Origin of the sequence: Glacieibacterium frigidum, from assembly GCF_007097155.1 — a bacterium.
Lineage (GTDB): Bacteria > Pseudomonadota > Alphaproteobacteria > Sphingomonadales > Sphingomonadaceae > Glacieibacterium > Glacieibacterium frigidum.
On record NZ_VJWA01000002.1, the window covers coordinates 447,863 to 502,802 of the forward strand.

General features: G+C 69.2%; 61 protein-coding genes and 1 tRNA gene (2 of these 62 cut by a window edge). 23 read left to right on the forward strand and 39 right to left on the reverse strand.

Annotated elements, in window-relative coordinates:
* The 19 genes from FMM06_RS11640 to FMM06_RS11730 form a co-directional block, all read right to left on the reverse strand.
* Positions 1-1,090, reverse strand: the start of a protein-coding gene (locus FMM06_RS11640) for a DUF2460 domain-containing protein (protein ID WP_144237562.1). It extends 1,145 nt beyond the left edge of the window; 1,090 of the gene's 2,235 nt are visible here — the first part of the coding sequence; its start codon is at positions 1,088-1,090; its stop codon lies off the left edge, out of view.
* Positions 1,090-1,650: a tail tape measure protein gene (locus FMM06_RS11645; protein ID WP_144237563.1), complete on the reverse strand. Its 561-nt coding sequence runs from the start codon at positions 1,648-1,650 to the stop codon at positions 1,090-1,092. The genes FMM06_RS11640 and FMM06_RS11645 overlap by 1 nt, the downstream gene beginning before the upstream one ends.
* Complete coding sequence (locus FMM06_RS11650) at positions 1,643-1,828, reverse strand: phage tail assembly chaperone (RefSeq protein ID WP_144237564.1); 186 nt, start codon at positions 1,826-1,828, stop codon at positions 1,643-1,645. Before FMM06_RS11650 ends, FMM06_RS11645 begins: the two co-directional genes overlap by 8 nt.
* Positions 1,818-2,102: a gene transfer agent family protein gene (locus FMM06_RS11655; RefSeq protein ID WP_235889290.1), complete on the reverse strand. Its 285-nt coding sequence runs from the start codon at positions 2,100-2,102 to the stop codon at positions 1,818-1,820. The genes FMM06_RS11650 and FMM06_RS11655 overlap by 11 nt, the downstream gene beginning before the upstream one ends.
* Before the next feature lie 38 nt (positions 2,103-2,140).
* Entirely contained in the window at positions 2,141-2,548 is a 408-nt protein-coding gene (locus FMM06_RS11660; protein WP_144237566.1) for a phage major tail protein, TP901-1 family, read from the reverse strand.
* A gap of 132 nt (positions 2,549-2,680) precedes the next feature.
* Positions 2,681-3,055: a DUF3168 domain-containing protein gene (locus FMM06_RS11665; RefSeq protein WP_144237567.1), complete on the reverse strand. Its 375-nt coding sequence runs from the start codon at positions 3,053-3,055 to the stop codon at positions 2,681-2,683.
* Positions 3,052-3,276: a hypothetical protein gene (locus FMM06_RS11670; RefSeq protein WP_144237568.1), complete on the reverse strand. Its 225-nt coding sequence runs from the start codon at positions 3,274-3,276 to the stop codon at positions 3,052-3,054. Before FMM06_RS11670 ends, FMM06_RS11665 begins: the two co-directional genes overlap by 4 nt.
* On the reverse strand, positions 3,273-3,578 hold the full coding sequence (locus FMM06_RS11675; protein WP_144237569.1) for a head-tail adaptor protein: 306 nt from the start codon (positions 3,576-3,578) through the stop codon (positions 3,273-3,275). Before FMM06_RS11675 ends, FMM06_RS11670 begins: the two co-directional genes overlap by 4 nt.
* 11 nt (positions 3,579-3,589) lie before the next feature.
* A complete protein-coding gene (locus FMM06_RS11680) occupies positions 3,590-4,096 on the reverse strand; it encodes a head-tail connector protein (RefSeq protein WP_144237570.1) in 507 nt (168 codons plus the stop codon).
* Positions 4,096-4,377: a phage fiber-tail adaptor protein gene (locus FMM06_RS11685; RefSeq protein WP_144237571.1), complete on the reverse strand. Its 282-nt coding sequence runs from the start codon at positions 4,375-4,377 to the stop codon at positions 4,096-4,098. The genes FMM06_RS11680 and FMM06_RS11685 overlap by 1 nt, the downstream gene beginning before the upstream one ends.
* A gap of 210 nt (positions 4,378-4,587) precedes the next feature.
* On the reverse strand, positions 4,588-4,956 hold the full coding sequence (locus FMM06_RS11690; protein WP_144237572.1) for a hypothetical protein: 369 nt from the start codon (positions 4,954-4,956) through the stop codon (positions 4,588-4,590).
* A gap of 27 nt (positions 4,957-4,983) precedes the next feature.
* Positions 4,984-7,659, reverse strand: a complete 2,676-nt coding sequence (locus tag FMM06_RS11695; protein WP_144237573.1) for a hypothetical protein — start codon at positions 7,657-7,659, stop codon at positions 4,984-4,986.
* A 148-nt stretch (positions 7,660-7,807) separates the two neighbouring features.
* Positions 7,808-8,911, reverse strand: a complete 1,104-nt coding sequence (locus tag FMM06_RS11700; RefSeq protein WP_144237574.1) for a phage major capsid protein — start codon at positions 8,909-8,911, stop codon at positions 7,808-7,810.
* Positions 8,912-8,922: 11 nt separating this feature from the next.
* A complete protein-coding gene (locus FMM06_RS11705; protein WP_144237575.1) occupies positions 8,923-9,315 on the reverse strand; it encodes an HK97 family phage prohead protease in 393 nt (130 codons plus the stop codon).
* Positions 9,312-9,599, reverse strand: coding sequence for a DUF6127 family protein (locus tag FMM06_RS11710; protein WP_144237576.1), 288 nt, complete (start codon positions 9,597-9,599; stop codon positions 9,312-9,314). The genes FMM06_RS11705 and FMM06_RS11710 overlap by 4 nt, the downstream gene beginning before the upstream one ends.
* A complete protein-coding gene (locus FMM06_RS11715) occupies positions 9,596-10,699 on the reverse strand; it encodes a phage portal protein (protein WP_144237577.1) in 1,104 nt (367 codons plus the stop codon). Before FMM06_RS11715 ends, FMM06_RS11710 begins: the two co-directional genes overlap by 4 nt.
* A gap of 177 nt (positions 10,700-10,876) precedes the next feature.
* Complete coding sequence (locus tag FMM06_RS11720; RefSeq protein WP_144237578.1) at positions 10,877-12,145, reverse strand: terminase large subunit domain-containing protein; 1,269 nt, start codon at positions 12,143-12,145, stop codon at positions 10,877-10,879.
* On the reverse strand, positions 12,142-12,876 hold the full coding sequence (locus FMM06_RS11725) for a hypothetical protein (RefSeq protein WP_144237579.1): 735 nt from the start codon (positions 12,874-12,876) through the stop codon (positions 12,142-12,144). Before FMM06_RS11725 ends, FMM06_RS11720 begins: the two co-directional genes overlap by 4 nt.
* Positions 12,877-12,967: 91 nt before the next feature.
* Positions 12,968-13,384, reverse strand: a complete 417-nt coding sequence (locus FMM06_RS11730) for an endonuclease domain-containing protein (protein ID WP_144237580.1) — start codon at positions 13,382-13,384, stop codon at positions 12,968-12,970.
* A gap of 215 nt (positions 13,385-13,599) precedes the next feature.
* On the opposite strand from FMM06_RS11730, the gene FMM06_RS11735 reads away from it, so the two are divergent.
* Positions 13,600-14,499 (forward strand): haloalkane dehalogenase, encoded by a 900-nt coding sequence (locus tag FMM06_RS11735; protein ID WP_144237581.1) that lies wholly within the window; start codon positions 13,600-13,602, stop codon positions 14,497-14,499.
* 19 nt (positions 14,500-14,518) lie between these two features.
* On the opposite strand, the gene FMM06_RS11740 is transcribed toward FMM06_RS11735, so the two are convergent.
* From FMM06_RS11740 to FMM06_RS11785, 10 genes are all read right to left on the reverse strand, one after another.
* Positions 14,519-18,838 carry a choice-of-anchor I family protein gene (locus FMM06_RS11740; RefSeq protein ID WP_144237582.1) on the reverse strand — a complete coding sequence of 1,440 codons (4,320 nt, stop codon included), beginning with the start codon at positions 18,836-18,838 and terminating at the stop codon, positions 14,519-14,521.
* Positions 18,839-18,949: 111 nt separating this feature from the next.
* Positions 18,950-19,366, reverse strand: a complete 417-nt coding sequence (ribH, locus tag FMM06_RS11745; protein WP_144237583.1) for a 6,7-dimethyl-8-ribityllumazine synthase — start codon at positions 19,364-19,366, stop codon at positions 18,950-18,952.
* 85 nt (positions 19,367-19,451) lie between these two features.
* Complete coding sequence (gene ribB / locus FMM06_RS11750) at positions 19,452-20,723, reverse strand: 3,4-dihydroxy-2-butanone-4-phosphate synthase (protein WP_144237584.1); 1,272 nt, start codon at positions 20,721-20,723, stop codon at positions 19,452-19,454.
* 43 nt (positions 20,724-20,766) lie between these two features.
* Positions 20,767-21,363, reverse strand: coding sequence for a riboflavin synthase (locus FMM06_RS11755; protein ID WP_144237585.1), 597 nt, complete (start codon positions 21,361-21,363; stop codon positions 20,767-20,769).
* A gap of 9 nt (positions 21,364-21,372) precedes the next feature.
* Positions 21,373-22,341, reverse strand: a complete 969-nt coding sequence (gene ribD, locus FMM06_RS11760) for a bifunctional diaminohydroxyphosphoribosylaminopyrimidine deaminase/5-amino-6-(5-phosphoribosylamino)uracil reductase RibD (protein WP_144237586.1) — start codon at positions 22,339-22,341, stop codon at positions 21,373-21,375.
* A 22-nt stretch (positions 22,342-22,363) separates the two neighbouring features.
* The gene (locus tag FMM06_RS11765; protein WP_144237587.1) at positions 22,364-23,026 is read right to left on the reverse strand and encodes an energy transducer TonB; all 663 of its coding nucleotides are present in this window, start codon (positions 23,024-23,026) and stop codon (positions 22,364-22,366) included.
* Positions 23,027-23,157: 131 nt separating this feature from the next.
* Complete coding sequence (locus tag FMM06_RS11770) at positions 23,158-23,499, reverse strand: hypothetical protein (RefSeq protein WP_144237588.1); 342 nt, start codon at positions 23,497-23,499, stop codon at positions 23,158-23,160.
* 2 nt (positions 23,500-23,501) lie between these two features.
* Positions 23,502-24,869 (reverse strand): glutamate--tRNA ligase, encoded by a 1,368-nt coding sequence (locus FMM06_RS11775; protein WP_144237589.1) that lies wholly within the window; start codon positions 24,867-24,869, stop codon positions 23,502-23,504.
* A complete protein-coding gene (gene ubiB / locus FMM06_RS11780) occupies positions 24,866-26,401 on the reverse strand; it encodes a 2-polyprenylphenol 6-hydroxylase (RefSeq protein ID WP_144237590.1) in 1,536 nt (511 codons plus the stop codon). Before ubiB ends, FMM06_RS11775 begins: the two co-directional genes overlap by 4 nt.
* Positions 26,398-27,129 carry a class I SAM-dependent methyltransferase gene (locus FMM06_RS11785; RefSeq protein ID WP_144237591.1) on the reverse strand — a complete coding sequence of 244 codons (732 nt, stop codon included), beginning with the start codon at positions 27,127-27,129 and terminating at the stop codon, positions 26,398-26,400. The genes ubiB and FMM06_RS11785 overlap by 4 nt, the downstream gene beginning before the upstream one ends.
* A 57-nt stretch (positions 27,130-27,186) precedes the next feature.
* Here FMM06_RS11785 and mutM point away from each other — a divergent pair, with 57 nt between their 5' ends.
* The 9 genes from mutM (at position 27,187) to FMM06_RS11830 (ending at position 35,037) form a co-directional block, all read left to right on the forward strand.
* Positions 27,187-27,999 carry a bifunctional DNA-formamidopyrimidine glycosylase/DNA-(apurinic or apyrimidinic site) lyase gene (gene mutM / locus FMM06_RS11790; protein WP_144237592.1) on the forward strand — a complete coding sequence of 271 codons (813 nt, stop codon included), beginning with the start codon at positions 27,187-27,189 and terminating at the stop codon, positions 27,997-27,999.
* A gap of 5 nt (positions 28,000-28,004) precedes the next feature.
* Entirely contained in the window at positions 28,005-28,781 is a 777-nt protein-coding gene (locus tag FMM06_RS11795) for an enoyl-CoA hydratase (protein WP_144237593.1), read from the forward strand.
* A gap of 20 nt (positions 28,782-28,801) precedes the next feature.
* Positions 28,802-29,692 (forward strand): DUF4349 domain-containing protein, encoded by an 891-nt coding sequence (locus FMM06_RS11800; RefSeq protein WP_144237594.1) that lies wholly within the window; start codon positions 28,802-28,804, stop codon positions 29,690-29,692.
* Between the two features lie 89 nt (positions 29,693-29,781).
* Positions 29,782-30,045, forward strand: a complete 264-nt coding sequence (rpsT, locus tag FMM06_RS11805; protein WP_144237595.1) for a 30S ribosomal protein S20 — start codon at positions 29,782-29,784, stop codon at positions 30,043-30,045.
* A gap of 666 nt (positions 30,046-30,711) precedes the next feature.
* Entirely contained in the window at positions 30,712-32,076 is a 1,365-nt protein-coding gene (gene dnaA, locus FMM06_RS11810; protein ID WP_235889370.1) for a chromosomal replication initiator protein DnaA, read from the forward strand.
* A 149-nt stretch (positions 32,077-32,225) separates the two neighbouring features.
* A complete protein-coding gene (locus tag FMM06_RS11815; RefSeq protein WP_144237596.1) occupies positions 32,226-33,107 on the forward strand; it encodes a DMT family transporter in 882 nt (293 codons plus the stop codon).
* A gap of 50 nt (positions 33,108-33,157) precedes the next feature.
* Positions 33,158-33,937 carry an SDR family NAD(P)-dependent oxidoreductase gene (locus FMM06_RS11820; RefSeq protein ID WP_144237597.1) on the forward strand — a complete coding sequence of 260 codons (780 nt, stop codon included), beginning with the start codon at positions 33,158-33,160 and terminating at the stop codon, positions 33,935-33,937.
* Positions 33,937-34,797, forward strand: a complete 861-nt coding sequence (locus FMM06_RS11825; protein ID WP_144237598.1) for an SIMPL domain-containing protein — start codon at positions 33,937-33,939, stop codon at positions 34,795-34,797. The genes FMM06_RS11820 and FMM06_RS11825 overlap by 1 nt, the downstream gene beginning before the upstream one ends.
* 57 nt (positions 34,798-34,854) lie before the next feature.
* On the forward strand, positions 34,855-35,037 hold the full coding sequence (locus FMM06_RS11830) for a YegP family protein (RefSeq protein ID WP_144237599.1): 183 nt from the start codon (positions 34,855-34,857) through the stop codon (positions 35,035-35,037).
* 9 nt (positions 35,038-35,046) lie between these two features.
* Here the strand turns inward: FMM06_RS11830 and FMM06_RS11835 are convergent, their stop codons facing one another.
* Positions 35,047-35,316, reverse strand: coding sequence for a 4a-hydroxytetrahydrobiopterin dehydratase (locus FMM06_RS11835; protein ID WP_144237600.1), 270 nt, complete (start codon positions 35,314-35,316; stop codon positions 35,047-35,049).
* A gap of 38 nt (positions 35,317-35,354) precedes the next feature.
* Between FMM06_RS11835 and FMM06_RS11840 the strand changes: the two genes are divergently transcribed.
* Positions 35,355-35,756 carry a metallopeptidase family protein gene (locus tag FMM06_RS11840; protein ID WP_144237601.1) on the forward strand — a complete coding sequence of 134 codons (402 nt, stop codon included), beginning with the start codon at positions 35,355-35,357 and terminating at the stop codon, positions 35,754-35,756.
* Here the strand turns inward: FMM06_RS11840 and FMM06_RS11845 are convergent.
* The 7 genes from FMM06_RS11845 to FMM06_RS11875 all read right to left on the reverse strand — a co-directional run bounded on the left by FMM06_RS11845 (position 35,753) and on the right by FMM06_RS11875 (position 39,251).
* Positions 35,753-36,451, reverse strand: a complete 699-nt coding sequence (locus FMM06_RS11845; protein WP_144237602.1) for an NAD-dependent deacylase — start codon at positions 36,449-36,451, stop codon at positions 35,753-35,755. The genes FMM06_RS11840 and FMM06_RS11845 overlap by 4 nt on opposite strands.
* A complete protein-coding gene (locus FMM06_RS11850; RefSeq protein ID WP_144237603.1) occupies positions 36,448-36,741 on the reverse strand; it encodes a hypothetical protein in 294 nt (97 codons plus the stop codon). The genes FMM06_RS11845 and FMM06_RS11850 overlap by 4 nt, the downstream gene beginning before the upstream one ends.
* Positions 36,742-36,827: 86 nt before the next feature.
* Complete coding sequence (locus FMM06_RS11855; protein WP_144237604.1) at positions 36,828-37,304, reverse strand: GNAT family N-acetyltransferase; 477 nt, start codon at positions 37,302-37,304, stop codon at positions 36,828-36,830.
* 17 nt (positions 37,305-37,321) lie between these two features.
* The gene (locus FMM06_RS11860) at positions 37,322-37,825 is read right to left on the reverse strand and encodes a YdeI/OmpD-associated family protein (RefSeq protein WP_144237605.1); all 504 of its coding nucleotides are present in this window, start codon (positions 37,823-37,825) and stop codon (positions 37,322-37,324) included.
* Between the two features lie 9 nt (positions 37,826-37,834).
* Positions 37,835-38,299, reverse strand: coding sequence for an SRPBCC domain-containing protein (locus tag FMM06_RS11865; protein WP_144237606.1), 465 nt, complete (start codon positions 38,297-38,299; stop codon positions 37,835-37,837).
* A gap of 13 nt (positions 38,300-38,312) precedes the next feature.
* Positions 38,313-38,645 (reverse strand): ArsR/SmtB family transcription factor, encoded by a 333-nt coding sequence (locus FMM06_RS11870; RefSeq protein WP_144237607.1) that lies wholly within the window; start codon positions 38,643-38,645, stop codon positions 38,313-38,315.
* 396 nt (positions 38,646-39,041) lie between these two features.
* Positions 39,042-39,251, reverse strand: a complete 210-nt coding sequence (locus tag FMM06_RS11875; protein ID WP_144237608.1) for a DUF4287 domain-containing protein — start codon at positions 39,249-39,251, stop codon at positions 39,042-39,044.
* Between the two features lie 138 nt (positions 39,252-39,389).
* Between FMM06_RS11875 and dapB the strand changes: the two genes are divergently transcribed.
* A complete protein-coding gene (dapB, locus tag FMM06_RS11880) occupies positions 39,390-40,154 on the forward strand; it encodes a 4-hydroxy-tetrahydrodipicolinate reductase (protein WP_144335458.1) in 765 nt (254 codons plus the stop codon).
* Here the strand turns inward: dapB and FMM06_RS11885 are convergent.
* A complete protein-coding gene (locus FMM06_RS11885; protein ID WP_144237609.1) occupies positions 40,151-40,624 on the reverse strand; it encodes a DUF2244 domain-containing protein in 474 nt (157 codons plus the stop codon). The two genes, dapB and FMM06_RS11885, sit on opposite strands and share 4 nt — an antisense overlap.
* Positions 40,625-40,669: 45 nt before the next feature.
* Here FMM06_RS11885 and nth point away from each other — a divergent pair, with 45 nt between their 5' ends.
* The 3 genes from nth to FMM06_RS11900 all read left to right on the forward strand — a co-directional run bounded on the left by nth (position 40,670) and on the right by FMM06_RS11900 (position 41,864).
* Positions 40,670-41,314 (forward strand): endonuclease III, encoded by a 645-nt coding sequence (nth, locus tag FMM06_RS11890; protein WP_144237610.1) that lies wholly within the window; start codon positions 40,670-40,672, stop codon positions 41,312-41,314.
* 40 nt (positions 41,315-41,354) lie between these two features.
* A complete protein-coding gene (locus FMM06_RS11895; protein ID WP_407925198.1) occupies positions 41,355-41,759 on the forward strand; it encodes a hypothetical protein in 405 nt (134 codons plus the stop codon).
* 28 nt (positions 41,760-41,787) lie between these two features.
* Positions 41,788-41,864: transfer RNA gene (locus FMM06_RS11900), tRNA-Arg, on the forward strand.
* Between the two features lie 247 nt (positions 41,865-42,111).
* Here the strand turns inward: FMM06_RS11900 and FMM06_RS11905 are convergent.
* The gene (locus FMM06_RS11905) at positions 42,112-45,057 is read right to left on the reverse strand and encodes a TonB-dependent receptor (protein WP_144237612.1); all 2,946 of its coding nucleotides are present in this window, start codon (positions 45,055-45,057) and stop codon (positions 42,112-42,114) included.
* A 120-nt stretch (positions 45,058-45,177) separates the two neighbouring features.
* On the opposite strand from FMM06_RS11905, the gene FMM06_RS11910 reads away from it, so the two are divergent.
* The 8 genes from FMM06_RS11910 to FMM06_RS11945 all read left to right on the forward strand — a co-directional run.
* Complete coding sequence (locus FMM06_RS11910) at positions 45,178-45,726, forward strand: hypothetical protein (protein WP_144237613.1); 549 nt, start codon at positions 45,178-45,180, stop codon at positions 45,724-45,726.
* Positions 45,727-45,748: 22 nt separating this feature from the next.
* Positions 45,749-46,138, forward strand: a complete 390-nt coding sequence (locus tag FMM06_RS11915; protein ID WP_144237614.1) for a cupin domain-containing protein — start codon at positions 45,749-45,751, stop codon at positions 46,136-46,138.
* 15 nt (positions 46,139-46,153) lie between these two features.
* The gene (locus FMM06_RS11920; protein ID WP_144237615.1) at positions 46,154-46,849 is read left to right on the forward strand and encodes a dienelactone hydrolase family protein; all 696 of its coding nucleotides are present in this window, start codon (positions 46,154-46,156) and stop codon (positions 46,847-46,849) included.
* A gap of 366 nt (positions 46,850-47,215) precedes the next feature.
* Entirely contained in the window at positions 47,216-48,082 is an 867-nt protein-coding gene (locus FMM06_RS11925; protein WP_144237616.1) for an SDR family NAD(P)-dependent oxidoreductase, read from the forward strand.
* Positions 48,083-48,208: 126 nt separating this feature from the next.
* Positions 48,209-48,619 (forward strand): hypothetical protein, encoded by a 411-nt coding sequence (locus FMM06_RS11930; RefSeq protein ID WP_144237617.1) that lies wholly within the window; start codon positions 48,209-48,211, stop codon positions 48,617-48,619.
* Between the two features lie 187 nt (positions 48,620-48,806).
* Positions 48,807-49,622, forward strand: coding sequence for a transglutaminase-like domain-containing protein (locus FMM06_RS11935; RefSeq protein WP_144237618.1), 816 nt, complete (start codon positions 48,807-48,809; stop codon positions 49,620-49,622).
* A 61-nt stretch (positions 49,623-49,683) separates the two neighbouring features.
* On the forward strand, positions 49,684-52,944 hold the full coding sequence (locus FMM06_RS11940; protein WP_144237619.1) for a transglutaminase family protein: 3,261 nt from the start codon (positions 49,684-49,686) through the stop codon (positions 52,942-52,944).
* 118 nt (positions 52,945-53,062) lie between these two features.
* Positions 53,063-54,940 carry the 5' portion of a circularly permuted type 2 ATP-grasp protein gene (locus FMM06_RS11945; protein WP_207790283.1) on the forward strand. It continues 531 nt past the right edge of the window, so the window shows 1,878 of its 2,409 coding nt (coding positions 1-1,878); it begins with the start codon at positions 53,063-53,065; the stop codon falls past the right edge of the window.

Here is a 54,940-nt window from a genome sequence, read left to right on the forward strand (position 1 = left end):
GCCGCTGGTCCGGCCCCGCCCACCACCACGGCTCGCCGACCTGGAAACGGACCGGCTGTCCGCTCGCGCGCGCCAGTGCGGCGAAGTCGGCGGCGGTGCCCTGCAGCCACGCCATCGCGGGCGCCGAGCAGGGCGACAACAGGGTCGAGGGCGGGGTGTATCCCGTCGCGGCAGGCGCGCCGTCGGCGTCGCGCTGCTTCCAGTCGGCCGGGCACATCGCGTCGAACAGCTCGAACGACAGCGACAGGATGACCTCGAGCCCCGCGGCGCGGCAGCGGCTCAGCAGGTCGGCATGCCACGCCGCCGCCGGCGCCGCGATGCCGCCGCTCGCAAGCCCGTCGGGGCCGAGCGCGGGGAAGTGGCTCATGCCCACATAGTGATCGACGAGGTCGGTGTAGCCGAGCTGCAGCCAGTTCCGCACCAGCCGCGCGGGCGTCAGGTTATAGCTGTCGTCGTACCCGCTCGCGATGCGCAAGCCGTGCGGCGGCACGAAGGCGTCGCCGATCGCGAGCACCGACCCCGGTCCGTCGCACGCGATGTCCGACAGCTCGAGCACCCCCGCCCCGGGGCTGCCGTCAGGCACCAGCGAGACGAACATGCGGTCGATATCGCCCGCCCACACGCGGCTCGCCTCGGCGGGCAGCAGGAAGCCGCCGTCGAGCGCGTCGAAATCGAGCGCGACGATGCAGTCGGCGGGCGTGCCTTCGGCGTAGTTCCACAGGCGGACGTACCAGGTGCGGGGCTCGCCCGCGGCGTCGCGCCCTTCGATGGTCAGGACCGAGCCGCCGACGGCATCGAGCGGCACCACCCCCGACGCCTGCCAGCGGAAACGCAGCGTACAGCCGCGATAGTCGCGGTTGGTCGCGTACCCCAGCAGCGGGTGGTCGTAGCGGTCCTCGCTCGCCCAGATCAGACCCGCGAGGTCGCCGGGCTGCTGGAATGCCAGGTCGACGCGCAGGGACCGCGGCCCCGTCGTCACCACCGACGCCAGCATCGGGCGCGGGAAGTCGACCGTCCAGAAGCGCGGGTCGAAGCGCTTGACCCAGTCGGTACGCCGCCGGTCGGCGGCGGTTGCCAGCCAGTGCCCCATCACGCACCCGCCTTGTCGAGCGCGCGCGACACCGCGCGGGCAACCTGCGCGCCGGTCTGCGCCATGACGCGCGGCGCGGCATCGCGCGGCGCGGCGACGTTGACCGTGACGTTGACCGTGCCGCGCCCACCGAGCGGCTGGACGCGCCCGGCGGCGGTCGGCACGAAGAGTTCGGGGCCACGCTCACCAACCAGGTACGCACTGCCCCCGGTGACCGGGCCGCCGGTGGCGCGGCCGGGTTTGCCGCCGAACAGGCTGGCGATCGAGCCGAGCAGCCCGCCGCCCCCTCCCCCGCTGCCGCCGAACAGCGCGCCGAGGTCGGCCTTGACCGCGCTCGCGGCGATGTCCGCGAGTGCCGCGACGGCGACGCGCTTCAGGTCGTCGAAGCCGAACTTGCCCGTCGTCACGGCGCGGCTCAGCGCGCGTTCGAGGCCGCGTGCGGCAGTGTCGAGCCCGCTCGCCAGCGGCCCGTCGAGCTGCGCGCGCATGTCGGCGACGCCGCTCGTGAAGCCGCTGGTATCGGCGCGCACGCGCACCACCAGCGTGTCCAGTTCATCCATCGGGGTATGCCTCCATCAGACGCCGCAGCACGTCGCCGTCGCCCGGGGTTTCGGGTGGCGGGCCGAGCGCCAGGCGCAGGTCGGCGGGCGTCGCCGCCCAGAAAATGTCGGGGGTCCAGCCCAGCCCCTGCGCGATGTGCGCGGCGCGGGCGGCGGCGGACGCGAAGTCAGCGCCCACCCAGGATCTGCCCGAGGAGCACGCGCAGCGCCGGCGTCGCGGCCGCAAGGCCTCCCGCGACCAGCGCGTCGCAGAAGGCCCCACGCTCGCCGGAATCGATGGCGCAGTGCCACAGCAGCCCGGCGAGTTCGTTCAGCGTCAGCCCGCCGCCCGCCGCGCGCTCGACGAGTGCGAACAGTGGGCCTAGTTCGCCCTCGGCGGCGACCAGCGCCGCGAAGGTCGGGCGTAGCGTTATGGTGCGGCCTGCCACGGTCAGCGCCGCCTCCCCCCTCACGGGGTTGGCGCTTGCGCCAGACGAACCAGCGACAGCGTTCACGACACCACCACTTCGCCCGAGCTTTCGAGCGCCAGCGTGTAGGTCCGCTCGCCGTTGAAATCCCCGGCGTAATCGAGGCGGGTGATCAGGAAGCGCCCGGTCAGCCGCTCGCCGCTCTCGAACGACACCTGATAGTCGTCGAGCGTGCCCGCCAGCGCCGACGCCTTGACCCGCGCCTCCGCCACCGTGCCCGAGAACACCCCCGCGCCGCTGAGCGACACCGAGCGCACCCCCGCCCCCGACAGCAATTCGCGCCAGCCGCCCGAGCCCTTGTTGGTGATCACCACGCTGTCGGCGTTGACGCTCAGCTGCGTCGTGCGCAGCCCGGCGATCGTCGTGTAGGCGGGCGGCACCGCGCCGTCGCCGACCTTCAGCAGGAAGGCCGAGCCCTTCTCGGAAGCCATATCGGTTCTCCAATCTTGGAAGTTCGTCCTGCTGGCGAACGCCAGCACCCATGGTGGTCCGATCCCGATGTTTTGAGGTCGCGCCGGGGTGGGTGCTGGCGTTCGCCAGCATGACGGTGGGAGGAATGAGCGTCAGATCATCTCGGTACGGATGCGAAAATCGGCGACGCCGTGGCTCCAGCCTTCGGGGTCGCGTTCGACGAAGCTGCGGACGAACAGGACATGCGCGATTCGGACACCGTCCTGGTTTCCCGACAGCGCCAGCACCGCCGCCTCGACCTGGCCGAGCAGCGCCTTGACGCGCGTGCGGCCCGGCGCGTCGTCCCACACGCCGATCAGGACACGATGCTCGCGGCCCTGGCTCGTCTTGGTCGACCAGTCGGTCATGCTGTCGGGGCCGATCGTCAGGTAGGGCGCGGGCGACGACACCGGCACGGTGTCGAACACCGGGGCGATGCCCTGCAGCGCCGCGCGCAGCGCCGCCTGGACGGCAAGCGAGGCGCTCACCGAACCAGTCCGGTAAGCCGCGGGTCGGGCAGCGACCGCCGCGAGCCGAAGGCGCGGGCGCGCAGCCCGGGCGCGGTCAGCAGCACGTCGGCACCGTCGCGGGTCACGGCGACGCCGGGCAGTTCGGCGATCGCGGCGGCCGCCAGCGCATCGCCGGCGCGTGCCGCGGCGTCGCGTCCGCGTACCTCGATGGCACGCAGCAGGGTCTGGAAATCGGTCATCCGCGGTCCTCCACCAACAGGGTCGTTCGGTCGCGCGCGCGGGGGTCGGGCTCGACGCGCAGCACGCTGAGGACGCGGCCGCGCCAGCGCACGCGCGTCGTCAGCGAGACGTCGCGGACACGCAGCGTCAGCCGGTAGCGCGGCCGCGCGACACGCCCCTCGCCCAGCACCGCGGGGCCGTGGTCGGCGGGCACCAACGCCCCCCAGGCGTCGCCGCCCGGCAGCCACTCGCCCCCCTCGGGCGTCCCCGCCCAGTCCTCGAGCCCGACGCGCTCGCGCAGGGAGCCGCTGAATTCGGTCATGATTTCCTCCTTCAGATCGCCAAAGCCCGCCACGGGCGCCACAGCGCGGTCACCCCCGCGGGCAATCCCTCGGCCGCCTCGTCGCGCGCCGCGAACAGCTGCGCGGCACAGCGCACGATCCCGGCGCGGACGCTCTCCGGAATGCCGTTCCAATCGGCGGCCAGCCCCGCGCGTGCCGAAACGGTGACGCGCGTCGTGGCGTCGCCCGACAACAGCCGGACCCAGCCGACGCCGTGGCGATCGATGTCGATCTCGCACGCCCCGGCCGGCAGCGGCCCGTCGGCGCCCGTCACGCCGGTGATCGCGACGACGGGCACCGGCATCAGCCGCTGCCACCCGCCGCTCCCCGCCAGCACGGCAGTGAAGTCGCGCGCGATCAGCCACCGGCCGGTGAACGCCTCCGCCATGTCGGTCGCGGCGCGAACCAGCCCGGCGATCACCGCGTCCTCATGGCCGTCGTCGAGGCGCAGATACGCCTTGACCTCGTCGACCCCGACCGGGGTAACGCCCGCGATCATCAGCGTTGCTCGATACGCAGCGTCACCGAGCGTTCGTCGGTGCGGCCGTCGCTGAGCGTGACGCGGTTAGCGACGCGGTACAGCTTGCCCGGCTCGCCGCCCGCCAGCGTCGCGGCGGTGCGCGTCGCGCTCCCCAGCTCGCCGGTGACGCGCACGCCCTCGGCCTCGTCGGGGGTGACGGCCCACACCGATCCGGTGATCGTCTGGCCCTGCAGATAGGCTGCGCCCCAGTCGACGGCGTAGTCGATTCCCGCCTGGGGGTCTTTCAGGAAGATGGTCATTGTTCACCTTTCCCCTCCCCCACTGGGGGAGGGACCGGCGCGAAGCGCCAGGGAGGGGTTGGGAGAGGGTGCGTCGAAGCAGCGTCGCGGCAAAGCCGCGCCGTCGGATGGGTTGAGCGGGCAGGCCGCTCACCCGCCGTCCGGCTTCGCGCGAGTCCGCGCGCAGCTAACGAGTGCAAGCGCACTCGCTTCGCTGCGCTCGGCCGCGCTTCAGCTGGGCGCCCCAATCTCCACCGCCCACGTCCCGATGCTCACCGTGCCGCCCGCGGGCAGCGCCTGCGCCGGGCAGGTCGTGACGTAGAGCAACGTCGAGGTCGCCGGATCGAGCAGGGCGATATGGTCGGCGGTGCCCGCCGCGACGACGCTCAGTCCCGACTTGGCCGCGACGGTCACCTTACGGCCCGAGATGTCGCCGGCTGCGAGCGCGAAGTCGCCCGCCGCCAGCGTCGCCTCGGCGAGCTTGCCCGCGTCGGCAGCGGCGTAGGTCGCTGGCTGGCCCGCCACCGCGACCATGCGCGTCGCGGTCGCGACGAGGTTCAGCGCACCGTCGAGGACGGCGCCGTTCACGAATTTTGCCATGTGTCAGTCTCCAGTGGTGGTGAAAAATCAGCAGACCAGCAGCAACCGGTCCGGTTCGACGACCTGCACGCGCACCTCGCCCGAGATGCGCATCAGGCGGGCGGTCGCGAACACCAGGTCGGGCAGCACCGCCGCCCCGAAATCGCGCGTGCCGTGGCTGGCCGAGGCGGGCGCGAGCATGACCGTCTCGAGGGTCAGCAAGGGCGATCCCGCGAGCGACGCGAGCATCGACGGGGCTGGCATCAGCTCCGCCGACCAGAAGGTTGCCGGTGACGTCGCCAGCTGCAGGCTGCGTGCGCCGTACGGCCCCAGCTCCCCCGCCCACGCGATCAGCGGCGACCCCGACCCCGACGCCGAGAGCGCCCCGGCAGGCGCCAGCGCGACCGCGACCACCGCCGGCACGTCGTTGGCACCGCTGGCGAAGGTTGTGCCGCGCACTGCGCCGGTCCGGTCGCGATCGACATTGGCGCGGCGGGCGCGCCCGGCGGTCAGCGACGTTGCAGCCGGGCGGTAGGTGCCGCCCCCCGTGCCCGTGCCATAGGCCGAGCGGTCGTCGGGCCAGTTCGCCGCCGCGCCGACCGTCTGGACGCTGCGCACGCCCATATATTCGAACGCGAAATTGCCTGCAGACGCATGCCGGCCGAAATCGACATTCGCCTCGAAGCCGACCCCGTAGGTAATCGACCAGGTGTCGACCATGTGCGGGCGATAGCCGTTGGGGGTGCCGCGCATCGTGGCGGTCTGCGGGTCGTTGAAGGCGTCGTGCTTGGTCGGTGCCCAGTCGAAGACGTTGTTCGCGACCCGGTTGCCGAACGCCTGGTTGAGCACGGTGTTGGTGTCGGCGACGCTCGTCACCGGCGGGTCCGAATAGAAGAGGTTGCAGCGCTCGCCGGCGAAGCTGTTCCCCTCGACGATGTTGTAGCTCATCGTCGCGAGGATCTCCTCGCCGAAGGAGAAGAACGGCTGCTGGTCGGTGCCGATGCGCTCGCACAGGTTGTTGACGAAGGCGAGGCGGCGATAGCTGGGGTTGGGCGTGCCCGCCATCGCCGCGGGAACCGCCACCGTCGTCCAGGCGCGGCCCTTGACGCTGCGCAGGTCGACGCCGGTGATGACGACGTCCTCGCTGTTGCCCTGCGTCACCACGGCCTGGCCGCCGACCCCGGCGATGACACCCGTCGCGGTGCTGTCCTCGGTCGCCGGGATGAAGCGCCCGCCCAGGACGGCAGCGGCGTCGGCGGTGCGGCTCCACTCGCAATTGCGCAGCAGGCCGATCAGCTGCGTCGACCCGCCGAAGCGGCTGCCCGAACGCCACCAGCGCGAGCGCACCGCGTTCAGCGGCAATTGCCCCGCAACCGCGCCGAGGAACGCCGTGACGGCGCTGCCCTCGCTGCCCGCCTTGCCGCGCACCTCGACGTTTTCGAGGGTGCAATAGGCGGTGCCCGATCCGAACAGCGCGGTGCCGCCGATCTCCAGGCGCAGGTTGCGATAATTGAGCCGAGTGACGCGCGCGATGGGCGCGCTGGCCTGCGTCCGCAGGATGCAGTTGGCGCGCGGGTCGGCGTCGTCGGGGTCGCCCTCCACGACGACCGGCAGCTCCGACGACGTCAGGCCGAACGACACCGTCGTCGAACCCGGGACATGGGTGCCCGCCGCGAGCCGGATCATCGCGCCGTCGGTCGCCCGCAGCGCACTCGCGCCGCCGTTCGCCGCAGTGAGGGTGCGGTTGGCGAGGTACAGCGCCTGGATCGCGGTGGTGATGTTGGCCGGGCGCGACCCCAAAGCCAGCGCCTTCGCCGCCGCGTGGCTGGGCTGCACCATCGCGAGGCTGGCGGTCGTGGTGCCGGCGGGATCGACGAACAGATATTGCCCGGCATAGCGAGTGCCCGCAGGGTCGTAGCCGACGACGTGCGGCCGCTGCGCGCTGTCGCCGTAGCCCGCGGTGGCGAGGCCGGTCATGCTGCGCGTGCCGGCCGGATCGGTCGAGCGCATCGCGCCCAGCCAGGGGTAGACCTCGGCATCGCAGCGCAGCAGCCCGGCGGTCAGCGCCGTCGCGGTCGCCGGGTCGATGGTCACGCGGTAGCAGCGCAGCGCGTCGCCGTACGCGGTGGAGGTCGACAGCGCGGTCGCCCAGGCGGTCTTGACGGTGGTGCCGTCGGTGACGGTGAACTTGACCCCCGCAACCGGCGCCACACCCTGCGGATGGTGCGAGAAGGCGACGAGCTCGACGTCGAAGGCGCCGGTCTCCCGGCGATAGCCGAGCCGCGCCCAGCGGAAGATCGGCACCGCCGCGACGAAGGTCGAGTTGTTGGTGACGGCGATCCCCGCCTGCGCCGCCGCGCCGCTGCGCCAGCCGGCGAGCACGGTGCAGGCGACGCTGGTCTCGGTCGCGTGGACGAACTCGGACAGCGCCAGGCGGACGGTGACGGTGCCGTTGCCGTTGTCGGTCTCGTCGATGACGGGCGTGGTGGGCGACGCCGGGTTGACGGGTTTGCGCAGGGGCTTGGTGGCGACCAGCGTGCGGGCGCTGGGGTTTGAGGCGACCGTGCCGCCCGACGGCGCGAAGCCGGGGTGGACGCACGCCAGCGCGACGCGGGGGCTGCCGTCGGGGTCGAGGGCGTAGGTGGCGAAGCTGCCGGGGGTGCCGGTGACGGTCAGGCGCAGCACCCAGCCGTTCGCCTCCACCGAGGCGGCGGTGATTGTCATAGCGGTTCCTTTGGATTGATCGCTCCCCTCCCCTTCAGGGGAGGCGCGAGAGACGCGCGGCACGCGCGGCCCGGGGGTGGGGCAGGCCGCGATCACCCAACGTCCCCACCCCCCGACCCCCTCCCCTGAAGGGGAGGGGGAGCAAGCGTCAGCTCACGGCGAACTTCATCAGCTTCAGCGCATGCGCGTTGACCAGCGCCCCGCCGACGCGCCGCGTCGCGTAGAAGTGCACGAACGGCTTGTTCGAATAGGGATCGCGAAGCACCTGCGTCGCGGTCCGGTCGGCGATCAGGTACGCCGCCTCGAAATTGCCGAAGGCCACGGCCAAGCTGTTCGTCGCGATGTCGGGCATCGCCTCGGCCTCGACGACCGGATAGCCGAGCAAAGTCGCGGGCTGGCCGGCGGTCATCGCGGGCTGCCAGAGATACTGGCCCGTCGTGTCCTTCAGCTGGCGCGTCTTCGACAGCGTCGCGGCGCTCATCACGAAGCACGCCCCCTGCCGGTACGGCGCCCGCAGCGCATGGACGAGGTCGATCAGCTTGTCGGCGCTCGCGAAGCCGGTCGTCGACCCGCTCGGAAGGTACTGGACGGTGCCGAAGGGGCGCGTCGCGTCGTCGGCGGTGCTCGTCGGATAGGTCAGGAAGCCCTTGGGCTTGGTCAGGCCGTCGCCGTTCACGAACGCCACCCCCTCGGCACGCGCGAATTCGCGGCCGATCTCGCCCGCCAGCCACGCCTCGACGTCGAACATCGCATCGTCGAGCATCGCCTGGCTGGCCGCCGGGTTGGCGTACAGCTCGCCCATCGGCGGCGCGATCTCCTGAAAGGCGTCGGTCGCGGTCTCGGGGCGCGGGCCCGTCTCGCTGACCCAGCCGCTGGCGATGCCGCCGACCGCGATCAGCTTGCGGTAGCCCGCCGAACCGATCTGGACCACCTGCGCGATCGACCGGATCGGCGAGATCGACTTGAGCACCCGGTCGATCGCGGCGTCGATCTCGCGCGGCACCGCGACGCCGCCGTCGCCGGGCGTCGTGCCGTTCATCGACTTGGTCTCGGCGACCTCAAGGCCCTTGCGCAGGTAACGCTCGGTAAAGCCGTGGCTCACGGGCACGTCGGCCTTCAGCGCGGGGCGCGACAGCGGCAGCGCGTTCAATCGCGCGACATCGGCCTTCAGCGCGGCGATATCGGTCGCCGTGGTGTCGGCGTGCGCCTCGAACACGCCCTCGAGGGCATCCGCCTTGGTTTCATAGGTCATGCAGTCTCTCCTTAAAAATCTTGCGCGAAGGCGATCACCCGCGCCGCGCGTTGCATCGGAAAGGTCACCAGCGAGACTTCGAGCAGGTCGAGCGCGAGCAGCTCGCGCGTCCCCCGCCCCGGGCGGCTGGCGCGCACCCGGTAGCCGAACGACAGCCCGTCGAGGGCGCCGGCCTTGAGCAGGGTCGCGGCATCGTTCCCCCGCCGCGTATCGGCAATGCGCGCCACGACCCGCAGCCCGCGGGCATCCTCGGACAGGCTCTCGACGAACCCGATCGGCTCGTCGGTCGCGTGCTGCCACAGCAGCGGCACTCGCGGGCTCGCGTCGGCAAAGGCGCCGCGCCGCACGACGTCGCCGCCGCTGTCGGGCGCGTCGAAGATGCTGGCATAACCCGCCAGCCTCATCGCACCATCCCCAGCTTGATCGCGAGACCCAGGATCAGCAGCGCGATCATCCCGCGAACCGCCCAGGTGACGACGGCGCGCGCGGCGCTCGACTTGGCGTCGCGCCAGCCCTGGACGAGCTGGCGCAGGTCGCCGATGTCCTTGCCCGCGGCCTCGTCGTGCAGGCCGATGCGGCTCAGCGCGCGCGTCGCGCCCGCCTCGCTCGCGGCCTCGACCAGGTCGATCAATTGTGCCGCATCGGCACCCTGCGCACTCGCCGCGGCGAGCAGCTTGCTGACGTTCATGAATTCACTCCCAACAATGCGCGCTTCTCGTCGTCGGACAGGAAGGCGGCGCCCGCGACCTGCCCCCACAGCCGCGCGCGGTCCTCCGACAGGGCCGGAATCGCGTCGCGGTCGATGTCGAGCACCAGGTCGGGCCACCAGTCCTGCAGATGCCGCGACAGGCCGCCCAGGATGCGCGCGCACAGCGGCAGCAGCGTCAGCCGCCACAGCGCCATGTTGGCCTCGCGGTAATTGGCGTAGGTCGCGTCGCCGGGCAGGCCGAGCAGCATCGGCGGCACCCCGAACGCCAGCGCGATCTCGCGGCTGGCGGTGTCTCGGACGCGGACGAAGTCCATCTCCGCAGGCGTCAGCGACAGCGGCTGCCAGCGCATCCCGCCATCGAGCAGCATGGGGCGCCCGGCGTTCGCCGCACCCATGTACTGCTCACCCATCTGGTCCTTCAGCCGCTCGTACTGCGCCGCCGACAGCGCCGATCCGTCGCCGGGTTCGTAGACCAGCGCGCCGCTCGGCCGCGCCGCATTGTCGAGCAGCGACTTGTTCCAGCGCGCCGCCGCATTGTGGACGTCGACCGCGCTTGCCGCCGCCCCCAGGCAACCGAGCCCATAGTGATCGTCGAGCGGGTGGTACGCCCGCAGGTGCAGCAGCCCCGCCGCATCGCCCCGCGTCTCCGCCGGATAGCGCGTCGCGACATCACCGGCACGATACAGATACGCCACCGGCCAGCCGCTCGCATCGGCCTCCACCGTCAGGCGCTCTGGCCGCAGCGCGTACAGCGCGACGGGCAGTCCGGCGGCCCCCAGCGCCACCTCGACATAGGCATTGCCGTGAAGGAGCAGGTTTGCCGCGATGGTTTCGAGGAGCGCACCGTCGCGGCCGAGCAATGCCAGCGCCGGATGGCCGGCGGGGGTCGACTGGATCGGCGCACCGGCGACGCCTTCCGCGATCAGCCGCACGCTGCGCTGCGCCACCGGATTGGCGAGGAAGGCGGCGCGGACCTGCGCCTCGTAACTGCGCGGCGGGTCGGATTGCGCCCAGGCGCTGAGCCACGGCGCGCGCGGCACCGACGCGCGGGCGCGCTTGGTGAGGAAGGGGAATTTCATATGTGGGCCTCTCTCGATTGGAGGTGGCGCAAAATCTTCGTCATCCCCGCGAAGGCGGGGACCCAAGGTCACCGATCGCGGACAAAGGGGTGCCGGTGTCGAAGCGAAGTCCGTGACTTTGGGTCCCCGCCTTCGCGGGGATGACGACAGGGTGCGCGCCACTTGGCGCGCCCGCGTTCACAACATCCGCACACCCGGCTCGGCGCGGCGCTTACCCAGCATCAGCTCGGTCAGCGCCCACACCAGCGCGTCGGCGCGGTCGGGCGACCCCGGCCCGTCCCACGCGCCGCCGCGGCCGAGCGCGCACATCTCGTCCTCGAGGTCCGGGAACACGCCGGCGTGGCTGACGCGCCCCGCGTCGTAGAGCGCCGCCACCGGCTCGGCGCGCGCCACCTTGCCGGCGCTCGCGTGCACCGCGCGGACGTTGAGGTTACTGTCGACCCCGCGCAGCGTGTGGGTGACCATCGTGCCGCCGTTGTTCGCCTCGGCGATCACCAGATCGGCCCCGAAGTCGTCCGCCGCCGCGACCACTGCCCTTGCCCACGCCGCCGGCTGCAAGCCCTGGACGCTGCGGTCGGCGAGCACGATGCCGCGCCCCTTGGCGTCGAGCCCCGCGACGACGATCCCGCAGGCGTCGGCCCGCGCCCCCGCCCCGGCGGGCGGATCGACCGCGACGACGATGCGCACGCAGGGCGGCGCCGAGCCGATACGGCACGCCTCCAGTCCCTCGCGCGACCACAGCGCGCCTTCGGTCGCGTCGACGAATTCGCCGTCGAGCTCCTGCCGCCCGCGTGCCGTGCCGGCATAGTCGCGGGTCAGCCCCTCGACGAAGGGCGCCGGCAGGTTCGCGGCATTGTCCGCCGTGCGGCCACGCGTCGTCACCACGCCGGGGGCCACGGCGAGCTGCTTCAGCCAGCGCAGCGGCTTGGGCGTCGTGGTTAGCAGCAGCCGCGGATGGTCGCCCAGCCGCAGCGCCATGCGCAGGTTCGCGAGCACCGCGTCGCCGCGGTCCCAGTGCGCCGCCTCGTCGCCCCAGGCGAAGTGGAAGCTGGGCCCGCGAACCTGTTCGGTGTCGGCGGCCGAGAACAGCATCGCCGACGAGCCCCCCGGCCAGGCGAGGCGACGGCGCGCGGGCGAGAAGTTGATCGCCGGGTTGCGCGCCAGCAACCCCGCCTCCCCCTCGACCATCACCGCGCGCGCGTCGGCGGCGGTCGCGGCGATCAGCGCGATGCGGGCGCCGGGGCAGCCGATCGCCAACTCGTCGATGAAGGCAGCGCCAGTCGCTGTCTTGCCGAAGCCGCGACCCGCGAGGATCAGCCAGGTGGTCCAGTCGCCTTTCGGCGGCTTTTGCGGGCCGCGCACCATGAAGCTTTCGGCAACCGCCACGGCGTCGTCGGCTGGGATCGCCGCGACCTGGTCGACGGTCAGCGCGTCATCGGCGCTCATGCCGCGGTGGCCGGAGTCGTCGCCGGCAACAGCCCTGCGGCCCTCACGGCTTCCGCCATGGTGATCAGGCTGCCACCGTCGTTGAGACGGCGGAGGATCGACGTGCGTGCCGCCGCGACGCGCTCGGGGGTCAGTTCGACAAAGCGCCCCGTTCCCGGCTGGCGGCTGCGCTTGGCGTCGTAGCGATCGAGCAGCTTGAGCACGGTGCCGGCTTCGTGGCGCACGCTTCGCTTTTCGATTCCACCGACGACATCGACATTGACGAAGCCGTGAATCGACTGATGCAGCAGGCGCCCGAAGGCGCGGTCGACCGCCTCGTCGCGTGCGGCGGCCCAGGCGGCAGCGAACTTCATGTCGCGGCGGCGCAGGCCATAGGGTGTCGAGCCCGACACACCGGCGGCTTCGGCAGCGTCACGCGCGCAGCCCGATTCTGCCAGCCGATCCAGAAAGATGCGCTGGCGTGCGTTGCTAAACGTCCGGCGGCTGCTGTCATGGTCGAGCGGTCGCCCGAGCACGGCGTTGACCTGTGCATCGAACTCCGGATGGCGTCGGCGATAATGGCTGACGGCGGGGTTGCCGATTCCCGCCGCGCTGGCAGCGGCTACAAGCGAATGCGTCTCGGCCAGTGCCGCGAAATAAGCAGCGGAACGAACCGGATCGGCGAGCGCAGGGGTACGATGGGGCATCGACCGGGACCTTTCGGACAGGCGCGCGGCCTCCGGCGACGGCAATGGGCCGGTCGGGGAAGGCAGCGCGTAAATTGCGGGGTTCGCCGTGGACGCGATTCGTCAGGCTGGGTTTCGTATAGCCTGAAGCGTTGCGCTAGTCAAGCATTTTGTGCGTTTTTGGTTCGTTTCTCTTCCCCCCTCCCTCTTCAGGGAGGGGTCGGGGGTGGGTGCCGCCGGCTTCGGCGGCCTGTTGACAGGCACCGGCGACGCCCTCGGGCCACTCACGCGCGTACTCGTTGGCAAAGCGCAGGACCGTCCAGCCTTGCGCTTCAAGATACCGGGTCCGTGCGGCGTCATAGGCCTCGGTCGCGTCGTGCGAGCGGCCATCGAGTTCGACCACGATCCGCGCAGTCCGGCAGGCGAAGTCGGCGATGAACGGGCCGATCGGGAGCTGGCGGGTAAAGCGCGGGCTGACGTGCCGAAGCTGTCGCCAGACGGCGCGCTCGGCTGGGGTAGCATTATTGCGAAGCTCGCGGGCGCGCTTGGTGAGCGGAGGGGCGACGCGCTTCATCGTGGCAGGCTAATCCGCAGGGCGTTGCGCGCCAAGCGGCGCGCACCCACCCCTAACCCCTCCCTGAAGAGGGAGGGGGATCCGCTCGGCCCTGCTGCTCCCCTCCCTCTTCAGGGAGGGAAGTGGGTGGGTGCGGCGCGCTTGCGCCGCTCTTCCCCACCTTGACGCCGCCCCCCGCCCCCCGCACCGTCGCCTCACCCCCAAGGGAGCATCACATGCAGGTTCTGCGCACGCCCGATAACCGGTTCGCAAACCTGCCCGATTATCCGTTCGCGCCGCACTACCGTACCGTGACCGACGCCGAATCGGGGGAGGCGCTGCGGATCCACTGTGTCGACGAGGGGCCGCACGACGCCGCGCCCGTGCTGCTGATGCACGGCGAGCCGAGCTGGTCGTATTTGTACCGCCACTTCGTCGGGCCGTTGGCCGCCAGGGGCCACCGCGTCGTCGCGCCCGATCTGGTCGGCTTCGGGCGCTCGGACAAGCCCGCGGCGCTGTCGGACTACACCTACGAGCGCCACGTCGCGTGGATGAGTGACTGGCTGACCGGGGTCGACCTGCACCACATCACCCTGTTCTGCCAGGATTGGGGCGGACTGATCGGGCTGCGCCTCGTCGCGGCTTTCCCGGAACGGTTCGCGCGGCTCGTCATCGCCAACACCGGGCTGCCGGTCGGGACGGGCTGGTCGGCGGGCTTCGAGCAGTGGCGCGAGTACAGCCAGTCGGTGCCCGAATTTCCCGCCGGCGCGATCCTCAACCGCGGTTCTGTGCGCGAGCTGAGCCCGCAGGAGATCGCCGCCTACGACGCGCCCTTCCCCGACGAGAGCTACAAGGCGGGGGCGCGCATCTTTCCCACACTGGTTCCCGTCACCCCGGAGCACGCCTCGGTCGCCGAGAACCGCGCGGCGTGGGAGGTGCTGAGCCGCTTCGACCGCCCCGTCGTCACCGCGTTCAGCGACCGCGACGCGGTCACCGCAGGCGGCGAGCGCATCTTCATCGAGCGCATCCCCGGTGCGAAGGGCCAGCCGCACCGGATCGTGCCCGGCGGCCACTTCCTGCAGGAGGACTCGGCCGACGCGCTCGTCGAGCTGATCGACGGGTTCGTGCGCGCCTGACCTCTCAGGCTCTGATCCCTCAGGCGATGTGCACCAGCCCGCCGCCCAACGGCGCCGGCGTCGGATACTCGAGGTCGAGGCCCAGCATGTTCTCCCAATACTCGACCGAGGTGAAGGTGAAGACGTCGAGGACGTGAACCGTCTGGCGACCTGCCGTCGATTCGAGCGTCAGCACCAGGTCGAGCGCGCGGGCTTCGTTGCGCAGGTCGTAGCCATTGGCGGTCTGGCCGGTCGACAGGAAGCCGACCTGTGCGGCGGTCACCGTCACGCCGGCGCCGAACGCCAGGCTGTCGTTGTCGACCCGCAGATAGTCGACGATGATGTCGATCGCGCCGTCGTCGACCTTGTCGAACAGGAAGACGTCGCCGTCGAGCCCGCCGGCGAGCACGTCGTTGCCGTCGCCGCCGATCAGCACGTCGCTGCCCAGCACGGTGACCAGCACGTCGTTCCCGTCGCCGCCGTCGAAGCGCTCGGCGGTGCGGCTGCCGGTGAACACGTCGTCATAAGCCGACCCGATGATCGCCTCGATCCCGCTGAAGCGGTCGCCCGCGGCGTCGCCGGTCGAGCCCCGGAAGTCGATGAGGTTCGCGGTCACGCCCGTGGTCGCGGTCGCATAGCTCGCGGTGTCGAATCCCGCGCCGCCGATCAGGATGTCGGCGCCGGCACCGCCGATCAGAACGTCGTCGCCGCCCTTGCCGTCGATCGTGTCGTTCCCCGCGCGGCCGTCGAAGCGGTCGGCGTCGCCGGCGCCGGTAATCACGTCGTTCCCCGCGGTCTGCGACTGCACCGAATACAGGGTGATGGTATTGCTTATTTCCTGCGCGCTGATCAGCAGGTTCTGCCCCGTCGGGCTGTTCGCGGCCGACACGAACAGGCTCGTCTCGGGCCCCAGGTCCTGCGCGGTCTGCGGCTTGTAGGTGACGAAGGCCGCGTTGGCGGGGTCGGTCACGTCATAGATCATGTAGCCGCCGACGCGCTCCAGCCCGACGAAGGCATAGGTGCGGTCGCCGATCTTGCCGATGGTGACGCCCTCGGGCTCGGGGCCCTTGTCGTCGGAGCGGGTATCGAACGAGCTCGCCGCCGTGCTCTGGTTGCTGTTGAAGGCGGCCGGGGTGTTCGCCGCGATGATCGCCTCGAACTCGCCGCCGGTCTCGCGGACCTTGGTGATGCTTCCGTCGGCCTCCTGCCGGAAGATCGAGATGCCACGCCCGCCCAGCGTCGTAATGACGTCGTAGTCGCCGTCGCCGTCGGTGTCGCCGGTCGTCGTCAGCACGTTGAGGCGGCCGAGATTGGCATCGGCCTTCAGCGCCGCGGCATTGGGGTAGAGGGTCGGGTCGAGGACGTACGACCCGCTGCTCAGGCGGACCGAATCGGCGATGTTGACCCGCGCGTCGCCTTCGTTGGCGGTCACGAAATACTTGACGCCGCCGACCTCGAACGCGGCGATCGCGTCGGGCTGGATCAGGCTCTGGACGTTGGCGTTGCGGATGTTGATCGCCGCGGTGCCGCCGGCGCCGTCGCGGTCGCTGGGGTCGAAGGCGTTGCCCGCGAGGTTGCGGTCGACGGTGCCGAGCGGCTGGATCGACAGCGGCCGGTCGGCGGACGGGTTCGTGAGGTCGATGACCGCGACGCCGTTGACCTCCTGCAGCGTGACATAGGCGAGCGTGCCGTCGGCCGAGACGGTGATGTACTCGGGCTCGATATCGCCCGCCGCAGCCTGGCCCGGCGCGATCGCCAGCCCGCGCGCGCGCAGCGCATCCTCGGTGCCGTTGAGCGAGGCGAACGAGATGGTGTTCGACACCGCCGCATTCGCCGCGCCGCCCGACAGGTCGATGATGCTGACCGAGCCCTGCGCCGACAGCGCCTCGCCCTCGTTCGCGACCAGCAGCTTCTTGCCGTCGGGGGTGAAGGTCACATCGTCGGGCAGGATGCCGACCTGGACGGTCTTGATCAGCGCGTTGGTCGCGGCGTCGAACAGCGCGACGAAGCCCGGCAGGCTGGGGTTGCTGTTCTCGTAACCCACGGCAATCACGCCGTTCTTGACGTCGACGGCGTTGACCCCGCCGGTCAGGTAGCTGGGCAGGCCCGACAACAGGATCGGCGCCTCGTTGGTCAGCGTGCCGTCGGCGTTGATCCGCGCGACATTGATCGAATTGCCCGGGATATTCGTCGCATAGACCTTGCCGTTCTCGTACGCCGAGCTCTCGGCGCCCGGGATCGTACCCGTGATCGAGCCGAGGCGGACGAGGACGACATCGTCGCTCGCCACCGGGGTGGTCACGGAGCCGGCGAGCGACGCCGCGGCGCCGTAGACCGCGATTCCGCCGATGCTCAGCCCGAAGTCATCGTTGACGATCGTCGCCGCCGCATTCGCCGCGCCGATGGTGACCGAGGCGGCGGCGGGGTTGCTGGCGCCGGTGAGCGTCAGCGCAAAGCCCTCGCTCGCCTCGATCGTCGTGTCCCCGGCGATGGTGACGGTGACCGTCGTGGAGGTCGCGCCGGCGGCAATGCTGCCGCTGAACGACGTCGGCAACGTGCCGCCGAAGTCCGCCGCGTCGGTGGTGCCCGCCGCGATGGTGCCCGAGAAATCGAGCGTGCCCGTGGTGCCGCCCGAACGCTCGACGGTGAAGGTGAAATTGCGCGTCCCGGTGTTGCTCTCTGCCTGCGACAGCGCCTGCGAGGCGGCGGTGAAGCCGACCGTCTGGCCGGGCGCCGCCAGCGTGAAGGCGGTCGCGTCGAACGGCACGTCGGGGTCGACGCCGTCGACACCCTGGTCGCCGCCGGCATTCTGCGTCGCGAAGTTCGCGGCATTGGCGAGCGCGGCGGTGTAATCGGCAAAGCTCGTCTGGTTGCTGCGCGAGCCCGAATATTCGACGATGTCGAGGCCGCCCGTGAAGCTGACGGCGTTCACCCCCGCGGTCAGGCCGGTGCCCGCCAGCGTCGCCGAATCGGCCGGGATCTCGAAGCCGTCGGTCGCGATCGCGGCGAGGAAGGCGGTCGGCGCGGTCGCCGAGGTGCCGGTGAAGGCATAGACGATCTCGCCGCCCGCCGCGAAGCCGGTGTTGGCCCCGTCGACGTACTGGACGGTGCCCAGCGCGCTGGTCGGATTCGGCGAGTTGATGGTGTCGATCGTCACCACGGTGCCTGCGGCGATCAGCGTATTGGCGGTCCACGCGAAGGCGGCCTCGCCCGCGTTGAACGCGCTACCGGTCCACTCATTGTCCTGGAAGAAGATCGTCGAGCCCGCGGCGATGTCCTTCAGCGCGACGAAGGCGAGATTGTCGTCGCCGTCGGTGTTCAGCGCGGTGAAGGCGATGTCGCCCGCCGCGAGCGCGGGAATCGCGAAATCGTCATTGACGATGCTGGCGGTCGCAGTCGCCGCCGCCGCGCCGATCGTCGTGGTCACGCCGGCGCCGTTCGAGACGTTGGTCAGCGTCAGCGAGAAGCCCTCGGTCGCCTCGACGATCGTGTCCGCGGCGACGGTCACGGTGACCGTCGCGCTGGTCGCGCCGGCGGCGATGCTGCCGCTGAAGCTGGTGCGGAGAGCGCCGCCGGCATAGTCGGCAGCGTCCGTCGAGCCGGCGGCGATGGTGCCGCTGAAATCGACCTGGCCGGTGGTGCCGCCGGTGCGCGCCACGGTGAAGCTGTAGACGGTGGTCCCGGCGTTGCCCTCGTTCTGGGTCAGGCCCGCGACTGCGAAGCCGACCGACTGGGTCTCGACGCCGCCGGTGGTGAAGGGCGTCAGGCTGAACGGCAGGTCGGGGTTGGTGCCGTCGATCGACTGGTCGCCCGCGCCGTCCTGGGTCAGCCAGTTCGCGGGATTGTTGATGATCGCGCGGTAGTCGGCGAAGCTCGTGGCGCCGGTGCGGTTGCCGTTGAACACCGCGAAATCCTCGCCCGGGTTCGTGCCGCCGTTCGACAGGTCGATCGCGGTCTGGCCGACGACGAGGCCCGTGCCGCTGAGCGTGCCGCCCGACTGCGCAAAGCCGTCGTTGGCGATCGCGGCGAGGAAGGTGGTGGGCGCAAACGCCGCGCCGACATAGGCGTAGACGATCTCGCTATCGCTGCCGAGGCCGCTCGACCCGGTCAACGTCCCGAAATTGCTCGTCGGGTTCGAGCTGAAGCTGTTGATCCGCACGACCGTCCCGGCGGCGATCGACGAGGTCGCGGTGAAGGTGACCTGGCCCTCGCCGGTGTTGAAGGCACTGCCCTGCCACTCCTGGTCGTTGAAATAAATGACCTGGCCCGCGTCGATCGTGTCGAGCGCCACGAAGGCGAGATCGTCGTTGCCATCCGCGTTGAAGCCGGTGAACGCGATCGAGCCGAGACCGAGAGCCATAAGTCCATCCCCTGACTGGTCGACCGGCGGGCCGGCGACTCATTCGTTAACCGGAAAAATATCCGGTCAGGGACGTGCACGCGCTGCGTTATGATTTTGTGACGGTCGTGATCAGTTGAAGCGCTTCGCGACTTCGATCATCGCGAGGGCAGCGCGCGCCGCCTCGCCGCCCTTGTCCTTCTCGGATGCCCGCGCCCGCGCCCAGGCCTGCGCCTCGTTCTCGACCGTCAGGATGCCGTTGCCGATCGCCGCGCCGTCGAGGCTCAGCGCCATCAGGCCGCGGGCGCTTTCGCCGGCGACGATCTCGAAATGATAGGTCTCGCCGCGGATGACCGTCCCGAGCGCGACGAAGCCGTCGAACTCGCCGGTGTCGTGGGCGCGCGCGACCGCCGCCGGGATTTCGAGCGCGCCGGGCACGGTGATCGTCTCATGGGTCGCGCCGGCCGCATCGAGCGCCGCGCGGGCGCCGTCGAGGAGCGCGTCGGCGAGTGCGTCGTAGAAGCGGGCCTCGACGATCAGGATGCGCATTGGGGGGTCCTTTCTGTCACCCTCCCCTTCAGGGGAGGGTCCGAGAGACGCGCGGAACGCGCGGCCCGGGGGTGGGGCTTCGGGTCTAACCCGGAATCGCCTGCTCGCCGACGACGTTCAGGCCATAGCCCTGCAGCCCGACGATGTTGCGGTGCGAATTGGTCAGCAGGATCATGTCGGTAACGCCGAGGTCGACGAGGATCTGCGCGCCGATACCGTAGTCGCGCAGCTCGAAGGGCTCGCCGGCGCCGCGCGCGCGCATCTGGGTGCTGATCGCGTCGGGACGCGCGTCTCGGATGATGACGACAATGCCGGCGCCGGCCTCGCCGACCGCCTCCATCGCGCGCTGCAGCTGCCCGGCCTTGCCGCCGACTTCGCCGAACAGGTCGGTGAACATGCTCATCGCGTGGACGCGGACAAGGGTCGGCTTGCCGGGTTCGATGCGGCCCTTCTGCAGGACCATGTGCTCGGCATATTCGGCCTTGTTGGCATAGGTCTTGGCGGTCCAGCCGCCGCCGTAGATCGACTCGAGCGGGGCCTGCGCGACGCATTCGACGAGGTGGTCGTGGCGCAAGCGATAGGCGATCAGGTCGCGGATCGTGCCGATCTTGAGGCCGTGGGTCGCGGCGAACTCCAGCAGGTCGGGCAGGCGCGCCATCTCGCCGTCGTCCTTCATGATCTCGCAGATCACGCCGCTCGGGTTGAGCCCCGCCAGCCGCGCGACGTCGACCGCGGCCTCGGTGTGCCCGGCGCGAACGAGCACCCCGCCGTCGCGCGCCACCAGCGGAAACACATGACCCGGCGAGACGATATGGGCGGCGTCCTTTCCCGCGTCGATCGCCACCGCGATGGTGCGCGCGCGGTCGGCGGCGGAGATGCCCGTGGTCACCCCGTCGCGCGCCTCGATCGACACGGTGAAGGCGGTGGCGTGGCGGGTGCCGTTGTGCTGCGCCATCAGCGGCAGGCCGAGCGCCTTGACCCGCTCGCTGGCGAGGCTGAGGCAGATCAGGCCGCGGCCGTAGCGCGCCATGAAATTGATTGCGTCGGGGGTCGCCATCTGCGCCGGGATGACGAGGTCGCCCTCGTTCTCGCGGTCCTCGTCGTCGACCAGGATGAACATGCGCCCGTTGCGCGCCTCGTCGATGATTTCCTCAGGGCTTGCCATGACGCGCTGCGGGTGGCGGCCCGACAGATGCGCCTCGAGCTTGCGCAGCGTATCGGCGGTCGGGTTCCAGTCGGGATCGTCGAGGCTGCGCAGCGAATTGGCGTGCAGCCCGGCAGCGCGCGCGAGCCCCGAGCGGCTGGTCACGCCATCGGCGACGAGGCTGCGGACGCGGTCGATCAGGATGCTGCTCATGGGCGGTCTCACACTGCGATGTATGAGGCCTAGTCAGATCACATCATAGTGTCAAACGCATCCGTCCGAGATAGCGCGCCAGCACGTCGATCTCGACGTTGAGCCCGTCGCCCGCCGCCGCGCCGCCCAGCGTCGTCTCGGCAGCGGTATGCGGGATGATGTTGACCCAGAACGCCACGCCGTCGTCGGTATCGGCGACCTCGTTGACCGTCAGCGACACGCCGTCGAGGGTGATCGAGCCCTTGGCGGCGATGAAGCCCGCCAGTGCCGCGGGGGCGGTGAAGCTGAGCCGGGTCGAGTCGCCCTCGGGCGTCACCGACACCAGCCGTGCCACCGCGTCGACATGGCCCGTGACGATATGCCCGCCGAGCTCGTCGCCGACCTTCAGCGCGCGTTCGAGGTTGAGGCGCGCCCCCGCCTGCCAGCGCGGCGCGGTCTTGGAGACGGTCTCCCCCGAGACATCGACCGCGAACCAGTCGGGCCCCTTGTCGACGACGGTCAGGCAGACGCCCGAGCACGCCACCGACGCCCCGATCGGCAGCGTCGCGGTGTCGTACCCGGTCGAAATGCGGACGCGCAGGTCGCCGCGCTGCTCGACGCTGAGGACGGTGCCGATGTCGGTGACGAGGCCGGTGAACATGGCCCGGGCCTAGCGCGTGCGCTCGTACACCTCAAGCACGTCGACGCCGAGCAGCCGGAGCGCCGTCCGCCGCCAGCGGCCATGCGCCGCAGCGAGGTCGGTCAGCCCGATATCGCCCAGCCCGGGCTTGCCGGCGCCGACGAGGATCGGCGCGCGGTAGATCAGCAGACGGTCGACGAGATCGCAGCCGAGGAACGCCGACGCCGCCCCCGCGCCGCCCTCGATCAGCAGGTCGTTGATGCTGTGCGGGAGCGCCGCGATCGCCTCGGGCGATGCGACCGGCGTCCAGCCCGCGGGCGCCGCGCCGTGCGTCAGCAGCAGCCGGTGCGGGCTGCGATCGGTCAGCCCCGGCAGCCGCACGTCGAGGCGCGGTGCATCGGCGTCGTACGTCCCTCGCCCGACGAGGATGCCGTCGCAGCGCGCGCGTTCGAGATGCGCGTGGGCGCGCGCTGCAGGCCCGGTGATCCAGCGGCTCTCCCCGCTGGCGAGCGCGATCGCGCCGTCGAGCGACAAAGCGAGCTTCAGCGTGACGTGCGGGCGGCCGTGCCGCTGCCGCGTCAGGAACCCCGCCATCGCCGCCTTGGCCTCGGCGGCGCGCGCGCCGACCCTGACCGTGATGCCCGCGGCGCGAAGCTTCGCGAGACCCTTGCCGTCGACCGCCGCGAACGGGTCCTGGATCGCCACCACGACCGCCGCGACGCCCGCATCGATCAGCACGTCGGCGCACGCCGGGCCACGACCGGGGGCGGCGCAGGGCTCGAGCGTCACGTACGCCGTGGCCCCGCGCGCCGCGTCGCCCGCCTGCGCGACTGCCATCGCCTCGGCATGCGGGCGGCCCGATGGCTGCGTCCAGCCGCGCCCGACGACGCGCCTATCGGCCACGATTACGCAGCCGACACACGGGTTCGGTGCCGTCCGCCCGCGCCCGCGCTCGCCGAGCGCCAGCGCCGCCCCCATCCAGCGTTCGTCGTCGGTCATGCCCCCGGCATAGCCGCGCGCGTCAGTCCTGCAAGCGGAAGGTCACCGGCACGTCGCGCGTCGCCTCGACCGCGACGCCGTTGTCCATCGCCGGCACGAAGCGCCACTTCGCCAGCGCACGCTTCAGCGCCGCATCGTCGAGCCGCGCGAAGCCGCTCGACCGCGCGATGCTGGCGCCCGTAACCCGGCCGTCGGCGCCGATGACGACGCGGACGAGCACCGTGCCCTCCTCGCCGTTGCGCTGCGACGCGGGCGGATAAGGCGCCTCGAAATCGCGGGCGTAGCGCGGATCGAGCGCGGCGCGGCGGGTGATGCCGGTCCGGGCGGGCGGCTCGACGATGGCGATGACGGGCTCGTCCCGGCCCTCGCTCACCGCGCTGCCGCCGGTCGTGGCGGTGGCGGTGGCGGTCCCTTCGACGACGTCGCGAACCGGCGTGACGACCGTCTCGAACTCGGGCCGGTCGACGGTGACGGCGATCGGCTGCTCGATCGTCCGGGGCTCGACAGTGCGCGTCGGCGGCGGCGGTGTGTCGACGATGTTGCGCGCCTCGAACGGCGTCGGATCATTATACACTGTAGCGATACCGGTGGCCGCCAGCGCGAGCGCGACCAGCCCGGCGTGGACGGCGATGGTGACGACGAGACCCGTCGAATTGCGCGACGAAGCATTTTGGGCGAACTGCATGACCGACCCTCCTAGGGGACAAGTGCCACGCGTCCTCGCCGGACTTCCGCCGTGTCGACGACGCTAATGCGAAGCTATCACATCTGGGGCGGAATGATATGGTCGACTAAGGTCGAACCCTGGGGTGGGCCCTAGCTGATCCGGTCCTTGGGCGAGGCGGCGACGTAGCGGTCGTATTCGGCCTGCGCGAGCTTGCGCTTCTCGGGCGGCAGCGTCGCGATATAGGCGCGCGACTCGGCAAGCTTCGCCTCGAGCTGGGCCTTGTCGCTGGCTCGCGTTTCGAGCGCATCCTCGCGGTCGCGCTTCGCCGACCAGCTGTCGACGAAGATGATCACCGGATCGGGGCGCATGTAGTTGGCAGGCCGCCCGGCGAAGAAGGCGGCAGCGATGGCAACCGTCGCGAACACCGATCCGCCGCCCACGAGGATGCGGCGGCGGCGGACTTCGGCCGGGCTCGGGGCGAGAAACGACATGGCTACTCCGTCGGGGTCAGCGACGAAGATAGGTCGCGCGCGCGGACTTCGCCAGCCTCCAGCCGGTCGAGTGCGGCGTCGCGCCCGATCAGCGGCAGCAGCGCCGCCATCTCCGGGCCATGGTCGCGGCCCGTCAGCGCGCGGCGCAGCGGCGCGAACAGCGCACGGCCCTTGCGCCCAGCGGTCGACTTCAACGCGCCGGTCCAGGCGTGCCAGACATCGCCCTCCCACGGCAGCGCGGCGAGGGCTGCGCGCGCCTGCGCCAGATAGTCGGCGTCCTCCGAAGCCGCCTCGGGCACGACCGGCCCGGCGATCACCGCCCACCAGTCGGCGGCCTCGGCCACGCTGCCGAGATTGCCGCGCACCGCGTCCCACGCCGCAGCACCCATGGCGGGCGGCAGGCGATGCGCGAGCGTCTCGAAGGGCAGCAGGTGGAGCGTACGGCCGTTGAGCAACGCGAGCTCGTGCGGGTCGAAGCGCGCCGTCGCCCGCCCGAAATGCTTGAGGTCGAACCCGGCGACGAGGTCGCGCACATCCGCCACGGGCACCACCGGTTCGCTCGTCCCGAGCCGCGCGAGCAAGGCCAGAATGGCCTGCGGCTCGACGCCCTGGTCGCGCCACTGGTCGACGCCCTCGGACCCCAGCCGCTTCGACAGCGCCGCGTCCGCCCCGGTCAGCAGGGCGAGGTGCGCGAGGCGCGGCGGCTCGGCCCCCAGCGCCGCGAACATCTGCAGCTGGACGCCTGAATTGGTGACATGGTCCTCGCCGCGCGCGATCAGCGTGACGCCGAGGTCGATGTCGTCGACCACCGACGGCAGCATATACAGCCAGGTCCCATCGGCGCGCCGCACGACGGGGTCGCTGAGCGATGCAGGATCGACCCGGCAGCCGCCGCGCACCGCGTCGTCCCAGACGATCGGCCCGTCGTCGAGCCTGAAGCGCCAGTGCGGCGCCACGCCCTTGGCGGCGAAGCGCGCATGGTCGGCATCGGTCAACGCCAGCGCGGCGCGGTCGTAGACGGGCGGCTTGCCCTGCGACGCCTGCACCTTGCGCTTCATGTCGAGTTCGTGCGCCGTCTCGTAGGCGCGGTACGCCCGGCCCTGCGCCGCCAGCCGCTCCAGCGCCGCGTCATAGAGCGCGAACCGCTCCGACTGGCGCACCGTCACGTCGGGCGTCAGGCCCAGCCAGTCGAGATCGTCGTGGATCGCCGCGACGTACCGCTCCTCGCTGCGCGCGACGTCGGTATCGTCGATCCGCAGCACGAACCGCCCGCCGGCAGCCCTTGCGGCAAGCCAGTTGACCAGCGCGGTGCGGACATTGCCGGCATGGATGCGCCCCGTCGGGCTGGGGGCGAAGCGGGTGACCGTCACAGCGCCAGCCCGACCGCGACCCCCACCGCGAGCACCGCGGCGCCCGCCAGCCACGGTATGACGATACGCGCGCGGATGGGCACTTCGGGCAGCGGCTCGTCGATCGGCGCCATCGGCGGCGCGGCCCCCGTCACCGGCACGCGGTCGACGAGCTGGCGCAGCACGCGCGGCAGCTGCGACAGCGCGCGCAGGTTGAGCACGAGACTGTCCGCCAGCCGCGCCTCCGGCCCCAGCTCGTCGCGCATCCAGTCGCGCACGAAGGGCTCGGCGACCTCCCACATGTTGACTTCGGGATCGAGGCTGAGCGCGACGCCCTCGACCATCACCATCGTCTTCTGGAGCAGCAGCAGATGCGGCTGCACCGCCATGTCGAAGCTGCGCGTGATACCGAACAGCCCGTCGAGCAGGTTGGCGATCGAGATGTCGCGCGCCGCAAGGCCGCGGATCGGCTCGCCCACGGCCCGCAGCGCCGTCGCGAACGCGCCGACGTCGTGATGCGCGGGCACGTACCCCGCCTCGAAATGGATTTCGGCAACGCGCTTATAATCGCCGGTCAGCAGGCCGTAGAGGATCTCCGCCAGGTACACCCGTGCACGCCGGTCCAGGCGACCCATGATGCCGAAATCGACCACCCCGATCCGCCCGTCGCGGAGAACGAACAAATTCCCCTGGTGCATGTCGGCGTGGAAGAACCCCTCCGCGATCGCTTGCCGCAGGAAGCTGCGCACCAGCGTCCCCGCCAGCGCGCGCCGGTCGATGTCGAGCGCCGCGACCGCCGCGACGTCGGACAGCTTGACCCCGTCGATCCAGTCGATGGTCAGGATCTTGCGCGTCGTCCGCGCCCAGTCGATGCCGGGCACCACGAAGCCGGGTTCGGCCTGCATTGCCTCGGCGAGTTCGGATGCGGACGCCGCCTCGCGCCGCAGGTCGAGCTCGGTCAGGCTCCACGCCTTGAAGCTCGCGATGACCGCGCGCGGGCGCAGGCGGGTAGCTTCGCCCCCCAGCTTCTCGACGCGCGCCGCCGCCCATTCATAGGTGTCGATCGCCGCGACGAAATCGCGCTCGATGCCCGGGCGCAGCACCTTGACCGCGACCGCGCGGCCGTCGGTCGTTACGCCGCGGTGGACCTGCGCGATCGACGCCGCGCCGACTGGGACGGGGTCGATGCTCGTGAACAGCCGCTGCCACGGCCCCTCGAACGCCTCGTTGAGCGCCGCCTCGATGCGCTCGAAGGGTACGGGGGGCAGGTTGTCCTGCAGGCGCGCGAGGTCGTGCGCGGCGGCCGCGCCGATCAGGTCAGGCCGCGTCGCGAGCGCCTGGCCCAGCTTGATCGCGGCGGGTCCGATCGCCTCGAAGGCTTTCGCATAGCGCGGCTCCTTCGGCGCGAAACTGCCGAAGCGCGCCGCCCAGGCAAGCCGCCGCAGCATCGGCGGCGCGTTGCGGTCGCCTTCGATGCCGCGCAGGGCGCCGTGGCCGCCCAGCGTCCGGCCCCAGCGGGCGAGGCGCAGCAGGTGCGTCGCGGCGCTGGTCACACCTTCCAGCCGCTGTGGATCGCGACTAGCCCGCCCAGGATCGGCCGCGCGCGAACCTGCGCGAAACCCGCCGCCTCGATCATCGCGGCAAACGCCGGCATCGGTGGAAAGCGCCGGATGCTCTCGATCAGATAGCGGTACGACGCCTCGTCCTTGGCGACGTACCTGCCGATCTGCGGGACGAGCTTTTCCGAATATTCGTCGTAGACCTTGCCGAAACCCGGCCACTCGGTGGTGGAGAACTCCAGACAGAAGAACCGCCCGCCATAGCGCAGCACCCGGTGCGCCTCGCGCAGCGCGGCGGGGATATCGGTGACGTTCCGGATGCCGAAGGCGATCGTGTAGGCATCATAACTGGCGTTCGGCGCAGTCAGCGTCTCCGCATTCTGCTCCTGCCACACCAGCCCCGTCAGCCCGCGCTTGGCGGCCCGGTCCATGCCGACCTCGAGCATCGCGGGGTTGATGTCGGCCACCGTCATGTCGGCGCCGCGCGCCGCCATGCGGAAGGCGATGTCGCCGGTGCCGCCCGCCATGTCGAGGATCTGCTCGCCCGCTCGCGGCTTCACCATCCGGACGAACTCGTCCTTCCAGCCGCGGTGCAGCCCGCCCGACATCAGGTCGTTCATCAGGTCGTAGCGCCGCGCCACGCTGGCGAACACCTGGCCGACCCGCGCGGTCTTCTCCTCAGGCAGAACCTGTTCGTACCCGAAGCTGACTGTCTCGCTCATGGCTGCGCGTCTAGCCGAGGGTTGGCAGGGGGGCAAACCGGCCATAGGACGCAGGCCATGCCCGAACTTCCCGAAGTCGAGACGACGGTGCGTGGCCTCCGCCGCGTGCTCGACGGGCGGCGGCTGGAGCGGGTCGAGCTGCGGCGGCCCGACCTGCGGCGGGCGTTTCCGGAAGGGCTGGTGCAGCGGCTGGTGGGAGCGCGGGTGACCGGGCTCAGCCGCCGGGCCAAATACGGGCTGATCGCCACCGACCGCGACGATAGCTTGATCTTCCACCTCGGCATGTCGGGGCGGATGCGGCTCGATCCCGACGAGATTGAAAAGCACGACCATGCGGTGTTCACCACCGACGACGGGCATGTCGTGGCGTTCAACGATGCCCGGCGCTTCGGGTCGCTCGACCTCTTGCCGACGGCCGAGCTGGAGTCGTACCCGGCGCTCGCGGCGCTGGGTCCAGAGCCGCTGGGGGTCGACCTGACCGACCATCTGCGCGCCGCCTTCAAGGACCGCGCGGCGCCCGCCAAGGCGCTGCTGCTCGACCAGCGCGTCGTCGCGGGGCTGGGCAATATCTATGTCTGCGAGGCGCTCAACTGCGCGCGCATCCACCCTGCCCGGCTCGGCGGGCTGGTGCCGGCGGCGAAGATCAAGGCGCTGGCCGAGGCGATCCCGGCTGTGCTCGAGGACGCGATCGCGGCCGGCGGCTCAACCTTGCGCGACTTCGCCCAGGTCGACGGCACGCTCGGCTATTTCCAGAAGTCGTTCAGGGTGTATGGCCGCGAGGGCGAGCCCTGCCCGCGCGATGGTCGCCCGATCAAGCGCATCGTCCAGTCGGGGCGATCGAGTTTCTTCTGCAGCTGGTGCCAGAGGTGAGTGTCATGACCTACGAAACCATCATCGTCGCGACCGAAGGCCGCGTCGGCGTGATCACGATGAACCGCCCAGAGGCGCTGAACGCCCTCAACCACCGGCTTACCAGCGAGATCGGCACCGCGCTAAAGGCGTTCGACGCGGATGAAGCCATCGGCTGCATCGTGCTGACGGGTGCCGGCAAGGCCTTCGCCGCAGGCGCCGACATCAAGGAGATGGCGCCCAAGTCTTTCGCCGATGTCTACGCCGAGGACTTCATCACCGCGACGTGGGAGGCGCTGACGGTCACGCGCAAGCCCGTCATCGCCGCGGTCAACGGCTTCGCGCTGGGCGGCGGGTGCGAGTTCGCGCTGATGTGCGACACCGCCTTCGCTGCCGACACCGCGAAGTTCGGCCAGCCCGAGATCAAGCTGGGCGTCATCCCGGGCGCCGGCGGCACGCAGCGCCTGACGCGCGCGGTCGGCAAGGCGGTCGCGATGGACATGATCCTGACCGGGCGGATGATCGACGCCGCCGAGGCGCTGCGCATCGGCCTCGTCGCGCGCGTCTACCCTGCCGACGAGCTGATGGCCGAGACGATGAAGGCGGCGGCGCAGATAGCCGGCTATGGCCTGCTCTCGGTGCTCGCGGCCAAGGAGGCGACGAATCGCGCCTTCGAGACGACGCTGGCCGAGGGCGTGCGCTTCGAACGCCGGCTGTTCCACGGCCTGTTCGGCACCGCGGACCAGAAGGAAGGCATGGCGGCGTTCGTCGACAAGCGCGCGGCGGGCTTTACCCACCGCTGAAATAGGATATCGTTCCGGCCATGCGCACAGCCTGGCTCGCGAGTCTGATCGTCCTTGGCGTCGCGGGGTGCGGCGAGCGCGGCAGCCAGACCGAAGCCGACAGCGCCGCGGTCATGTCCGAGGCGGCGCCCGCACCCACGGCGGGTGGAGCACCCGCTGCTCGGGCCAGCGCCGCCGATGCGGCACCAGCCTCGGTCGCGCTGCCGCAGATCGCCTATGACTATGACTTCACCCTCGAACTGCCCGCCGCCGCGGTCGTGCCGCTGTTCGAGCGCCACCGCCGTGCCTGCGAGGCGGCCGGCCCCGCGCGCTGCCAGATCGTCGGCGCCGGGACCGAGACCGTCGGCGGGACCGACACCAGCGCGACGCTCGAACTTCGCGCCGAGACCGGCTGGCTCGCGGCCTTTCGCGGCCGGCTGGCGGGCGACGCCGGCGCTGCCAAGGGGCGGATCGCGGCGTCGAGCACGACGAGCGAGGATTTGGGGCGGACCATCTCCGACAGCGCCGCGCGGCTTCGCGCGCTGACGACGCTGCAGGGGCGACTCGAGACGCTGCTCGCGACGCGCAACGGCAAGCTCGCCGACCTGCTCGAGATCGAGCGCGAACTGGCGCGCGTCGGCGGCGAAATCGATGCGACGCGCAGCGCACTCGCCGACATGCGCGGCCGCGTGTCGCTGCCCAAGGCGACGATCGTGTATCGCCCCGACAGCCTGGCGGTGGCGGGCGCGAACGCCGGTGGCGGCCTGCCCGGCAGCCTGTTCGCGGTCGCCTCGCAGAGCCTGTTCCTGCTGCTCAACCTGCTCGCCGCCGTCCTGCCCTGGGCGGTGCTGCTCGCGGTTCCCGTCTGGCTGCTCGTCCGCGCACGCCGCGCCCGCAAGCGGCGGGTTGACGAAACCCCGCCGCTTCCGTAGGGACCGCGCCTTCGTGCGGGGCCTCGCGTCCCGTGCTCATGCGTCGGTTTGGTCCGATGCGGACCAGACAAGACGAACCGAGGACGAGAATGGCCAATACGCCGCAAGCTGAAAAGCGCATCCGCCGCAACGACCGCCGTGCCGAGATCAACAAGGCACGCGTCAGCCGCATCCGCACCTTCGTCAAGAAGGTCGAATCGGCGATCGACGGCGGCAGCAAGGACGCAGCCGTCGCCGCTTTCGCAGCGGCGCAGCCGGAAATGATGCGCGGCGTGTCGAAGGGCGTGCTCCACAAGAACACCGTTGCGCGCAAGCTGTCGCGCCTGTCGAAGCGGGTCGCCGCGCTCGCTTGAGTTTTGTGACGGACCGGTGACGAAATCGTCGCCGTAACGCCACCGCAACGTACAGGGCCTCCCGAGTCGGGGGGCCCTTTGCGTTTGGAGTTAACAACTTAGATTGTGCGCGGAGGCGCCCGCAGCGACTCGGCTGTCACGCGACTGTCACAGGGACGTCATTCTAAAACAGCCACTTGGCGGCCTTTCGGGGCAAATCACGCATTTGCGTGTCAACGGATTTATTTCGAAATCTTGATCCGGCGAGGCCTTTACGCGCCTTTTCACGGGTGCTTTATGTTGCGTCCGGCCCAGCGCCGGCCGGGGGTTTTCTCCCAACTGATTCGGATTGATCTAGTCGACCCAGGATGACGCATGTCGTTATCTGGGGCGGCGAAGTAATGTCCGGTTCGCACGGGAGAATAGCTCGAAACATCGTCGGTTCGGCGCGGGGGCGTCGATTTGACGTGGACCCGGCTGGGTCGCCGGGTGTTGATGCGGACGGTCTCGACGACTTCGGTCAGCGCGGCTCGACAAGACGGCGTCGCGCTTCGACGCGGCGAAAAACTGGGGGAGTGACCGGCAGTGAGTTTGGGTGCGATGCGGAGCGAGACGGTGGCACGGACGGCCGGTACGCCGGTGCGGACGGGCCGCTACGACGCGTCCCCCGCGCCGCGCGCCGCCGCCTTGTTCAGTTCCGACCGCCGCGCCGACGACGCCGCCGGACCGTCGGCGGTCTGGACGCTGATCCAGTCGGCGCTGCGCGCCGAAATCGGCGACGCGAGCTATGACACTTGGCTGCGCCCGGTCGGCTTCGTCGGCATCGACGGCGACACCGTGCGACTCGCCGCGCCCAGCCACTTCCTCGCCGACTGGGTGACGTCGAACTTCCTCGAGCGGCTGCGCATCCTGTGGGGCGCACATCGCCCGGGCATCCGCCACGTCGCGCTGAGCGTCGCCACTGTTACCGCCGCCCCTGCCCTGCCCGACGCGGCGCCCGCGCTGGCGCACCCCGCCGCCGCGTGCATCGGCCTGCCGCTCGAGCCGCGCTACAGCTTCGAGACCTTTGTCGTCGGCAAGTCGAACGAGCTTGCCTACAACGCCGCGCGGACGCTGGCGGAGGGCGGGCCGATCAGCTTCAACCCGCTGTTCCTCCACGGCACCACCGGGCTGGGGAAGACCCACCTGATGCACGCGATCGGCGGCGAGCTGCGCGCGCGCGAGCCCAACGCCAAGGTCGCCTATCTGTCGGCCGAGAAATTCATGGTCGAGTTCCTCGCCGCACTGCGCGCCAAGGACACGATCAGCTTCAAGCAGCGGCTGCGCTCGGTCGACCTGCTGATGATCGACGACGTCCAGTTCATCGCCGGCAAGGAATCGACGCAGGAAGAATTCTTCCACACGATGAACGAGATCATCAGCGCCGGTAAGCGCCTGGTGATCACCGCCGACCGGTCCCCGCAGAACCTCGAGGGCATCCAGGAGCGGATCCTCAGCCGCATGGCGTGGGGCCTCGTCGCCGACATCAACGCGGCAGACTACGAGCTGCGCCTCAACATCCTGCACACCAAGGCGGCCGCGATGCCGGGCAGCGCGGTGCCGCAGGACGTCATCGAGTTCCTGGCGCGCAAGATCACCTCGAACGTCCGCGAGCTGGAGGGCGCACTCAACCGCGTCGTCGCCTACGCCCGCCTCGTCGGCAAGCCGGTGACGATCGACTTCACGCGCGAGACGCTGGCCGACCTGCTGCGCGCGCACGAGAAGAAGGTGACGATCGACGACATCCAGCGTCGCGTCGCCGAGCATTACGGCCTGAAGCTGGGCGACATGCTGTCGGCCCGTCGCGCGGTCGAAGTCGCGCGGCCGCGCCAGGTCGCGATGTACCTCGCGAAGAAACTTACCCCCCGCTCGCTCCCCGAGATCGGCCGCCGCTTCGGCGGGCGCGACCACACGACGGTCATGCACGCGGTCAAGCGCATCGACGAACTGCGCGCGAAAGACCCCGAGCTGGACGGGGATGTGGCGCTGCTGTCGCGGATGCTGGACAGCTGAGCGCGGCGCGCGCGGATAGCGAAATTTGCCCTTCGGCGAATCTCGTCTTCCGCCGACTCGCGCGAAAGCCGGCCGGCGGGTCGGCCCCTGCCGAACCCGACCGACGGCGCGGCTTTGCCGCGACGCTGCCCTCCCCTATTGCAGGGTCGGTGACCCCCGCCACCCGTGCCATCCTGTGGATGATCCTGTCGTGCGCCGCCTTCGCCGCGCTGTGGACGTGCATCCGCATCGCCAGTGCCGACCTGCACCCGTTCGCGATCGTCGTGGCGCGCAACCTGTTCGGGCTGATGTGGCTGACCCCGATGCTGCTCGCCAATCCCGGCCTGCTGCGCCGCGACCGGCTGCCGATCCACCTGCGCCGCGCCGCGTCGGGCGTCATCGCGACCTTCGCGACCTTCTACGCGGTCGCGCATCTGCCGCTCAGCACGGCGCTGGCGATCAACTATACCGCGCCGCTGTTCGCGACCATCGGCGCGGTGTTCTTCCTGGGAGAGCGCATCGCGTGGCGGCGCATGGCGGCGCTCGCGGTCGGGTTCACGGGCATGCTGATCGTGCTCCACCCCGGCACCACGCCGTTCAGCGCGGGGCTGCTCGCGGCGCTCGTCTCGGCGCTGACCACCGCCTTCTCGATCATCGCGATCAAGAAGCTCGTCGGCGCCGACGACGCACGCGCGGTCGCGGCGTGGAGCTTCGTGCTGACGCTGGGCCCCTCGCTGGTCATCGCCGCGCCCTTCGCCAGCGTACCGCCGGCGCATGTCTGGCCCATCCTCGTGCTGCTCGGCGGCTGCGCGGCGCTGGGCCAGTACGCACTGGCGCAGGCCTTCCGCCATGCCGAGGCGAGCGCGATCATGCCCTATGATTTCGTGCGCTTCGGGCTGATCACCGTGGCGGGCATCGCGCTGTTCGGCGAGGCGGTCGACGCGCGTACGTTGATCGGCGGCGCGGTCATCGTCTCGGCGACGATCTACCTCGCGATCCGCGAGAGCGTCGTGGCGCGCAGCCTCAAGCCCAGCGCCTCGCCCGATACGTGACTTGAAGCCACGCGCGCGCTAGGCATCGGAAAACCCTGGGGAGAGCGACGATGAAGCTGAGCGGCTGTGCGGCGGTGGTGACGGGCGGGGCATCGGGGCTCGGCGAGGCGACGGCGCGCGCGCTGGCCGCCGAGGGCGTCAAGGTCGCGATCTTCGACCGTGACGAGACCAAGGGTCCGGCGGTCGCAGACGCCATCGGCGGCGTGTTCTGCAAGGTCGACGTGACGAACGACGAATCGGTCGATGCGGGCTTCGCCAAGGCGCGCGAGGCGCACGGGCAGGAGCGGATCCTGATCAACTGCGCGGGCGTCGGCAACGCGGTGAAGACCGCCAGCCGCGACAAGATCACCGGCGCCGCCAAGCACTTCCCGCTCGATGCGTTCAACATGGTGGTGCAGATCAATCTGATCGGCACGTTCCGCTGCATCGCCAAGTCGGCGGCGGGGATGCTGAGCCTGGAACCCATGGACGACGGCGAGCGCGGTGCGATCGTGAACACCGCGAGCGTCGCGGGCGAGGACGGGCAGATGGGCCAGGCGGCCTATTCGGCGTCGAAGGGCGGCGTCATCGGCATGACCCTGCCGATCGCGCGCGACCTGATGAGCGAGGGCATCCGCGTCAACACGATCCTGCCGGGCATCTTCTCGACCCCGCTGATGAACGCCGCGCCCGACAACGTGAAGGCGGCGCTGGCGGCGTCGGTGCCCTTCCCGAAGCGCCTCGGCCACCCGCACGAGTACGCGTCGCTGGCACTGGAGATGTGCCGCAATTCCTACTTCAACGGCGAGGATGTCCGGCTGGACGGCGCGATCCGGATGGCGCCGCGTTGATGCGCGCGGCTCTGCTGCTCGCACTGATCGCCGCGCCCGCGCTGGCGCAGGTGCCGCCCGCCGAGCTGGGGTCGCGCTACGTCCCCGCGCCGTGGTTCATGCGCGAGCCGGTGATCGCCTCGCAGGGCTATGTCCGCACCGAGGTGCCCGCCAACCGCGCGCGCTTCGGGGTGCGCTTCAGCGCAGTCGAGAAGACCGCCGCGGAGGCGACCACCGCCGCCACGACCAAGGCCCGCGCCCTCGACCAGGCCCTCGCCGCGCTGGGCATCGAGCGCGTCCGCCTGACCACGACGCTCAACACCCGGCCGCTGTACGAACAGTACCGCGAGAAGGACGGCACCCTTGTCGACAACCAGCGCGCCGACAAGATAGACCGCTACGAGGTCACGGTTCAGCTGTACGTCACGGTGCGCGACATCGCCGTGCTGGAGCGCGTCTATCGCCTCGCGGTCGCGGCGCGGCCGACGGCGATCGACGGCGTGCAGTTCAACCTCGAGCCCGACAATGCCACCAAGACCTGGCTGCAGGGGGAGGCGGCGCGCGATGCCCGCAAGCGGGCGCAACTGTCGGCCGAGGCGGCGGGTGCACGACTCGGCGGCGCAAAGGTCATCGATCCGTCGGGGGGCGTCTGCGAAACGCAGGTACTTGCGGGCTGGCCGAGCTATGTCGGCAGCAATCAGCCGACCGATGTCGAGGTCAGCGGCAGCCGTATGATGGCCCCTCCCCCACCCCCACCCCCGCCAGCGCCGCCCCCGCCGCCCTCGCTCCAGCAGCAGGCCGAAAACGTGCAGGTGACGCTGCAGCCGCCGCTCAGCCAGCTGACCGCCAGCGCCTGCGTGATCTACGCGTTGCTGCCCTGAAAGATTGACTTGGGTTAGGTCCCGCGCGAGGCTGGCGCATCAATCCGGGAGGTCACCGTGGCGCACGTGTTCGAGATCACCAAGGACAAGAAGGGCGAGTTCCGCGTCCGCTTCAAGTACAACGCCGAGACGATGTTCACGACCGAGGGCTACAGCTCCAAGGCGTCGGCCAAGGCGGCGATCGAGTCGATGAAGAAGAACGGCCCCGGCGCCGAGGTGGTCGACAGCAGCGACGGCTGAACGCGGGCGCTAGGCGTCCATCGCCGTCGCCAGCGCGATGTCCTTCGCGGTAATGCCGCCCGCGTCGTGCGTCGTCAGCCGCACTTCGACGCGGTTGTAGACGTTCGACCATTCAGGGTGGTGGTCGGCCTTCTCCGCGAGCAGCGCGCCGCGCGTCATCCAGGCGAACGCCCGGGTGAAATCCTCGAAGCGGTAGTTCCGCTCGATCCCGTCGCCGGCGCGCGTCCAGCCCGGCAGGCCCGCCAGTGCGGCATCGATCTCGGCATCGGTCAGGCGCATGTCGTGACTCCTCGGGTGCAGCGGCCTAGTGGCACGCCATGGCCCGCACCGAAACCCTGCCCCCCTCCCTCGCCGACATCGACGCGCTCGCGCAAAGCGCCGTCGAGCGCCTGCCGCCGCTGTTCCGCGAGCATCTGGCGAGCGTCCTGCTGCGCATCGAGGACTTCCCCGACGCCGACGTGATCGCCGAGATGGAGCTCGAGACCGAGTTCGACATCCTCGGCCTCTACCAAGGCCGCCACGTCGGCATGAAGGGCGACGAACCGTCGGGCGCGCTGCCCGACATCATCTTCCTCTACCGCCGCCCGCTGCTCGAGGAATGGTGCGAGAGCGGCGAGAGCCTCGAACACCTCGTCACCCATGTCCTCGTCCACGAGGTCGGCCACCATTTCGGGCTGAGCGACGAGGACATGGAGCGGATCGAGGCGGCAGCGGGCTAGCCCAGCAGTTCATCCACCCACGCCGGCACCAGGACACTGGCGGGCCCGTGCCGCGCCTCGCCGAACAGCGGCGTCCCCGCCGACGGATCGAGATTGAGTTCCAGCGTCGCCGCCCCCGCCCGTCGCGCCTGACTGACGAACCCTGCAGCGGGATACACCGCACCCGAAGTGCCGATCGAGACGAACAGGTCGCAGCTCGACAGCGCCGCGTCGATCGCGTCCATGTGGTACGGCATCTCCTCGAACCACACGATGTCGGGCCGCAGGCGCGTGGCCCCGCAGCGCGGGCACGGCGGACTGTTGCTCAGCGGCGCGTCCCACGGTGACGCCGCCCCGCACGCAGTGCACAGCGCCCGCTTCAGCTCGCCGTGCATGTGCAGAAGCCGCTTCGATCCCGCGCGGTCGTGGAGGTCGTCGACGTTCTGCGTCACCAGCAGGAACTCGCCCGGCCATTCGGCATCGAGCAGCGCCAGCGCCTCGTGCGCCGCATTGGGCACGACGCCAGCAAGCGCCGCCCGCCGCATGTCGTAGAAGCCTTGCACCAGCCCCGGGTTGCGCCGGAAACCGCCGGGCGTGCAGACATCCTCGATCCGGTGCTGCGCCCACAGCCCGTCGGCGGCGCGGAACGTCTCGATCCCGCTCTCCGCCGAGATACCCGCGCCGGTCAGGACGACGATGTTGCGTGGGCGGTTCATGGCGCCGCCTTAGCGCAGGACCGGGACATCCGCCACGCGGCGCTTGCTATTCGCCTGCCTCGCGGTCGGTCTTCGGGAATCTTGGGACCGTCTCCGGGGCGAACTGCCGCGCCGGTCCAGCGGCCGTCGTCGGTCGTCGCCGCGCCGGTCACGTTGCGCGAGTCCTTGGGTTCGAGCTCGCCGCCATTGCCCTTGTCGGGCGCATCGCCGCTCCAGTGCCCGTCGGGCGTATGCGCCGCGCCCGTCACGTTGCGCGAGTCCTTCGGTTCGAGTTCGCCGCCGGTGGTCATTTCGGATCTCCACGATACCAGCGCCTTAGGGGGCGCCCTGGGTAATCGCCCCGGACCGCGCCGGGTTCCGGCATCGCGCCTGCAGGCTATAGACCCAGCCTGAAGATCAAGCTGTCGCGGTCGGGAAAATCATAGGCAGCAGGCAGCTCGTCGCGGCCGACGATGCGGTAGCCGCGCCGCTGGTAGAAGGCGTGCGACCGCGTCGCGACCGACGGCGTGTCGAGGAAGATCGCGGTGAGGCGCTGCGCCACCGCCCAGGCGAGCGCCTTGTCGTACAGCGCGTGTGCCGCCCCGCCCGGACCGCGATGATCGCCCCGGACGAACAGCTTCTTGAGGACGCCGCTGTCGCCGTAGCGCATCATCCCGATCGTCCCCACGATGCCGGTGCCGGCCAACGCGACCCAGAACGCGCCGTCGCGGTAGGCGCGCGCGATATCGAGGAGTTCGGGCTGCTCCTCGATTGGAACGAACAGGCCGACGTCCTCGCGCTGAACCGAGAGGATGAGCGCCGCGACCTCGGGATCGCGCCCGCCGGCATAGTCGATGATTTCAAATCCAGGCATAGCGCGCCGTCTACAGCCTAGAGGTCGATCTTCGGCAACCGCCGCAGGTCGGTCTCTCCCGTTTCCAGCCACGTGACCGCCTGCGCGACCCGCTGCGCCGCCGTCGGCCCGGTCTTCGCCGACAGGACGAAATGGCTGAGCGCCCGCTGCTTGCCCGGCGTCAGCGCCGCCCAGCGCTCTCCCGCCACCGCATTGCCCGCAACGGCGCGCGCCAGAAGCGGCGGCACGTCGACCTCATCCTGGGCGTCGAGGCGGAAGCGGAGTTCGGCGAAGCAGCCCAGCGACAGGCCGGTCGCCTTCAGCAGCGGCTTGCCGAGCATCAAATACCAGCGGCCGCGCGACGGTTGCCACGCGCCGCTGCACGGATGGTCGTTGAGCTCGCCCGAAATCCTCAGGCGCGGGTGCTCGGCAAACGGCAGCTGTGCCGCGATCTCCTCGGGCAGCCAGATCACCGTATAGCCATAGGTGCCGAGGTCGTGCCGCTCGACGAGGCCGGTGAAGGCGTAGGGGAAATAGCTCATCGCAGCGGTTCAGATCAGCGCCTCCAGGCGGACATAGCCCGCCTCCATGCCATGCTCCATGCCCGTCGCGAGCATCATCGTGCGCGTCTCGGCGTCGGGCAGAGTCATGCGCATCGTCATCAGCGTGCCGGTGCCGTGGGCTGCGAAGGTCGTGACGATGTGGTTGTCGGGGGTCGGGTCGGGCAAATGCATGCGCTCGACATGGACGATCCGCTCGAAGGGCGTCAGCTCGACGAACTCGCCGGTCAGGAAGAAGCCCTTGCCGTCCTCGCTGGCCCATTCGTAGCGCAGCCGGCCGCCGGGGCGGGGGTCGCTGATGCACACCGGCATCGACCAGCCGTCGGGCCCGAGCATCCATTGCTGGATCAGCGCGGGTTCGAGGTGCGCGCGGTAGACGGCCTCGGGTGCTGCTGCGAAATGCCGGGTGACGACGACGTGCGTGTCGCCCTCGGTCGTGATGTCGAGCTTTGCCATCGTCTGTCCTCTCTCAGTTGGGGCGCGGGGCCGCGAGCAGGGCATCGAGCCGGTCGTAGTTCGCCTCGAGCCCGGCGCGCAGCTGGCGCAGCCAGTCGTCGACCGCGTCGAGCGCCCCGGGGACGAGGCGGCACGGGCGTTTTGTGCCCTCGATGCGCCGCACGATCAGCCCGGCGCCTTCGAGGACCTTCAGGTGCCGCGACACCGCCGGCTGCGACATCGCGAAGGGCCGGGCGATGTCCATGACGGTCGCCTCGCCGAGCGCGAGCTGCGCCAGGATCGCCCGGCGCGTCGGGTCGGCGAGGGCGCCGAAGGTGGTGTCGAGTCTAATATCAAACGATCTCATTATATAACACATATACTATATATGGGGTCGCAGGTCAAGCGGTGTTCGCACCGCCGCCCTACTGGGAGCGCCGCGGACTTCTGACAGCAGGAGCACTCGTTTTGTAACCCATCATGCGTAACAAGCTTGACAAGTACGTGCTGATTTGGTACATCATGTGACCGGCGTTCTCGCCTCTGATCTTTCTCAGCGTCATTCGGTGCAGCAACATGTCGCGAAGACCCCGCGCGACTTCGCAAAGGCCGCGCGGGTGTAAAATTCGCTTACTTGTTCATCTTCGCGAAGGCGGGCGACACTGACGGCGCTGTGCGTAGGCGTCGCTTCAGTGTGAACTTACGGGGCGCCGATCAGCGTCGGGCACCCGACCGCGTCGCAGATTGCTGCGGGACAAGCGGCCTATTTCGTCTCGGCCAGCACGTGCGCGACCAGTGCGTTCGCGTGGCCATGACCCATTGCGTGATCGGTCTTCAGCATGGCAACCAGATCCATGTGCTTGGCCGGCAGCTTGGCACGCACGATCGCCTGCCACTCGGCGATCGGGCGGCCGTACTTCTTCTCGATGGCCGGGAAATATGAGGCAGGCCCCTTGATCGGCGCATCCGGCATGGCGGTGAAACTCCCTCGATCGCCCTTGAAAGCCTAATCGCCCCAAAGTCTTGAGACAAGCCGACGCCACACCGCCCACGCCGATGTTGCGACGCCGGGCCGACACGTGTCTGATGCGGCATGGCAGAGACAGGCAAGATTATCCGCGTCGGCGTGCTGGGCGCGGGCGGGCGGATGGGACAGGCGGTGATCGCGGCGGTGGCGGCCGATCCGCGGCTGCGCCTGTCGGGCGCGATCGAGCGCGCCGGACACCCGGCGGTCGGTACCAAGCTCGGTGGCGGGCTGACGATCTGCTCCAACCCCGGGCCGCTGGCGCATGCGTCGGACGTGCTGGTCGACTTCACCACCCCCGACGCACTCGCGGCGACGCTCGACGCGGTGTGCGACGGGCGCACGGCGCTGGTCGTCGGCACCACCGGGCTGGGGCCGGCGCACCACAAGGCGATCGACCGCGCGGCGAAGTCGGTGGCGATCCTGCAGGCGGCGAACACCAGCCTGGGGGTGACGCTGCTGCTCCGCCTCGTCGAGCAGGCGGCCGCCGCGCTGGGGCCCGACTGGGATATCGAGATCGCCGAGCTGCACCACCGCGACAAGGTCGACGCGCCGTCGGGGACCGCGCTGGCACTGGGCGCCGCGGCCGCGGCCGGACGCGGGATCAAGGCGCCGACCGGCAACCTCGACCGCAACGGCAAGCGGGGGCGCGGCGACATCGGCTTTGCGTCGCTGCGCGGCGGGTCGGCGGCGGGCGACCATGTCGTGCTGTTCGCCGGCGACGGCGAGCGCCTCGAGCTCGGCCACCGCGCCGAGTCGCGCGACATCTTCGCCCGCGGGGCGTGCGCCGCCGCGGCCTGGCTCGGCGGGCGGTCGCCGGGCCGCTACGCGATGGCCGACGTGCTGGGCTAGCTGCCGCGCAGGCGCGCCAGTTCGGTGTCGATCACGCCGTGCACCGCGACGCGCTCGGGCGGCGACAGGCACTGCCCGACCTCGACACTGCGCCCGCGCGACGCGACCCACAGGCGGTTCTGGTCGGCGGGCAGTTCCTCCAGCCGGGCGCGCGCGAAATAAGGCTCCAGCGCCGTGCTTCGCGCCGTACCGCTCGCCGACACGTCGCGCACCGTCAGCGCGGCCTCGTCGAGGTGCACCGTCTGGAACGCCCGGCCCGAGCGGTAGCTCGCCTTGAACGCCCAGGCGAGCAGCGCGACGTCGATCACCATGAAGGGCACCACCGGCCACGCCCCGATCGCCAGCAGGCGCAGCCCGCCGAGCAGGAACAGCGCGCCGACCGCCAGGATCAGCCAGCGCGCGTGCCGCCGGTCGAACGAGCGGTTGGGCCGCAGGGTCAGGTCGAGCGCCATACCGGCAACGATACGCATCCCGCTCTGGACAGCAACCGCCGCGGGGGCGAAACGGCGGCGGACATGACGCCGCAGCAGACCGAGCAGTTCTTCGCGATCCTCGCCGCCGCGGACCCCGAGCCGCGCACCGAGCTGTTGTACGACACCCCCTTCCAGCTGCTCGTCGCGGTCGTGCTGTCGGCGCAGGCGACCGACGCCGGGGTCAACAAGGCGACGCCCGCGCTGTTCGCGGCCGCTCCCGGCCCGGCCGAGATGGTCGCGCTGGGGGAGGACCGCATCCGCGACCTCGTCAAGACGATCGGCCTGTTCAACACCAAGGCGAAGAACGTCCACGCCCTCAGCGCGATCCTGATGCAGCAGTACGGCGGCACGGTGCCCGAAACGCGCGAGGCGCTGCAGGCGCTGCCCGGGGTCGGGCGCAAGACCGCGAACGTCGTCCTGAACGTCGCCTTCGGGCAGGAGACGTGCGCGGTCGACACCCACATCTTCCGCGTCGCCAACCGCACGGGGCTCGCGCCGGGCAAGACCCCCGACGCGGTCGAGGATGCGCTGATGGCGGTGATCCCGCCGGCCTATCGCCGGCACGCGCATCATTGGCTGATCCTGCACGGCCGCTATATCTGCATCGCGCGGCGGCCGCAGTGCTGGCGCTGCCCCGTCGCCGCGCTGTGTGCGTACGAGCCCAAGACCCCGGCCCCCTTGCCGTGAGTCAGACGTTGTTCAGCCAGCCCGCCGAAGGATGCGCCCCATGAAGACCGCCCTGCTGATCGCCGCCCCGCTGATCCTCCTCGCCGGCTGCACCGCGCGCGACGGCGCGCCGCGCGCCAACGTGCCCCCGCCGCCGACCGGGCAGCAGTCCGCCGCCGCGCCCGCGACCGGCCCGTCGTGCATCCAGACCAGCCGCATCCGCGAATCGAAGGTGATCGACGACCGCACCATCGACTTCGTGATGCGCGACGGCAGCGTGCTGCGAAACACTTTGCCCTTCAGCTGCCCCCAGCTGGGGTTCGAGCGCGCCTTCAGCTATTCGACCTCGATCAACCAGCTGTGCTCGGTCGACATCATCACCGTCATCGTCCAGGGCGGCGGCATCCGCACCGGCGCCTCGTGCGGCCTCGGCAAGTTCGTCCCCTACACCCCGGTTCCCAAGTAAGCCTTGCCCTGCTAGGGACCATGCCCACGCACCGGTAGCTCAGCTGGATAGAGCACTGCCCTCCGAAGGCAGGGGTCAGGGGTTCGAATCCCTTCCGGTGCACCATTATTTACAACGACTAGGTAGCTCCAGACGCCGAAATGGGCAGGGGTCGAAGGTTCAATGCGAACCTACCAGCTGATTGCGTTGGCCGCCTTGCGCAGAAACTCGGGGCTGTATCGGGCGTAATATTTGATGGTTGTGGCGATGTCGTCATGTCCGAGGAACTGCTGTATCTGTTCCAGCGAAGAGGCGGAATTGATGTTCATCCACTTGAACGGCTCAATGGTACCGATCCCGCCGTCCGGACAGATTATTTTCCGAACGGCACCGCTAGCGTCGCCTCGACCCGCCGCTGTCGCGGATCGCCGTAATAGCTCGCGCCCGAGGAATAGAGGTCTGCGATGGTCGGCGGACGGTGGTCGAACAGGTTGATGATGCCGACACGCACCTCGGTACCGCGTGGCACGATGGCGCTGCCGTCGCGAACGCGGTAACGGCCCGACAGGTCGACGTAGACCTGCGCAGGGATGCGCTCCATGCCGTTAAAGCTCAGGAGCAGGGGGTTGTTGATCGTCTCGACATAGGCGTTGGTGATCATGTAGCTGCTGTAGAATTGCGCATTGATCCCGGCCGACCACGGCCCGCTTGACCAGTCGACGCCGGCATTGCCGCGTAGCTCCAGCGGCCCGTCCGAAGAGCCGACACGCTCGATGAAGGGGCTGCCGTCGACGAGTTGCTGCCGATAGTGCGGCTCCCATGTCGCCTTCAGATAGGCGGTGAATCCGCCCAGTCGCGGCAGTTCGAACGGGTAATCCAGCGTGACGTCGACTGCATCGATGCGCGTCCGGCCGAGATTGAGCAGGCTGAAGTCGAGCGTCTGGATTGGGCCGCCGGTGAAGCCCAACGCCCTGTCCGCCGCGGTCAACGGGCCGCGGATGACCCGGCGTGGATACTTCGCCTCTTCGGCGATCAAGGTATCAACGTCGAAGAAGGGGAATGACTGAATTTCGTTGCGCTTGTTGATGCGGGTATAGTCGATCGACAGACGCGGCCCATGATCGCCAGCAGGGGTCACGACGACGCCAAACAGAAAACTGCGGGCGCGCTCAGGCAGCAGGTCAGGGTTGCCGCCGTCTAGGAACGTCACCGCGCCTTCGGAGCCGATCGTCCGGCCGCCGCGCCGGGGGTCACCCCGATAGTCCTCCCCGACTGCCGTAAACCGCCCGATCTGATTGGCGGTCGGCGGCAGGGAGCCGGTACCGATACTGGCGCGCACGAGCAGGCCTGGTAGCGGCGAAAAACGGGTTCCTACAGTGTACGCCGGGGTGCCGCTGAATGTGATGAACGGCGGCAGTTCGGTTCCGAAAAGGGTCTTGGAGCCGGGAAGGATCGTCCGCGTCCAGTCCTGCCGTACCGCGAGTTGAAACTCAAGCTCGCTAAGAAAGCCGCGCGCACCGAGCAGCGGCGCGCGAGCCTCGCCATACAAGGACAGGACGCGCTGTTCGAGACGTGGATAATCGCTTGAAAAGCTGAACGTGTCGAAAGTCTGAGCCAGTTCGCTTGCCTCCGTCACGATGCGCCGCGCCTCGCCAAGAAAGCTTAGGGTCAACGGCCCGCCCGGCAGCGTTGCGACCGGACCAGCGACCCGCAGCGTGCCATCGTCGAAGCGGTTGCGGCGAGGGCCGAGCAGCGTCTCGGTCCCAGCATTCTGTTCGAAGCGCGATTTCGCCCCGCCGCCGCTATACTCGATATTGGCGCGCCACCCCCCCGGCAGCGGCGCGATCAGTCCGAGCGTATAGCGCCTGACCTCGATCCGATTTACAGAATTGACCGTGAAATCGGACGGTTCCGTGACGAAGATCTCCTGCTGAAACGGGTTGCGCGGGTCAGATGCGGATAGCGACGACGTAAAGGGGTTCGACTGGACACCTGCCACCGTCCGGCCGGTGTTGCGTGTGTCGAGGAAATTGCCGAACGCGATGAAGCCGCCGCCAAAATCGTGCCGCGCATCGAGAAAGATTGCGCGCGTCTCGGGCTGGCTGGTGATCGTGGCTTTTGCGCCACCGCCGCCGGGATCGAGCTGGGTCATTCCGGCATTAGCTAGCAGCAGCGCGTCTCGGCGCGCTGGGTCGTCGTCCAGCCCGAGAGGCAAAGTGGTGCGGGTCGAGCCGAGCGCCGCGCCGCCGCGGTCCGCATTAAAGACCAGTGGCGTCCTGCTGAAGATGTTGACCGAGTTGCCGATTGGAAACTCGCCTAGAAATTCGGCCGGGCTGTTCGCCAGCGCGCGTTCCCGCGCCCGGCGGAAATAGTTGCGGTCGCCGAAGCGCAGCGCGTCTGCGCGCGATTGGCCGACCGCGACCATCAGCCCGCTGCGGCCACCATTAGCTGAGATGCCGAAGCGTCCGAACAGCCGTTCCTCGAAAGCGTCGCCCCGGGTCGTGATGCCGGTCGTCATCGCGACCTCGCCGCCCTCATAATCGTGGCGCAGCACGACGTTGAGCGCACCCGAGGTGGCACCAATGCCGTAGATGCCGCCCGCGCTCGCGGTCAGCACTTCGATCCGGTCTATCAGGTTGATCGGGATGCCGTTGACGTCAGGCTGCTGGTTGATGAGGTCGATCGCGGGCACGTCGGGCATCCGCCGTCCATCGACCAGGAGCAAAGTCTGGTTGGCGCCGAGGCCGCGCAGGTTGATCTCCGACCGCGTCGAGCCCTGCCCCCTGCGCAGATTCTGTGCGGGCGAAATGATCTGCGCGTTGGCCGGTAGGCGCGTTCGACTGAAACTGTCGATTGAGCCGGCGTGGGAGTCCTCGATCTCGCGATTGGTGAACACCTGATAGGGCTGGATGTCGCCTTGAGTGCGGCGAATGTCGCCATTCTGCGCGCGCCGGCCGATGACGAGGATTTCGGGGATGGCCTCGTCCGCTTTTGGCGGCGGCGCGGCGGCGGGCATCGCGGCGATCACGATGGCGCCGTCGGACGTGCGGCGGAAGGTCAGGCCCGAACCATCGAGGAGTGACACCAGCGCGGCGTCGACCGTCATCTTGCCGCGCAGCGCTGGGGCGACGCGGTCGCCGACCAGCGTGTCGGCGAACAGGACGTCGATGCCCGCCTGCCGCGCCAGGACGGTCAGCGCCGACGACAGGCGCGAGGCCGGGATGCTGAAGCGCGGTGTCGAGGGGGCTGCCATCACCTCCGCCGGCAGAGCGGCAATGACCGCCGTCAGCGGCAGCACGATGGAGGCGCGCGGGGTCATGGCCGCCCCGCTCCCTGCCACATTGCAGACATCTCGTGAAGCACTTGGCGCGAGGTGGGGGTTTCGCGCCAGGCCGCGTCAAGCCCTGCGCAATAACACGAGCGATCGGAGGGGACTGCCATGGCCGCATACGCCATCGAAATTTCCGCGTCCGCCAGTAGCGTCGCGGCGCCGACGACGGACGACCTGTTCAACCTGTTGGCGGTCGCTGCCAGAGCGATGCACCTGCAAAAACTTTTCGTCGACGGCGGTGAGGGGCACGCGCGGGTCATGGCCGCTGCCCTCATCCTCGCTTCGCAGGTCGAGCGAGACGCTGGCGACATAACTGGCTCTTCGGGATCCCGCCGGCTGGAGTACCTGCCCATCGCGCTGTTCCGGGTCGGCGATGGGTCTGACCGGTCTCAGCGTCCAGTGGCGGCTAGCCGTATTGCTCGGCCGCCTGCGTCGGCTGGCGCACTGCTGTCCGTTCCGCGTGTCGTGGTGTGTGGTCAGCTTCCCGCTGACAGCGTCGGCAGCAACCGCCACCCACTTCGCCGACGCACAACCCGGCCCGTCGCCGAGACAGTCGCCATGGCCCTGCTGGCGCCCACGTCCAACGTCATAGCGGGCCTCGCAGTCCGCACGCTGGTCGGGGCCGCTCGCGGAAAGCAGCGGACGCTGAGCAGCTAACTCGACAGGCGAAGGAGAACCTATGACCATCGACACGACGATCAGGGCGGCGGCAATGCTCGCCGCGCTCGCCGCTGCCCCAGCAGCGGCACCGCAGGTCACGCGTACCGACTTGCAGCGCCATGACCTCGGCATCGCCGGGCGCGAGACGGTCCAGGCGCGGATCGACTTCCCGCCGGGCGCACTGGCGCCGCCCCACATGCATCCGGGCGAGGAGATCATCTACATCCTGGCCGGGCCGCTCGAGTATCAGGTCGCGGGCGGGACCTGGCGCCGCTACGACACGGGCGAGGTCTTGTTCATCCCCGCCGGCACCGTTCACGCGGCGCGGAACACTGGAATGGCGCCCAGCGCGGAACTCGCCACCTATGTGGTCGAGAAGGGCAAACCGCTGGTCGTGCTCGTACCTTGACGCAAGGAGAGGATCATGCAGATCGATGTCCCGGACGGGAACTTCACCACCTATGTCGCGTGCCCCGCAGCGCAGCCGGCGCCCGTCGTCGTCGTGCTCCAGGAGATTTTTGGGGTGAACCGCGACATCCGCGCGACCTGCGACGAGCTCGCGGCGCGCGGATTTATCGCAGTGGCGCCCGACCTGTTCTGGCGCGATGCGCCGGGCCTCGACCTCAACTCATGGAACGATGCCGACTGGAAGCGCGGCTTCGAGCTTTACAACAGCTTCGATCTCGACCGTGGGATCCGTGACGTCGAGGCGGTCATCGCTGCAGCGCGTGGGCTAGACGGCGCCAGCGGTCGCGTTGGTGTCATGGGCTTTTGTCTTGGCGGGCTGATGAGCTTTCTGGCCGCTGCCCGCACCGATGTCGACGCGGCGGTCGTCTACTACGGCGGCGGCACCGACCAGCATCTGGGCGAGGCTGACCGCGTCGAAGCACCGCTGCTCATGCACTTCGGCGAGGACGACGAGTTCATCTCGCGCGACGCGCAAGCCGCTATCAAAGCCGAGCTAGGCGACAATCCCAACGTAGAGATCCATTTCTACCCCGGCTGCTCGCACGCATTCGCTCGCCACACCGGCGCGCACTATGATGCCCGCGCCGCCACCTCTGCAAACGCGCGCACCTACGCCTTTCTGCACGCTCACCTCGCCGCACCGCCGCGGTAGGAGACTTGCCGAGCTTATCGTCACTCAGTTTGGCTTCAATTCGACCGCCGCTGAGGTGGCGGCGGGCATCGACGCGGTGGGCCAGCGCCGAGAGCCGACTGGAAGAGGCCGCGCTTCAAATTGACGAGCGCACGGGAGCAGGCACGCCGCGGTGGCAGTCTATGAAAGCTGTGCTCGGCTTCATCAGCAAGCTCCCCCGACCCTGACAAGCCTTGGTCAAGGCCCGCGCGCGTCCGGTGTGGTCGGACGTCTCCGGTTCGTTAGTTTGCGATGGACGCGCTCCATTTCGCAATCATCATCCTTCAGTCGCGGTGCCGATGGGGCTTTTCGGTGCCTCTGCGTCCTGTCTGACGAAGGGGAAGCAGAGTGGCAAAGACGATCCTGATCACGGGTGCCTCATCAGGCATCGGCCGTGCAGCGGCGAAGCGATTTGAGCGTGAGGGCTGGAACGTTCTTGCGACGATGCCCGACATGCAGGCCCCCCACGGCCTAGTAGAGTCGGACCACCTCATCATCGCACCGCTCGACGTTCGCGATGTGGGCCAATGTTCGCAGGCCGTAGCCACCGCGACGGCGCGGTTCGGTCAGATTGACGCCCTTCTGTCGAATGCCGGATATGGTCAGTACGGTGCGTTCGAAGCGATTTCGTCCGACCAGATCCAGAACCAGTTTGCGGTAAATGTCTTCGGCGCGATGAACGTGCTGCGTGCCGTGCTGCCCGGCTTTCGGACTCGGGGGCAAGGCTTGGTGCTCGTAACCAGCTCGGCAGGCGCGAAGGTCGGACTACCGACTTCGGAGCTCTACATCTCGAGCAAGTTCGCGTTAGAAGGCTTTTTCGAATCGATCTGGTACGAACTCCGTGCCGTCGGCATTAGCGTCAAGCTAATCGAGCCCGGCGGCGTCGACAGTGGCTTCCACAAAGTGGCGGATCGACTGACAGCTGCGGGTGGGGGGATCGAAGCGTATGAAAATCTTTACGGCAGGATAGTTGCGAACCGCGACCGGATAATCGCGTCGGGTGAACTGGTCAGCTCCGATGATGTTGCCACCGCAATCTTTGCGGCAGCGACCGACGGCACGTCTAGGCTCCGCTATCTGGTTGGCGAGGACGCGGAGCATCTCGACGCTGCCGTACGCAATAAGCCGGAAGCCGAAGTCTTGGGAATGATCGCACGCCAATATGGCCTGTCCGAACTTGCGCCCGACGCACCCGCGACCAATGCGCCACACTAGAGTCCTACGAACTGCGGGTGTCAGTATCGGCACAGCGTGCGATGGGGCTCGTCTGCGCCGATGGCGTTTGGCGACGGAACTCAGGTCTTGGCTTGCGAGCAAATCGAAGTGGCTCAATGATGGAGCATGCGCGGCTCAGCAATCAGCTTCCTGCGGTTTTTAATCGGCATCGACGGTCATTCCGTCGCACCGGATGGTTTCGGACAGAGTATCGCCGACGATATCCGCTTTGCTCGCAACTTTAGACTCTGCCGTCGTGTCGCGATTGCCTGGCGTATCCCGACGACTGTCGAAATGCGCGCGCTTGATCTGGATCAATTGATCGGCCGCTTCGGCGAGTTGACGATCGGACTGGCCGACGTCGCTGGCAGGCGCTGGATTGTCCGGGAAAGAGACTGGCACGGCTGGCCAGACTCACCACGATTCGTGTTTTTCGCCATGGAAGACAGCACGGTTTGGGCTGGCGCGGACTTCGATCTTTGGCCCAGCCGATGGCAATGGCCCCCCGAATGGACGAAGTCAGGCATCACCCTGTAGCGATTAGCGACGACCAGCGCGCGCTCGCCCCAAGCATGTGAGGCGGCTCTCGTTTTTGCGCACCCTGCGCATCGCTTTCCGGATCGACGCATCTCGGGCTTTCAAGCCTTCGGGTTGCGGGCGGAGCACGCATCTTACACTGTCTACGGTGCGCGGTCAGCTTGTGCCCGCTTCGAAAAGGTCCGCGATGCTGATCCGCGCCGGCTACGAGATCATACTAGGCGTCAATGCCCCGACCGCGATGACGGCGATGCTAAAGGTCCACCCGTCGCGGCTCGCCGACCTGCGGACGCCGCAGCACGTGATTATCCATCCAGAGCTGCCCAGCCATGACTACATCGACAGTTTCGGGAATGTTTGCACGCGGATGACGCTACCGTTCGGCAACACGACACTGAGCTGCGACATTGTTGTCGAGGATAGCGGGGAGCCCGACCGCCAATCGCCCGACGCGGTTCAGCACCCGGTCGCTGATTTACCCGACGACATATTGGTCTATCTTCTGGGCAGCCGCTACTGCGAAACCGATCGTATGTCGGGGCTGGCCTGGTACCTGTTTGGCCATATCGAGCCCGGCTGGGGCCGGGTTCAGGCGATCGTCGACTATGCCCATCGCCGGATGACCTATGGCTATGAACATGCCGACCCGACGCGGACGGCATACGAGGGGCATGAGCAGCAGGTCGGCGTATGTCGCGACTTCGCGCATCTCGCGATCACGCTGTGCCGCTGCATGAACATCCCGGCGCGCTATTGCACCGGCTACCTGGGCGATATCGGGGTGCCGCCGGCGCCTTCCGCTATGGACTTCCATGCTTGGTTCGACGTCTATCTCGGGGGCGGCTGGCATGTCTTCGATGCCCGACACAATCAGCCGCGCATCGGCCGCATCCTGATGGCGCAAGGCCGCGACGCGACCGACACCGCGTTGACCACGACCTTCGGTCCGGTCTTTCTTAACGGCTTTAAGGTCCATACCGACGAGGTGCGGAGCCTACCGTAGCGCGTTGCTATGTTTGGAGCCATTGCTAGGGTAGCCACTTGAAACAGGTCTGGAGACTAACCTGTCGGTCGTCGCCGCGCTCAGTCATGTTACCCGGTATCGCTATGATGCGCCCGTAACTCTCGGACCGCATGTCATCAGATTGCGGCCGGCGGCGCATACACGGACCCGCATCCCCAGCTACTCGATGAAGGTGACTCCGGCGGAGCATTTCATCAACTGGCAGCAAGATCCGCACGGCAACTGGCTGGCGCGAATTGTGTTTCCGGAGCCGACAAACGAACTCAGCATCACTGTCGATATGACCGCCGAGATGGTGGTGATCAATCCGTTCGACTTCTTTGTCGAACCCTATGCGGTTACGCTGCCTTTTGCCTATCCGGCGCAGCTGACGAACGACCTGTCGCCCTATCTGCAGGTCGACGATGGTGGGCCCGCGCTCGAAGCGTTGTTCGAGGACCTGCGGCCCGCGGGCCAAGGTACCGTCGACTTCATCGTCGGGATCAACGAACGGATCTCGCGCCTCGTAAGCTATACCGTGCGGATGGAAGCCGGGGTCCAGACCCCGGACGAGACACTGGCGCTGGCGCTCGGTTCGTGCCGCGACAGCGCGTGGCTGCTCGTCCAGCTGCTGCGTCGAATGGGCCTCGCCGCGCGCTTCGTGTCGGGCTACCTGATCCAGCTCAGGGCCGATATTGACCCCGTCGACGGCGCGCAGGGGACGCGCACCGACTTTACCGATCTCCACGCCTGGGCAGAGGTCTATATCCCGGGCGCGGGATGGATCGGCTTCGACGCGACGTCGGGGCTCTTGTGTGGTGAAGGCCATATCCCGCTCGCCGCCGCGCCGCACCACCGCTCCGCCGCCGCGATTACCGGCGGATCAAGCCACCCGGCGGACCACTTCGATTTCGCGATGAGCGTGTCGCGGCTGGTCGAGCCGATCCGCATCACGCGGCCGTTCGAGGACGCTGACTGGGACGCGCTCGATCGCGTCGGCGAGCAGGTCGAAGCCGATCTGCAGGCGCAGGACGTCCGGCTGACAATGGGCGGCGAGCCGACCTTCGTGTCGATCGACGATTTCGAAGCGGACGAGTGGAACATCGACGCTTCGGGGCCGACCAAGCCAATCATCGCCGAGGCGCTGCGCGAGCGCTTGCGCGAACGCTTCGGATGCGGCGGGCTGCTGCATTACGGTCAGGGCAAATGGTATCCCGGCGAACCTCTGCCGCGTTGGGCGTTGGGTCTCTATTGGCGGCGCGACGGGCTGCCGGTGTGGCCGGAAGCCACTGTCGATCCGCTGCGCGTCGAGGCCGGCGCGACGATCGCCGATGCCGAAGCGTTGATTACGCAGCTGGCGATGCGTCTCGGCATCGATCCGGTGCTGGTGATCCCGGCGCGCGAGGATGCGCTGCACTTCATCAAGGCCGAGGGCGACCTACCCGCCGGGGTTGAGCTGAACGCGGCGACGACCGACGAGCCCGCCGCGCGGCGGCGCCTGCGCCGCGCGATGCAGGACGGCCTGTCGAAGACCGTCGGCTATGTCCTGCCGCTGCGACGTAGCTTCGGCAAGGTGGAGGGCGAAGGCTGGCTGTCGGAGGCATGGACGTTCACGCGCGAAGGGCTTTTCGTTGTTCCCGGCGACTCGCCGCTCGGCCTACGACTGCCGCTCGACACGCTGCCGACGCTCGCCGACCGCGATTACCCGCACATAGTGCCGCTCGATCCGTCGGTTGAACGCGGTCCGCTGCCTGATTATGGCGAGCTCGCCCCCGTCGCGCCGCCCGTGACCCGCCGGCGCAAACCGGTCCACGTCCGCACCGCGCTCAACGTCGAGGTGCGCGACGGCACGCTGTACGTGTTCATGCCGCCAGTCGCGCGCCTCGAGGATTATCTCGAGCTCGTCGCACACATCGCTGCTGCCGCCGACGGCCTGCCGATTCGCATCGAAGGCTATCCGCCCCCTGACGACCCGCGGATAAGCAGCATGAAGATTACCCCCGACCCAGGCGTGATCGAGGTCAACATCCAGCCGGCGGCGACGTGGCGCGAGGCAGTCGATATCACCAACGGCGTCTATGAGGACGCGCGCGCCACGCGGCTGGGTGCGGACAAGTTCATGATCGACGGCCGTCATACGGGCACCGGCGGGGGTGCCCATGTAGTCGTCGGCGGTGCGAGCCCTGCCGACTCGCCGTTCCTGCGCCGCCCCGACCTGCTCAAGAGCCTTTTGATCTACTGGCAGCGGCATCCGGCACTGTCATATCTGTTCGCCGGACTATTCGTCGGGCCGACCAGCCAAGCACCGCGCGTCGACGAAGCCAGACACGACACGCTGTACGAGCTCGAAATCGCCTTGAGCATGATCCCCGGCCCAAAGGCGAGGCGTCCGGCACCGTGGCTGATCGATCGCCTGCTGCGCAACCTGCTGACCGACGTCGGCGGCAACACGCACCGGACCGAAATCTGCATCGACAAGTTGTATTCGCCCGACGGGCCGACCGGACGTCTTGGGCTCGTCGAGTTTCGCAGCTTCGAGATGCCGCCCGATGCGCGGATGAGCCTTTCGCAGCAGCTGCTGGTCCGCGCGTTGATCGCGTGGTTCTGGCGCGCGCCGCAGGATGGCGGTCTGGTGCGCTGGGGCACTGGGCTGCACGACCGGTTTATGCTGCCGCACTTCGTCTGGAACGACTTTAAGGAGGTCCTCGCCGACCTCAACCGCGCCGGCTATGCCTTCGACACGCGCTGGTACGAGGCGCAGCTGGCGTTCCGTTTCCCAGTCCATGGCAGCGTCCAGCGCGGCCCGGTGTTGCTTGAACTGCGTCACGCCCTCGAACCCTGGCACGTGATGGGTGAGGAAGGGTCTAACTCGGGTACCGTACGCTTCGTCGATTCCTCGGTAGAGCGGCTGCAAGTCCGCGTTGAAGGCTTCAACGTTGAACGCCACGTCATAACCTGTAACGGCCGGATGCTGCCGATGACCGCCACCGGCAGTTCGGGGGAGGCAGTTGCGGGTGTCCGCTATAAGGCGTGGAAGCTGCGCAGTGGGCTGCACCCGACGCGACCCGTCGATGCGCCGCTGACTTTCGACATCATCGACCGAGCATATGGCCGCTCTATAGGCGGCTGTGTGTACTACGTCGTTCACCCTGGCGGCCGCAACTACGAGACGTTCCCGGTCAATGCTTATGAGGCGCAGGCGCGGCGCAAGGCGCGCTTCGACGAACATGGCCACACGCCGGGTATCATCAAGCCGCCACGTACAGAACGTACGAACGAGTTCCCGCTAACTCTCGACCTGCGCCGACCGTATGGCCGTTGACGCCGCCGTATCGCCGGGCCCTCGGGCCGATCTGGAGCCTGCGGCGGCGCTTCGCCTTTCGGCTTGGCTGCGCGACTACAAAACACTGCCCGGCGTTCCCGACGAACTGTTCGACGTCATGCGACGGCCACGCACCGACTGGCTTAATTTCCTCGCAGGGTTCGCCGAGTACTCGCCCGCCGAGTCGCGCAGCCGATTCGATCTTGCGACGCGGCACATCCGCGATACCGGTGTATCTTACCGCGTCTATGGCGAGGAAACCGAGCGCAGCTGGCCACTCAACCCGCTGCCGTTGATCCTGGGACAGCGCGAATGGGCGCAGATCGCTGCTGGGGTCGAGCAGCGCGCCACGCTTATCGAGGCGATTTTGCAGGACATCTACGGCGAGGCAAAGCTGGTCGCTAGCGGCGCGCTGCCTGCCGCTGCGCTAACTGGCAGTCTCGACTTCGTCCGCGCGATGCGTGGCGTCAAGCCGCCGGGCGGCCGGCATATGCCGCTATATGCGGTCGATCTGGGTCGCGGTCCCGACGGCCGGTGGTGGGTCTTGGGCGACCGCACCCAGGCCGCGTCGGGGGCGGGCTACGCGCTTGAGAACCGGCTCGTTTTGTCGCGAGCGTATCCCGCGCTCTACAACGCAATGAATGTCGAGCGCCTCGCGCCGTTCTTCGACGCCATGCGCGAAGGGCTCGCCGCCAGCGCCGACCGCAGCCAACCGCGCATCTGTCTGCTCAGTCCCGGACCGTTTAGCGAAACCTATTTCGAGCAGGCGCATCTCGCGCGCTATCTGGGCTTCCTGCTCGTCGAGGGGGCAGACCTGATCGCGCGCGACGGTCGGGTTTATGTCCGGACAATTGGCGGGTTGAAGCGCGCCGACGTGATCCTGCGCCGCGTCGATGCCGACTTCCTTGATCCGCTCGAACTCAACGGCGCATCGCGCCTCGGTACCCCCGGTATCCTCGAGGCGGTTCGTGCCGGCGGCGTCGCGATGGTCAACATGCCCGGTACCGGCGTGATGGAATCGAAGGCACTGCTGGGCTTCCTGCCCCGGTTGTGCCGCCTCGTTCTTGGCGAAGGACTGAAGTTGCCCAATGTCGCGACCTGGTGGTGCGGCCAGCCCAACGCATGCGAGCGAGTCGAGCGCGACCTCGACGAGCTGGTCATCGCGCCGGCGTTCAACACTTTCGACGGCGACCACGCATCGTCTCGGCCGCGACTGATTGCCAGCCTGTCGCCCGAGGCCCGCGCGACGGTTGTCGCGCAATTGCGCGACCGCCCCGGCGACTTCGTCGGGCAGGAGGTGGTCCGGCTGTCGACGATGCCGGTCCTGCGCGACGACCGCCTTCAGGCGGCGCCGTTCGTCCTGCGCGTCTATGCGGCGTGGACGCCCGACGGCTTCCGCATCATGCCCGGCGGCTTCTGCCGCACCTCGGAACGTAGCGACGTTCGCGCGATCTCAATGGGCGATGGCGCGCGGACCGCCGATGTGTGGGTGATCGACAATCAGCCCGTTACGCGCACCACGACGTTGATGGCGAGCAAAGACGACGTGCGCGTTCGCCGCATCCTCGGCCATCTGCCCAGCCGCGCCGCCGACAATCTGTTCTGGCTAGGCCGCTACATCGAGCGGGCCGAGGCGACACTGCGGCTGGCGCGCAGCTTGTGCACCAGCCTGATGGCGTCCGAGTCCGCGATCCACAGCAGCGGCGAGACGCTGGCGCTGCTGCAGCAATTGTTGATCGACTGGGGCGCCTTGGACGAGACCGCGCGCGGCGGCGGATCGCTTGCGGCGGCGCGCGACACGCTGCGCGATCAGGCAGCCTATGGTTCAGTGATCTATCTTGTGCGTGCCGCGCGCCGCACCGCCGCCAGCATGCGCGAGCGACTGTCAGCAGATTTTTGGACGCTGCTTGTCGACCTCGAGACCGAACTTGCCGCAGCCGGCCGTGCGCCGGCGTCCGAAGCTGAGGCGCTTCAGCAGACTGAGCATGCGCTGCAA

Coding starts and splice junctions, on each gene's coding strand:
- FMM06_RS11935 (WP_144237618.1), top strand. CDS start 48,807: ATGCTGATCCGCGCCGGCTACGAGATCATACTAGGCGTCAATGCCCCG.
- FMM06_RS11895 (WP_407925198.1), top strand. CDS start 41,355: ATGAAGACCGCCCTGCTGATCGCCGCCCCGCTGATCCTCCTCGCCGGC.
- FMM06_RS11860 (WP_144237605.1), bottom strand. CDS start 37,825: ATGAGCTATTTCCCCTACGCCTTCACCGGCCTCGTCGAGCGGCACGAC.
- FMM06_RS11840 (WP_144237601.1), top strand. CDS start 35,355: ATGGCCCGCACCGAAACCCTGCCCCCCTCCCTCGCCGACATCGACGCG.
- FMM06_RS11795 (WP_144237593.1), top strand. CDS start 28,005: ATGACCTACGAAACCATCATCGTCGCGACCGAAGGCCGCGTCGGCGTG.
- FMM06_RS11855 (WP_144237604.1), bottom strand. CDS start 37,304: ATGCCTGGATTTGAAATCATCGACTATGCCGGCGGGCGCGATCCCGAG.
- FMM06_RS11845 (WP_144237602.1), bottom strand. CDS start 36,451: ATGAACCGCCCACGCAACATCGTCGTCCTGACCGGCGCGGGTATCTCG.
- FMM06_RS11885 (WP_144237609.1), bottom strand. CDS start 40,624: ATGCGTATCGTTGCCGGTATGGCGCTCGACCTGACCCTGCGGCCCAAC.
- FMM06_RS11690 (WP_144237572.1), bottom strand. CDS start 4,956: ATGGCAAAATTCGTGAACGGCGCCGTCCTCGACGGTGCGCTGAACCTC.
- FMM06_RS11670 (WP_144237568.1), bottom strand. CDS start 3,276: ATGACCGATTTCCAGACCCTGCTGCGTGCCATCGAGGTACGCGGACGC.
- FMM06_RS11785 (WP_144237591.1), bottom strand. CDS start 27,129: ATGAGCGAGACAGTCAGCTTCGGGTACGAACAGGTTCTGCCTGAGGAG.
- nth (WP_144237610.1), top strand. CDS start 40,670: ATGACGCCGCAGCAGACCGAGCAGTTCTTCGCGATCCTCGCCGCCGCG.
- rpsT (WP_144237595.1), top strand. CDS start 29,782: ATGGCCAATACGCCGCAAGCTGAAAAGCGCATCCGCCGCAACGACCGC.
- FMM06_RS11820 (WP_144237597.1), top strand. CDS start 33,158: ATGAAGCTGAGCGGCTGTGCGGCGGTGGTGACGGGCGGGGCATCGGGG.
- FMM06_RS11875 (WP_144237608.1), bottom strand. CDS start 39,251: ATGCCGGATGCGCCGATCAAGGGGCCTGCCTCATATTTCCCGGCCATC.
- ribD (WP_144237586.1), bottom strand. CDS start 22,341: ATGACCGACGACGAACGCTGGATGGGGGCGGCGCTGGCGCTCGGCGAG.
- FMM06_RS11735 (WP_144237581.1), top strand. CDS start 13,600: ATGCAGGTTCTGCGCACGCCCGATAACCGGTTCGCAAACCTGCCCGAT.
- FMM06_RS11680 (WP_144237570.1), bottom strand. CDS start 4,096: ATGATCGCGGGCGTTACCCCGGTCGGGGTCGACGAGGTCAAGGCGTAT.
- FMM06_RS11740 (WP_144237582.1), bottom strand. CDS start 18,838: ATGGCTCTCGGTCTCGGCTCGATCGCGTTCACCGGCTTCAACGCGGAT.
- ribB (WP_144237584.1), bottom strand. CDS start 20,723: ATGAGCAGCATCCTGATCGACCGCGTCCGCAGCCTCGTCGCCGATGGC.
- FMM06_RS11645 (WP_144237563.1), bottom strand. CDS start 1,650: ATGGATGAACTGGACACGCTGGTGGTGCGCGTGCGCGCCGATACCAGC.
- FMM06_RS11715 (WP_144237577.1), bottom strand. CDS start 10,699: ATGAAATTCCCCTTCCTCACCAAGCGCGCCCGCGCGTCGGTGCCGCGC.
- FMM06_RS11765 (WP_144237587.1), bottom strand. CDS start 23,026: ATGCAGTTCGCCCAAAATGCTTCGTCGCGCAATTCGACGGGTCTCGTC.
- FMM06_RS11915 (WP_144237614.1), top strand. CDS start 45,749: ATGACCATCGACACGACGATCAGGGCGGCGGCAATGCTCGCCGCGCTC.
- FMM06_RS11710 (WP_144237576.1), bottom strand. CDS start 9,599: ATGAACGTCAGCAAGCTGCTCGCCGCGGCGAGTGCGCAGGGTGCCGAT.
- FMM06_RS11910 (WP_144237613.1), top strand. CDS start 45,178: ATGGCCGCATACGCCATCGAAATTTCCGCGTCCGCCAGTAGCGTCGCG.
- FMM06_RS11705 (WP_144237575.1), bottom strand. CDS start 9,315: ATGAGGCTGGCGGGTTATGCCAGCATCTTCGACGCGCCCGACAGCGGC.
- FMM06_RS11695 (WP_144237573.1), bottom strand. CDS start 7,659: ATGACAATCACCGCCGCCTCGGTGGAGGCGAACGGCTGGGTGCTGCGC.
- FMM06_RS11825 (WP_144237598.1), top strand. CDS start 33,937: ATGCGCGCGGCTCTGCTGCTCGCACTGATCGCCGCGCCCGCGCTGGCG.
- FMM06_RS11800 (WP_144237594.1), top strand. CDS start 28,802: ATGCGCACAGCCTGGCTCGCGAGTCTGATCGTCCTTGGCGTCGCGGGG.
- FMM06_RS11905 (WP_144237612.1), bottom strand. CDS start 45,057: ATGACCCCGCGCGCCTCCATCGTGCTGCCGCTGACGGCGGTCATTGCC.
- FMM06_RS11865 (WP_144237606.1), bottom strand. CDS start 38,299: ATGGCAAAGCTCGACATCACGACCGAGGGCGACACGCACGTCGTCGTC.
- FMM06_RS11770 (WP_144237588.1), bottom strand. CDS start 23,499: ATGTCGTTTCTCGCCCCGAGCCCGGCCGAAGTCCGCCGCCGCCGCATC.
- FMM06_RS11685 (WP_144237571.1), bottom strand. CDS start 4,377: ATGACCATCTTCCTGAAAGACCCCCAGGCGGGAATCGACTACGCCGTC.
- FMM06_RS11660 (WP_144237566.1), bottom strand. CDS start 2,548: ATGGCTTCCGAGAAGGGCTCGGCCTTCCTGCTGAAGGTCGGCGACGGC.
- mutM (WP_144237592.1), top strand. CDS start 27,187: ATGCCCGAACTTCCCGAAGTCGAGACGACGGTGCGTGGCCTCCGCCGC.
- FMM06_RS11730 (WP_144237580.1), bottom strand. CDS start 13,384: ATGAAGCGCGTCGCCCCTCCGCTCACCAAGCGCGCCCGCGAGCTTCGC.
- FMM06_RS11920 (WP_144237615.1), top strand. CDS start 46,154: ATGCAGATCGATGTCCCGGACGGGAACTTCACCACCTATGTCGCGTGC.
- FMM06_RS11700 (WP_144237574.1), bottom strand. CDS start 8,911: ATGACCTATGAAACCAAGGCGGATGCCCTCGAGGGCGTGTTCGAGGCG.
- FMM06_RS11675 (WP_144237569.1), bottom strand. CDS start 3,578: ATGACCGAATTCAGCGGCTCCCTGCGCGAGCGCGTCGGGCTCGAGGAC.
- FMM06_RS11835 (WP_144237600.1), bottom strand. CDS start 35,316: ATGCGCCTGACCGATGCCGAGATCGATGCCGCACTGGCGGGCCTGCCG.
- FMM06_RS11755 (WP_144237585.1), bottom strand. CDS start 21,363: ATGTTCACCGGCCTCGTCACCGACATCGGCACCGTCCTCAGCGTCGAG.
- FMM06_RS11850 (WP_144237603.1), bottom strand. CDS start 36,741: ATGACCACCGGCGGCGAACTCGAACCGAAGGACTCGCGCAACGTGACG.
- FMM06_RS11930 (WP_144237617.1), top strand. CDS start 48,209: ATGCGCGGCTCAGCAATCAGCTTCCTGCGGTTTTTAATCGGCATCGAC.
- FMM06_RS11870 (WP_144237607.1), bottom strand. CDS start 38,645: ATGAGATCGTTTGATATTAGACTCGACACCACCTTCGGCGCCCTCGCC.
- ribH (WP_144237583.1), bottom strand. CDS start 19,366: ATGCGCATCCTGATCGTCGAGGCCCGCTTCTACGACGCACTCGCCGAC.
- FMM06_RS11720 (WP_144237578.1), bottom strand. CDS start 12,145: ATGAGCGCCGATGACGCGCTGACCGTCGACCAGGTCGCGGCGATCCCA.